46 protein-coding genes, 1 riboswitch and 1 other annotated feature (1 of these 48 running past the window's edge) are annotated in these 57,671 nt (G+C 45.9%); of the genes, 36 read left to right on the forward strand and 10 right to left on the reverse strand.

Annotated elements, in window-relative coordinates; genetic code table 11:
* Positions 1 to 104: 104 nt before the first annotated feature.
* The 5 genes from LKD46_RS13960 (at position 105) to LKD46_RS13980 (ending at position 4,869) form a co-directional block, all read left to right on the forward strand.
* Positions 105 to 767, forward strand: a complete 663-nt coding sequence (locus LKD46_RS13960) for a DUF5110 domain-containing protein (RefSeq protein WP_227574261.1) — start codon at positions 105 to 107, stop codon at positions 765 to 767.
* Between the two features lie 64 nt (positions 768 to 831).
* Positions 832 to 1,290, forward strand: a complete 459-nt coding sequence (locus tag LKD46_RS13965) for a ferritin-like domain-containing protein (protein WP_195456144.1) — start codon at positions 832 to 834, stop codon at positions 1,288 to 1,290.
* A gap of 108 nt (positions 1,291 to 1,398) precedes the next feature.
* The gene (locus LKD46_RS13970; protein ID WP_015526328.1) at positions 1,399 to 1,578 is read left to right on the forward strand and encodes a DUF6472 family protein; all 180 of its coding nucleotides are present in this window, start codon (positions 1,399 to 1,401) and stop codon (positions 1,576 to 1,578) included.
* A 316-nt stretch (positions 1,579 to 1,894) separates the two neighbouring features.
* Positions 1,895 to 3,175 carry a 2-hydroxyacyl-CoA dehydratase subunit D gene (locus tag LKD46_RS13975; RefSeq protein ID WP_227574262.1) on the forward strand — a complete coding sequence of 427 codons (1,281 nt, stop codon included), beginning with the start codon at positions 1,895 to 1,897 and terminating at the stop codon, positions 3,173 to 3,175.
* On the forward strand, positions 3,172 to 4,869 hold the full coding sequence (locus LKD46_RS13980) for an acyl-CoA dehydratase activase (RefSeq protein WP_021652226.1): 1,698 nt from the start codon (positions 3,172 to 3,174) through the stop codon (positions 4,867 to 4,869). Before LKD46_RS13975 ends, LKD46_RS13980 begins: the two co-directional genes overlap by 4 nt.
* 54 nt (positions 4,870 to 4,923) lie before the next feature.
* Here LKD46_RS13980 and LKD46_RS13985 read toward each other — a convergent pair whose 3' ends face one another.
* Positions 4,924 to 5,700 (reverse strand): helix-turn-helix domain-containing protein, encoded by a 777-nt coding sequence (locus tag LKD46_RS13985; RefSeq protein WP_227574263.1) that lies wholly within the window; start codon positions 5,698 to 5,700, stop codon positions 4,924 to 4,926.
* A 341-nt stretch (positions 5,701 to 6,041) separates the two neighbouring features.
* On the opposite strand from LKD46_RS13985, the gene arfA reads away from it, so the two are divergent.
* The 5 genes from arfA (at position 6,042) to thiE (ending at position 11,447) form a co-directional block, all read left to right on the forward strand.
* Entirely contained in the window at positions 6,042 to 7,547 is a 1,506-nt protein-coding gene (gene arfA, locus LKD46_RS13990; RefSeq protein WP_227574264.1) for an arabinosylfuranosidase ArfA, read from the forward strand.
* A 70-nt stretch (positions 7,548 to 7,617) separates the two neighbouring features.
* Positions 7,618 to 8,607 (forward strand): aldo/keto reductase, encoded by a 990-nt coding sequence (locus LKD46_RS13995; protein WP_059086650.1) that lies wholly within the window; start codon positions 7,618 to 7,620, stop codon positions 8,605 to 8,607.
* A 322-nt stretch (positions 8,608 to 8,929) separates the two neighbouring features.
* A riboswitch (TPP riboswitch) is annotated at positions 8,930 to 9,032 on the forward strand.
* Between the two features lie 337 nt (positions 9,033 to 9,369).
* Positions 9,370 to 9,924 carry an energy coupling factor transporter S component ThiW gene (thiW, locus tag LKD46_RS14000; RefSeq protein ID WP_015526323.1) on the forward strand — a complete coding sequence of 185 codons (555 nt, stop codon included), beginning with the start codon at positions 9,370 to 9,372 and terminating at the stop codon, positions 9,922 to 9,924.
* The gene (locus LKD46_RS14005; RefSeq protein WP_227574265.1) at positions 9,887 to 10,789 is read left to right on the forward strand and encodes a hydroxyethylthiazole kinase; all 903 of its coding nucleotides are present in this window, start codon (positions 9,887 to 9,889) and stop codon (positions 10,787 to 10,789) included. Before thiW ends, LKD46_RS14005 begins: the two co-directional genes overlap by 38 nt.
* Positions 10,790 to 10,805: 16 nt before the next feature.
* The gene (thiE, locus tag LKD46_RS14010; protein ID WP_015526321.1) at positions 10,806 to 11,447 is read left to right on the forward strand and encodes a thiamine phosphate synthase; all 642 of its coding nucleotides are present in this window, start codon (positions 10,806 to 10,808) and stop codon (positions 11,445 to 11,447) included.
* Positions 11,448 to 11,935: 488 nt separating this feature from the next.
* On the opposite strand, the gene LKD46_RS14015 is transcribed toward thiE, so the two are convergent.
* Positions 11,936 to 12,382: an Lrp/AsnC family transcriptional regulator gene (locus LKD46_RS14015; protein WP_021652217.1), complete on the reverse strand. Its 447-nt coding sequence runs from the start codon at positions 12,380 to 12,382 to the stop codon at positions 11,936 to 11,938.
* 396 nt (positions 12,383 to 12,778) lie between these two features.
* On the opposite strand from LKD46_RS14015, the gene LKD46_RS14020 reads away from it, so the two are divergent.
* Both LKD46_RS14020 and LKD46_RS14025 read left to right on the forward strand, forming a co-directional pair.
* Positions 12,779 to 14,209, forward strand: a complete 1,431-nt coding sequence (locus LKD46_RS14020) for an aspartate ammonia-lyase (RefSeq protein WP_227574266.1) — start codon at positions 12,779 to 12,781, stop codon at positions 14,207 to 14,209.
* A gap of 202 nt (positions 14,210 to 14,411) precedes the next feature.
* Entirely contained in the window at positions 14,412 to 17,849 is a 3,438-nt protein-coding gene (locus tag LKD46_RS14025) for an SNF2-related protein (RefSeq protein ID WP_227574267.1), read from the forward strand.
* Between the two features lie 191 nt (positions 17,850 to 18,040).
* Here the strand turns inward: LKD46_RS14025 and LKD46_RS14030 are convergent, their stop codons facing one another.
* From LKD46_RS14030 to LKD46_RS14040, 3 genes are all read right to left on the reverse strand, one after another.
* Positions 18,041 to 19,414 carry a sodium-dependent transporter gene (locus LKD46_RS14030; RefSeq protein WP_227574268.1) on the reverse strand — a complete coding sequence of 458 codons (1,374 nt, stop codon included), beginning with the start codon at positions 19,412 to 19,414 and terminating at the stop codon, positions 18,041 to 18,043.
* Between the two features lie 183 nt (positions 19,415 to 19,597).
* On the reverse strand, positions 19,598 to 21,205 hold the full coding sequence (locus tag LKD46_RS16695; RefSeq protein ID WP_021652212.1) for a response regulator transcription factor: 1,608 nt from the start codon (positions 21,203 to 21,205) through the stop codon (positions 19,598 to 19,600).
* A 1-nt stretch (position 21,206) separates the two neighbouring features.
* A complete protein-coding gene (locus LKD46_RS14040) occupies positions 21,207 to 23,012 on the reverse strand; it encodes a sensor histidine kinase (RefSeq protein ID WP_227574269.1) in 1,806 nt (601 codons plus the stop codon).
* A 212-nt stretch (positions 23,013 to 23,224) separates the two neighbouring features.
* Between LKD46_RS14040 and LKD46_RS14045 the strand changes: the two genes are divergently transcribed.
* The 5 genes from LKD46_RS14045 to LKD46_RS14065 all read left to right on the forward strand — a co-directional run bounded on the left by LKD46_RS14045 (position 23,225) and on the right by LKD46_RS14065 (position 28,841).
* On the forward strand, positions 23,225 to 24,532 hold the full coding sequence (locus LKD46_RS14045) for an ABC transporter substrate-binding protein (RefSeq protein WP_227574270.1): 1,308 nt from the start codon (positions 23,225 to 23,227) through the stop codon (positions 24,530 to 24,532).
* Positions 24,533 to 24,591: 59 nt separating this feature from the next.
* A complete protein-coding gene (locus LKD46_RS14050; RefSeq protein WP_015526310.1) occupies positions 24,592 to 25,464 on the forward strand; it encodes a carbohydrate ABC transporter permease in 873 nt (290 codons plus the stop codon).
* Positions 25,461 to 26,303, forward strand: coding sequence for a carbohydrate ABC transporter permease (locus tag LKD46_RS14055; RefSeq protein ID WP_021976595.1), 843 nt, complete (start codon positions 25,461 to 25,463; stop codon positions 26,301 to 26,303). The genes LKD46_RS14050 and LKD46_RS14055 overlap by 4 nt, the downstream gene beginning before the upstream one ends.
* A gap of 9 nt (positions 26,304 to 26,312) precedes the next feature.
* On the forward strand, positions 26,313 to 28,481 hold the full coding sequence (locus LKD46_RS14060; RefSeq protein WP_114001822.1) for a glycoside hydrolase family 2 protein: 2,169 nt from the start codon (positions 26,313 to 26,315) through the stop codon (positions 28,479 to 28,481).
* Between the two features lie 108 nt (positions 28,482 to 28,589).
* Positions 28,590 to 28,841 carry a hypothetical protein gene (locus LKD46_RS14065; RefSeq protein WP_044961921.1) on the forward strand — a complete coding sequence of 84 codons (252 nt, stop codon included), beginning with the start codon at positions 28,590 to 28,592 and terminating at the stop codon, positions 28,839 to 28,841.
* 87 nt (positions 28,842 to 28,928) lie between these two features.
* On the opposite strand, the gene LKD46_RS16810 is transcribed toward LKD46_RS14065, so the two are convergent.
* Together LKD46_RS16810 and LKD46_RS14075 are read right to left on the reverse strand one after the other, a co-directional pair.
* On the reverse strand, positions 28,929 to 29,132 hold the full coding sequence (locus LKD46_RS16810) for a helix-turn-helix domain-containing protein (protein ID WP_270426856.1): 204 nt from the start codon (positions 29,130 to 29,132) through the stop codon (positions 28,929 to 28,931).
* A gap of 100 nt (positions 29,133 to 29,232) precedes the next feature.
* On the reverse strand, positions 29,233 to 29,502 hold the full coding sequence (locus LKD46_RS14075) for a response regulator (RefSeq protein WP_118512726.1): 270 nt from the start codon (positions 29,500 to 29,502) through the stop codon (positions 29,233 to 29,235).
* Here LKD46_RS14075 and LKD46_RS14080 point away from each other — a divergent pair.
* Positions 29,493 to 29,675: an MGH1-like glycoside hydrolase domain-containing protein gene (locus LKD46_RS14080; protein ID WP_118512725.1), complete on the forward strand. Its 183-nt coding sequence runs from the start codon at positions 29,493 to 29,495 to the stop codon at positions 29,673 to 29,675. The genes LKD46_RS14075 and LKD46_RS14080 overlap by 10 nt on opposite strands.
* Before the next feature lie 124 nt (positions 29,676 to 29,799).
* On the opposite strand, the gene LKD46_RS14085 is transcribed toward LKD46_RS14080, so the two are convergent.
* Positions 29,800 to 30,936, reverse strand: a complete 1,137-nt coding sequence (locus LKD46_RS14085) for an FAD:protein FMN transferase (RefSeq protein WP_227574271.1) — start codon at positions 30,934 to 30,936, stop codon at positions 29,800 to 29,802.
* A 331-nt stretch (positions 30,937 to 31,267) separates the two neighbouring features.
* On the opposite strand from LKD46_RS14085, the gene LKD46_RS14090 reads away from it, so the two are divergent.
* From LKD46_RS14090 to LKD46_RS14135, 10 genes are all read left to right on the forward strand, one after another.
* Entirely contained in the window at positions 31,268 to 32,146 is an 879-nt protein-coding gene (locus LKD46_RS14090) for a Cof-type HAD-IIB family hydrolase (RefSeq protein ID WP_118623184.1), read from the forward strand.
* 156 nt (positions 32,147 to 32,302) lie between these two features.
* On the forward strand, positions 32,303 to 32,932 hold the full coding sequence (gene upp, locus LKD46_RS14095; RefSeq protein WP_118623620.1) for a uracil phosphoribosyltransferase: 630 nt from the start codon (positions 32,303 to 32,305) through the stop codon (positions 32,930 to 32,932).
* A gap of 51 nt (positions 32,933 to 32,983) precedes the next feature.
* Positions 32,984 to 33,120: a sequence feature (ribosomal protein L10 leader region), on the forward strand.
* A 51-nt stretch (positions 33,121 to 33,171) separates the two neighbouring features.
* Positions 33,172 to 33,681 (forward strand): 50S ribosomal protein L10, encoded by a 510-nt coding sequence (gene rplJ, locus LKD46_RS14100; protein WP_118512722.1) that lies wholly within the window; start codon positions 33,172 to 33,174, stop codon positions 33,679 to 33,681.
* A 75-nt stretch (positions 33,682 to 33,756) separates the two neighbouring features.
* Positions 33,757 to 34,131, forward strand: coding sequence for a 50S ribosomal protein L7/L12 (gene rplL / locus LKD46_RS14105; RefSeq protein WP_015526302.1), 375 nt, complete (start codon positions 33,757 to 33,759; stop codon positions 34,129 to 34,131).
* Positions 34,132 to 34,258: 127 nt separating this feature from the next.
* Positions 34,259 to 36,919, forward strand: coding sequence for a right-handed parallel beta-helix repeat-containing protein (locus LKD46_RS14110; protein ID WP_227574272.1), 2,661 nt, complete (start codon positions 34,259 to 34,261; stop codon positions 36,917 to 36,919).
* Positions 36,920 to 37,125: 206 nt separating this feature from the next.
* A complete protein-coding gene (rpoB, locus tag LKD46_RS14115; protein WP_118512720.1) occupies positions 37,126 to 40,983 on the forward strand; it encodes a DNA-directed RNA polymerase subunit beta in 3,858 nt (1,285 codons plus the stop codon).
* Positions 40,984 to 41,000: 17 nt separating this feature from the next.
* Positions 41,001 to 44,699 (forward strand): DNA-directed RNA polymerase subunit beta', encoded by a 3,699-nt coding sequence (rpoC, locus tag LKD46_RS14120; protein ID WP_173752968.1) that lies wholly within the window; start codon positions 41,001 to 41,003, stop codon positions 44,697 to 44,699.
* 98 nt (positions 44,700 to 44,797) lie between these two features.
* Entirely contained in the window at positions 44,798 to 46,747 is a 1,950-nt protein-coding gene (locus tag LKD46_RS14125; protein WP_227574273.1) for a serine/threonine protein kinase, read from the forward strand.
* Between the two features lie 30 nt (positions 46,748 to 46,777).
* Positions 46,778 to 47,593, forward strand: a complete 816-nt coding sequence (locus LKD46_RS14130; RefSeq protein ID WP_118512717.1) for a PP2C family protein-serine/threonine phosphatase — start codon at positions 46,778 to 46,780, stop codon at positions 47,591 to 47,593.
* A 42-nt stretch (positions 47,594 to 47,635) separates the two neighbouring features.
* Positions 47,636 to 48,862, forward strand: a complete 1,227-nt coding sequence (locus LKD46_RS14135; RefSeq protein WP_227574274.1) for a hypothetical protein — start codon at positions 47,636 to 47,638, stop codon at positions 48,860 to 48,862.
* Positions 48,863 to 48,930: 68 nt separating this feature from the next.
* Here LKD46_RS14135 and LKD46_RS14140 read toward each other — a convergent pair whose 3' ends face one another.
* Both LKD46_RS14140 and LKD46_RS14145 read right to left on the reverse strand, forming a co-directional pair.
* Complete coding sequence (locus LKD46_RS14140) at positions 48,931 to 50,085, reverse strand: serine hydrolase (protein WP_227574275.1); 1,155 nt, start codon at positions 50,083 to 50,085, stop codon at positions 48,931 to 48,933.
* 21 nt (positions 50,086 to 50,106) lie between these two features.
* Complete coding sequence (locus LKD46_RS14145) at positions 50,107 to 51,132, reverse strand: N-acetylmuramoyl-L-alanine amidase family protein (protein WP_227574276.1); 1,026 nt, start codon at positions 51,130 to 51,132, stop codon at positions 50,107 to 50,109.
* 176 nt (positions 51,133 to 51,308) lie between these two features.
* Here LKD46_RS14145 and LKD46_RS14150 point away from each other — a divergent pair, with 176 nt between their 5' ends.
* The 8 genes from LKD46_RS14150 to pstA all read left to right on the forward strand — a co-directional run.
* Positions 51,309 to 51,629: a PadR family transcriptional regulator gene (locus LKD46_RS14150; protein ID WP_015526294.1), complete on the forward strand. Its 321-nt coding sequence runs from the start codon at positions 51,309 to 51,311 to the stop codon at positions 51,627 to 51,629.
* Entirely contained in the window at positions 51,626 to 52,339 is a 714-nt protein-coding gene (locus tag LKD46_RS14155) for a DUF1700 domain-containing protein (RefSeq protein ID WP_227574277.1), read from the forward strand. The genes LKD46_RS14150 and LKD46_RS14155 overlap by 4 nt, the downstream gene beginning before the upstream one ends.
* Positions 52,332 to 53,342: a DUF4097 family beta strand repeat-containing protein gene (locus tag LKD46_RS14160; RefSeq protein WP_227574278.1), complete on the forward strand. Its 1,011-nt coding sequence runs from the start codon at positions 52,332 to 52,334 to the stop codon at positions 53,340 to 53,342. The genes LKD46_RS14155 and LKD46_RS14160 overlap by 8 nt, the downstream gene beginning before the upstream one ends.
* A 230-nt stretch (positions 53,343 to 53,572) precedes the next feature.
* Complete coding sequence (gene cysK, locus LKD46_RS14165) at positions 53,573 to 54,505, forward strand: cysteine synthase A (RefSeq protein WP_227574279.1); 933 nt, start codon at positions 53,573 to 53,575, stop codon at positions 54,503 to 54,505.
* A gap of 453 nt (positions 54,506 to 54,958) precedes the next feature.
* A complete protein-coding gene (locus LKD46_RS14170) occupies positions 54,959 to 55,393 on the forward strand; it encodes an RrF2 family transcriptional regulator (protein WP_227574280.1) in 435 nt (144 codons plus the stop codon).
* A 151-nt stretch (positions 55,394 to 55,544) separates the two neighbouring features.
* On the forward strand, positions 55,545 to 56,408 hold the full coding sequence (locus LKD46_RS14175) for a substrate-binding domain-containing protein (protein ID WP_021652475.1): 864 nt from the start codon (positions 55,545 to 55,547) through the stop codon (positions 56,406 to 56,408).
* Positions 56,409 to 56,530: 122 nt separating this feature from the next.
* Complete coding sequence (pstC, locus tag LKD46_RS14180) at positions 56,531 to 57,388, forward strand: phosphate ABC transporter permease subunit PstC (RefSeq protein ID WP_118061759.1); 858 nt, start codon at positions 56,531 to 56,533, stop codon at positions 57,386 to 57,388.
* A protein-coding gene (gene pstA, locus LKD46_RS14185) for a phosphate ABC transporter permease PstA (RefSeq protein WP_138276985.1) crosses the window boundary here: on the forward strand, positions 57,378 to 57,671 show its 5' portion. It continues 621 nt past the right edge of the window; only the first 294 of its 915 coding nucleotides appear in the window; the start codon lies at positions 57,378 to 57,380; the stop codon falls past the right edge of the window. The genes pstC and pstA overlap by 11 nt, the downstream gene beginning before the upstream one ends.

The following is a 57,671-nucleotide window of genomic DNA, read 5'->3' on the forward strand; positions in this document are numbered from 1 at the left end:
GCAGTACCGTAAGGTGTTTGCCAATGCAGTAGTGGGAGAAGCAAGAATCCCCCTGCTTTAGCTGTGGGGAGTGTCAAACAGGTCTGCGCTATGAGGGTGGACGAATGGTGGATATGTACCGTACTCTGGACAGTATCCCGGTTCTTGCAAAAGCAGGCGGTATTCTGGTGATGACCGATGAGATCCGTGGAACAGAGGCGGAAAAGAATCCGGAAAGCCTGAATATCCGGGTATTCCCGGGTGCTGACGGAAGCTTCAGATTGTATGAGGATGACAACGAAACCTGTGCTTACGAAAATGGTGCCTGTGTATTTACGGAAATGGATTATAAGGAAAAGGATCAGGGAGTGTTTACCATTCATCCCGCACAGGGAAAAACAGAGCTGATCCCGGCAAAGAGAACTTATACCGTGGAGTTCTGTAATTTTGCGAAAACAGGCACAGATACTGTGAAGGTTCTGGTTAACGGAGCAGAGACTGAGGCTGCTGTAAAATATGAGGAGAAGCTTCAGAAGATCTGTGTGGAAGTGGCAGCAGATACAGCAGCAGAGGTGCAGATCATTCTCGCAGGAGATGTAGCGGATAATCGTATAGAGAAACGTATCTTTGATTTCCTGAACCAGGCAGAGATTGGTTTTGTGCTGAAGGACAGATTATATCAGCTGATCACAGCCGGAAAGAAGCTGCCGGTTCTTCTGTCGGAGCTTCAGTCTATGGAACTGGAAAAGGACCTTTACGGAGCACTGATGGAGATCCTGACTGCGTAAAATATGAATAAAATCGCGTTTCCAAACCATACTATCATTATTATCAAAAGAAAGGATGATCATAATGATATTAAAGGAAAAAGAACGCACAGTGATCCAGGATCTTCAGACACAGGAAAAAAGCTGCATTGAAAAATACGGAAAATACGCACAGCAGGCCAGGGATCCGGAGCTTAAAAGCTTATTTCAGACTCTTCAGAAAAAAGAGCAGGAGCATTACGATTCCCTGAGCCAGGTGCTTTCCGGCACAGTTCCACAGGTAAACTGTAATGACAGTGACGGCCGTGATTACCAGCCAAAGGCTACTTACACATCTGTGATGTCCTCAGAGGATAAAGAACACGATGCTTTTCTTGCAACAGACTGTATCGGAACAGAAAAGCTGATTTCCGGAGAATACAACTCGGAGGTTTTTGCTTTTGAAGACAGTGGTGTGAGGAAGCTTCTGGCAGATATCCAGGTGGAAGAGCAGAATCATGCGGAGATGCTTTACAAATATAAGACTGCGAACGGAATGTTCTGATATATAAAAAAAGGGAGGATTTCAGTAATGGAATTCTTCCTTTTTTTATTATATAATCATGAGAACAGCAGGGAGAAATACTTTTCTGCAAAGAGAGGAGAAACAAACATGAAGGGAACCAGCTGCGAATACTGTGCAAACTATACATATGATGAAGAGTGTGATGAATATTACTGTGATGTCAATCTGGATGAGGATGAATATTATCGTTTTGTGAGCAGTGATTACAAGGAATGTCCGTATTATCGTTCCGGAGATGAATATAAGGTGGTACGTCATCAGATGTGACATAGAGTAATGGAAAAAATAGAGCAGAAAATAAGGTGATAAGACAAATGCAGGTTTTCCACGAAAAGGAATGATAGTTTTGGGGAAAATCTGCATTTTGATGTTTTGATATGTGCAAAAGGCTTCAAATTTGTAAAAATTGGCGTGTTTACATTTGAAAAAAATATCTTTATAATAAAAATATTGGTCTGACAGGTAGAATCTTTATACCATCCAGACGATGATAATGCTACAGGATTTTGTCTGAGACAAAATTTCGGGTAAGCGTCTGACAGACTTATAATAGATTTTTTGACTTGATGGAGGGTGTGACAGATTGGATATTATAAAGAAATTTGGGGATATGGTGGGAGAGGAATCCATCAGGGACCCGGAAAAAGCACGAAAACTTCTTCTCACTGGCTACCGGCTTCAGGAAAAACGTCTGCAGCTTTTTCCTGACAGGAAGCTTCCGGCTTCGGGACAGTATGTAGCCCGTGTAGTTATGCAGAATATTATCAAAGCCCTTGCAAAACCGGACGATACTGCTCTTGTGAGTATTTTTGTACCGGGAGAACTTCTGACAGCAGCAGGGATCACTCCGTATTCCGTGGAGGCAATGTCCTGCTTCATCGCCGGAACCAGGTGCGAGCAGGCATTTCTGGCACAGACGGAATCAGAGGGCTTTCCGGAAACCATGTGCTCCTATCACAGAGTTTTTCTGGGAGCGTCCATGACAGGACTGGTACCGAAGCCCAAATGTACCATCTACACAAACCTTGCCTGCGATGGAAACATGATGACGTTTCCTTATCTGAAGCAGAAATATCAGATCCCGGGCTTTTATATTGACGTACCCTATGAAAAAAATCAGGATTCCATCAGCTATGTTGCAGATCAGCTCCGCGAGATGAAGAAATTCCTGGAGGATATAGGCGGGAAAAAAATCTCCGAGCAGTCGGTACAGCGTGCAGTTGCCAACAGCAATGAAGCGGCCTCCTATTACAGCCGCCAGCTTGCACTCAGAAAGGATCACGATCCGGTGACTTCCCTGACAAATGAGCTGTATGCGATCTTTATGTGCCATCTTCTGGCTGGCTCAGAGGAATCCCTGAAATACACAAAAATGCTTCTTGAGGATGTGAAGAAGGCGCCAAAGGGGGAAGGGCTTCATATTTTGTGGATGCATATGATGCCGTTTTTGCAGGAGCCGGTAAAGGATGTATTTAATTACAGCCGGAACGTGCACATCAGTGCCTGTGATTTTGTCGCAGACGGCTTTCAGCGGATGCAGGCCTCGGATCCTTATGAGGCCCTTGCGGAAAAAATGGTCAACTGCATTTACAACGGAAGTGTGAAGCAGAGAATCCGGCGCGCCCAGGAGCTGGCGGACCTTACAGAGGCAGACGGCGGGATCCTTTTTGCACATTGGGGCTGCAAGGGAACCATCGGAGCTTCCAGCCTGATCAAAAATTCTCTGGAAAATGCAGGACTTCCAACCATGGTCCTGGACGGTGACGGCTGCAACCCGGCCAATTCCAGTGACGGCCAGGTATCCACACGACTTCAGGCATATCTGGAAATGCTGTCAGAAGGTAAGGAGGGAAAGAGATCATGATACATTACGTCTGTAAATATACACCGCTGGAGCTTTTTAAGGGCTTTGGCGAGGAATGTGCGGTTCTTGAGGAAATGCCGGAGAATTTTGAACTTTCGGACCAGATTGCCCATGCCAATCTCTGCGGCTTCGGAAAATCTGTGATCCAGGCAGTGCTGGAGGGAAAGGTGGAGCAGCTTGTTCTTGTTAACTGCTGTGATTCCATGCGCCGTGTGTACGACATTGTGGAAAGTACCGGTAAATGTAAATTTCTGTACATGCTGGACATGCCTCATGAGGATAACGACTGTGAAAAGGTGAAGCTTGCCCAGGGCATCCACCGTCTGAAGAAAGCTTATGAGAAATTTTCGGGGAAAACCTTCGACAGAAGTGGATTTCTGAACGCTTTTTCCCATGAGCCTGTGGATAACCAGCCGTATATCGGTGTTCTGGGTGTCCGTGTCAGCGGCATCCTGGAAAAAATGATCCGGGATAATATCCGCATGGATGTGGAAAACCTGACCTGTACAGGTGGAAGACGTCTTGCAGTGATCCGTGAGGAGCTGGAAAAAATGGAAGACGATGCCATGTTCCTGGCTTATGCGGATGCACTTCTTTCCCAGATGCCCTGCTTCCGTATGAACAACAGCACCCGAAGAAACCGGCTGTATCTGGATCCGAACCTGAAGGGAATCATTTATCATACTATTAAATTCTGCGACTATTATGGATTTGAGTATGCAAGCATCAAGCGTGATATCAAGGTTCCGCTTCTGAAGATCGAGACAGATTTTACAAGCCAGAGTGCAGGACAGCTCCTTACCAGAGTGCAGGCTTTTGCGGAGACCCTGGAAGGCTCTGAGGATATGGACCCATCAAAAGGAATCAGCGAGGAGATAAGGAAAAAAATGGAATCAGGAGTTTATTATGTGGCAGGGATCGACAGCGGTTCCACAAGTACGGATGTTGTGATCCTGGATAAAGACGGAAAAATTAAATCGACCATGATCATTCCCACAGGCGGCGGCGCTATGATGAGTGCAGAGAAGAGCCTGGAGATGGCCGTGGAAAAAGCAGGGATCAGGAAAGAAGATATCGTGCGTATCGTTACTACCGGATATGGACGTGCCTATATTGACAGTGGTGATGACAGTATCACAGAGATTACCTGTCACGCAAAGGGAGCCCATTATCTGAATCCGAATGTGCGTACAGTTATCGACATCGGCGGTCAGGATATCAAGGCGATCAGCATTGACGAGAACGGTGCGGTAAAAAATTTCCTGATGAACGATAAATGTGCAGCAGGAACCGGACGATTCCTGGAAATGATGGCCCGTACTCTTGGACTTTCCCTGGAGGAGATGAGTACCCGTGGCCTGGAGTGGAAAGAGAACGTAGTGATCTCAAGCATGTGTACTGTATTTGCAGAGTCCGAGGTAGTTTCCCTGGTTGCCCAGAATAAGGACGTGGCAGATATCATCCATGGTCTGAATGTATCTGTTGCTTCCAAGGTAGGAGCTCTTGCAGCCCGCCTTGGCAAAAAGAATCCGGGAGAATACATGATGACCGGTGGTGTTGCCAGAAATAAAGGTATCATCCAGGCATTGGAGGAGAAGCTGGGAGCGAAGCTTTATATCTGTGATGAGGCACAGCTTTGTGGTGCGCTTGGTGCGGCACTGTTTGCTTATGAGAAGTGTAATGCGGCACGGTGATCAGATCAGACAAATTGCCTGCGCAGTGAATGCAGAGTGTGAATATCCTTTTGGTCAAGGGCGGCGTGCCCACTCACTGGGCGAACAGCCACAGTTCTTTCGGAAGTACCGGCTGAAGTGGGAGAGATTTGAAAATCCGCACAGTAGAGCCACCTGTTGAACAGGCAGAGCTTCGTTGGTGAGCAGATTTTTGGCTTTTTCCAGACGGAGCAGATTCAGGTCAGCATGAGGGGTGCTGTCAAAAAAATTCCGGTAACAGGAATAAAACTGACTTTTTTCGAGATTAGCCATGGCGCAGAGCTTTTCTGTTGTCCATGGCTTTTCGTAATTGGTGAGCATTTCCAGGCGGATCTTCTGGAACAGGCTGTATAGCTCCGAGTCGGAAGAACTGCCGGCATCTGTACTACGGAGTTCCCGTGTGGCAGTGATCATCAGCTGGCAGAGCAGAGCATATTCATAATCCCGGGAAAAAGCTTCTCTGGCCAGATATTCATGCTGCAGTTTCCGGATACAGCGATCGATCTCCTGGCAGTCATTAGGGTAAAAAATCTCGTTGCAGGGAAGTCCGAACCGTTTTGCCAGATTTTCTCCGCAGGAAAAATGGACATAACTGTTCCGGAATTTTCGCACAGCCTGATAATGCTGGGGATTTCCTGGGGTATAAAAGATACAGGCATTTTCCCGGGTAACGGTAAGCTGACTGCCCAGATAAACCTTCATTGGTGTTTTAAATAAAAGAAAAAGATAATCACCGCTTCCCTCCGGACGGAAAATCCTGTCATAATCGGAGTTGGAACGGTTGTATTCGCAGAAATTTAAGGTAAAATCCATGGAAATGCCGGGCTCCTTTCATTACGTAGATCAGACAATCCGACTGTGGCATTGTAAAGAACTTTCTGCCTGGAAGTATAGAGTAAAGTGACAGAGGGACGTCCATCTTGTAAGACTGTCTTTACGATAAATCTTACCGGAAAAAAAGTCAACTGTTTCGGAAGATAATCACTGGTATGGATAGAACAGGATGGTAAAATGAAACATAGAAACGGTTGATTTCCGGTCTGCCTGGGAGGGTGTGAGCAAACAGAGGCGTAAGAGCCGGTATACGGCGGAATCGGAAACAGAGCTAAATGCGGTAGCAGCAGAAAATAATAATTTACAGGAGGATTTTTACAATGAAAAAAGCGCAGATCATCGTGGACAAATATTTCCTCACCGGAAAAACAGACAAAAGGATCTATGGTTCCTTTATAGAACATCTCGGACGTGCGGTTTATGAGGGCATTTATCAGGAAGGCAGTCCCCTTTCTGATGAGCAGGGCTTCCGGAAGGATACTCTGGAGCTGGTAAAAGAGATTCAGGTACCGATCGTTCGTTATCCGGGCGGAAATTTTGTATCCGGATTCCGCTGGGAGGATAGTGTCGGGCCGAAAGCTCAGCGTCCGTCCAGAACGGAGCTGGCCTGGGGTGTGATCGAGACCAATCAGTTTGGTCTCAATGAGTTTATGGACTGGTCCAGAAAAGCCGGCAGCGATGTGATGATGGCAGTAAACCTGGGAACAAGAGGACCGGAGGATGCGAAAAATCTTCTGGAATACTGTAACTTTAAGGGTGGTACCTATTACAGTGATCTCCGTAAGGCTCACGGCTATGAACAGCCGCATGATATCAAATTATGGTGTCTCGGAAACGAGATGGATGGTCCGTGGCAGATGGGACATAAAACTGCGTCAGAGTACGGAAGAGTTGCAGCAGAGACTGCCCGCCTGATGAAATTTATGGATCCGGAGGTTGAGACTGTTGCATGCGGAAGCTCCAATCTGGAAATGCCTACCTTTGGCTCATGGGAGTATACGGTTCTTGACGAGGCTTACGATCAGGTGGATTATCTTTCACTTCACCAGTACTACGGAAATCGGGACGGGGACAGCGCAGATTTCCTGGCATGCTCCAAAGGTATGGATGATTTTATCTCCGGTGTGGTTTCCATCTGTGACGCCGTAAAAGCAAAGAAACATGGCAAAAAACAGATCAACCTTTCCTTTGACGAGTGGAACGTATGGTACCACAGCAATGAGCAGGACAAGAAGCTGGAAAAATGGGTACAGGCGCCCCATCAGCTGGAGGATGTTTATAACTTTGAGGATGCACTTCTTGTGGGAAGTATGCTGATCACACTTCTCCGTCATGCAGATCGTGTAAAGATCGCCTGCATGGCACAGCTGGTAAATGTTATTGCGCCGATCATGACCTCCGACACCGGTGCATGGCGCCAGACGATCTTTTATCCATATATGCTGACCAGCGTGTTTGGAAGAGGAACCGTCCTCAATACACAGGTTCTCACACCGGTATATGAGAGCAAGACTTATGGCGAAGCTCCATATCTGGATTCTGTATGTGTCTGGGATGAGGAAAAGGATACGCTGACGATTTTTGCAGTGAACAAGAGCCTGGATGAGGATATGGAAATTTCCTGTGACTTAAGACAGTTTGAGGGATATAAGATCGTAGAGCATATCGTGCTGAGTAACGATAATCTTCAGGCAGTCAATACAGAGGCGCAGCCCGAGAATGTAGTTCCTGTAAAAGCCAGTGCAGAGTGCTCAAAGCTGGACGGCGGAAAACTGGAGGCAGTATTTACAAAACACAGCTGGAATATGATCCGTTTTGCGAAATAAGGGCCGGTGAAGTATAGTAAAAGTAGTTACAGAAAATGTAAATCATGCTACATTATGGGAGGTCTTTTTTATGTACACACCTGCAAAGGAACGCTACGAAACTATGGAGTACAACCGCTGCGGTGAAAGCGGCCTGATGCTTCCGAAGGTGTCTCTTGGATTATGGCATAATTTCGGAGATACTTCTGATTATGAAAACATGAAGCAGCTGTGTTTCACAGCTTTTGACAATGGTATCACACAGTTTGACCTTGCCAATAATTACGGACCTGCCTATGGAAGTGCGGAACGGAATTTCGGCAAGATCCTGAAAGAAGAACTGATGCCATACCGTGATGAGCTGATCATCACAACAAAGGCAGGCTATGATATGTGGGAGGGCCCTTATGGAAACTGGGGCAGCCGCAAGTATCTTCTGGCAAGCCTTGACCAGAGCCTGAAGCGCATGGGTCTGGAATATGTGGATATTTTTTACCATCACAGAATGGACCCGGAGACTCCGCTTGAGGAGACTATGGGGGCGCTGGCAACAGCGGTTCAGCAGGGCAAGGCCCTTTATGTGGGACTTTCCAATTATGATGGAAAAACCTTAAGCCAGGCGGCAGCGATCCTGAAGGATCTGAAATGTCCCTTTGTGATCAACCAGAACCGGTATTCCATTTTTGACAGAACAGTGGAAGAAAACGGTCTCAAGAGAACCACCGGCATTTTGAAAAAAGGTCTGATCACCTTTAGCCCTCTTGCTCAGGGACAGCTGACAGACCGTTACCTGAACGGGATCCCGGAGGACAGCCGTATCCGCAAAGATGGAAGATTCCTTAAGGAAAGTGTGCTGACGCCGGAGCGTCTGGATCAGATTCGGAGACTGAACGATCTGGCAGCCCAGCGTGGAGAGAAGCTGGCTGATATGGCACTTGGCTGGCTGCTTCAGCATAAGGAAGTTACCAGTGTTCTGATCGGAGCTTCCAAGCCGCAGCAGATCCTTGATAATGTGAAAGCGATCCACTGTGCACCGTTTACAGCTGAGGAGCTGCGTCTGATCGACGAGATTTCAAAATAAGATTTATATACTTCCTGTTTTACTATGAAAAGTAGTGAAGCAGGGAGTTTTTTATGCCAAAATAATTGTTTAACTGAATTAGGAAAGTTTCCGGGTTACTGTTTACTGGTAATATTCCGCGAGGTGTTTTTTGTGAGCGAAGGTCACAGAAAACCCGAGACATACCGCGCGAATTTATGCGATTAGCATAAATTCTGTGCATCGCGAAGCGTGTTGCTGAGAACGGAGTGAACAGTAACGTCTCCGGCGGGAGTGCAAAGAGCAATAAGCAGTGGAGGTTTGACAACGGGATAGGTGTGTGCTATATTGAAAAACAGAAAAGAAAAGAGCCAGCGGGAGCTTGTGTGACAGGCTGAGAGGAAGATAGATCTTCGACCGTACCTGATTTGGGTAATGCCAACGGAGGGATTGTGATCTGAGAGCGTGTCTCCGTGGAGTTTGCCATGGGATGCGCTCTTTTCGGATGCAGGAATGGAACTGGAATGGTCTGACAATGGGGGGATGTGAAAGTGACAGAGACTGCATGTGGAGCTTCTGCGAAAGAGCGGGCAGGAAGGGGAGCGCCTTAATGTCTGGCAGGAGAGTGATATTCCGGAGGATTTTTCCGGAAGGATCATGTAAGCGATGGGAATCCGTGTTTTCGGAGTGAGAGGAAGTAAGGGAACTTCGACCGCCAAAATCTAAGGGCAGACTGCAGCAGACGGGAAGCTTTTGCCCGGATCTGACAGGGTTCTGCCTGATATTTCAGGGAGGAAAAACACTATGGAAAAACAAAGGATGCACACGCTTCGTATGGTAATGCTGGCAATGATGGTTGCGATCGGTGTCGTTATTTCACCGATCCTGAGGATTGAGGGAATGTGCCCCACGGCGCATCTTGTCAATATCGTATGCTCGGTTCTGATGGGACCGTGGTATTCCCTTCTCTGTGCGACCATGATCGGCGTGATCCGTATGATGTTCATGGGAATCCCGCCACTTGCACTGACCGGTGCAGTATTTGGCGCATTCCTTTCAGGTGTGTTCTACAGACTTTCCAAAGGCAAGATCATCTGCGCGGTGATCGGTGAGATCTTTGGAACGGGTATCATCGGATCCATGGTTTCTTATCCGGTGATGGCATTCCTGATGGGAAGAGGCGGACTGACAGCATTTTATTATACGCCGATGTTCCTTGCAGCAACCACAATGGGAGGATGTGTTGCCTATATTTTCCTGAAGGCTCTGAGTAAAGCAGGTCTTCTGGTGAAATTCCAGGCAGCTTTGGGTTCAAAAACATATGAGACAAAGAATTTTACAACTGCGAAAGCGAATTAAAGAAGAAAAGCCGCTGATCCATTGCATCACCAATCCGATCTCGATCCATGACTGTGCCAACGTGGTCCTTGCAGTAGGTGCAAGGCCGATCATGGCGGAGCATCCGGCAGAGGTGACAGATATTACGGCATCGGCTGGTGCGCTGATGCTGAATCTCGGGAATATTACCGATGCCAGGATCGAGTCAATGAAGCGTTCTATGAGAACAGCGATGGAAAATAAGATTCCGGTTCTTCTGGACCTGGTAGGGGTTGCCTGCAGTGATCTCAGGCTGGATCTGGCACGGGAGCTTTTAAGGATCGGTCATCCGGCAGTGCTGAAGGGAAATATGTCAGAGCTTCTGGCTGTTTCCGGGCTGCCGTCTCATGCGATCGGAATCGATGCGGGTGTCGAGGATGCTCTGACTGAGGAAAATATCGATGGAGTCAGTGAAGTGCTTCAGGCTTTTTCCAGAAATAATCAGGCAATCGTGCTGGCTACCGGGAAACAGGATTTTGTTACGGATGGTGAACGGGTTGTTCTGGTACAAAATGGCAGTGCGGCGCTGTCCGGGATCACAGGAACCGGCTGTATGGTCGGTGCACTGACTGCGGCGTTTTTGCCGGGGTGCGAAGATAATATTGCGAAAGAGATGACGGATAGTATAGAGGCAGGTGTCTGGTCTGGCGTTGAGATGGAATTAAATGGGAGATCCGGGAATTATCTGGCTGCGGCAGTGCTTGGTACTGCACTTATGGGTATCGCCGGCGAGGAAGCGGAGAAGATTTCCCGCGGTCCGGGAAGCTTTCAGGTAAATCTGCTGGATGAGATCTATGGGCTTTCGGATCGACAGCTGCTGGATCTGTTGAAGATTGAAATGTACTGAAAAAGAGGGGATTAGGATGGATAGAAAAGATTTGGATGTAACGTTGTATCTGGTGACGGATAGTTCTTATCATACGGAGGAGTCTTTGCTTCGTACGGTTGAGGAGGCTTGTAAGGGTGGTGTGACTCTGGTCCAGCTTCGCGAGAAGAATAAGGGTGGACGGGAGTATCTGGATAAGGCTTTTAAGGTGAAGGAGATCACAGATCGTTACAATGTGCCACTGATCATTGATGATCGTGTGGATGTGGCGCTGGCCTGTGATGCGGCTGGTGTGCATGTTGGAGCTTCTGATATTCCGGTTGCTGTGGCAAGGAAGCTGATGGGACCGGATAAGATCGTGGGGGCTACTGCCAAGACGGTGGAGGCTGCTGTGAAGGCTTATGAGGATGGTGCGGATTATCTTGGTGTGGGGGCGATTTATCCTACTACTACTAAGGTGGTGACGATCCTTACCAAGGTTTCTACGTTGAAGGATATCTGTGAGGCGGTTCCGATTCCTGCGGTTGCGATCGGGGGATTGAATGCCGGGAATATGGATGTGCTTGAGGGCGCCGGTATGAGTGGTATGGCGGTTGTTTCTGCGATCATGAAGGCGGAGGATCCTAAGAAGAATGCGCGGGAGCTGAAGGAGAAGATTGTTGCTTTGATGGGAAAGTGATTTAGGACATGAGTGAAGAGCAGTGGTGGATTTGAGGTTCATTGCTGTTCTTTTTTTGTTGAAATACGGACGCCCGTGAGGCGTGTGCTGCCTGTCGCCGGGGCTTCGTCGGGGGCTGGCTTCTAGGCTGCCGGAATTCTGCTAAAACCGTTTTCCAAAAGTCCGAACTCGCGTCTTGCAGCCGCTCAGACAGCGGACTTTTGAAAAACAACGCAGATTTCCGCCAGCCAAGAATCAGCTCCCCTCCTGCAGAGTCCGGCGACAGGCAGCACACGCCTCACGGGCTGGTTTTTCAAGGCGTCAGGGGAGGGTGGCTGCTCGGGAGTTTGGGTGTAAATGTTGGGTTGAGTGGTCTGCCGGGAATGCGATGAGGCATCAGCGCTGCGCTGGATGCCTGGGAGGAAAGGCTGAGTTTCCGGTTGTCTGAGGCGCTTCGCTGTCGGCTGGTAGAGCAATGTGATATGGTTTATAAAAAATGCCGGTGGGGGTTACTCCACCGGCAGATCTCTGTGTTCTACGCTGGTGGAGAATACGATCTGTGTTTTGGTGCGGCCGAACTGCTGGAGTTCGTTGATGAAGTGGTCCAGTTCCATGGTGGAGCGGAAGGCTACTTCGATGAGCATGGAGTAATCGCCGGTGACGCAGTTGCATTCGATGACGTTTGGGATGGACTGGATGAAGGGATAGAAGTCTTTTTTTTGGTTGGGTTCTACTTCCAGGTTGATGAATGCTTTTATATGATAACCGAGAAATACTGGGTTGATCTGGGCGTGGTAGCCTGTGATCAGCCCGTTTTTTTCGAGGTGTTCGATCCTGGCGGAGACAGCGGGGGATGAGAGGAAGACTTCCTTTGCGATTTCCTTTACCGGAGTGCGGGCGTTCTTCTGAAGCATTTCGATGATCTTTCGGTCGATGTTGTCGAGTTTGTGTTCCATGTAGAATGTATCCTTTCGATGAAAAATGTTATTTGTAACTGGTACAGAGCTGCGTAGGGAAGTGGATTGAAAATATGTTTTTCTGTATTGATTATACTGCGTGTGTTATCACAACACAAGAAACGACTTAATAAAAATAAGAAAAATAAAAGAAATTCTTAAAAAGATTAATGTAAACTATTGAAAAACACGGATAATCATGGTTTTCCCTTAAAAGTATTTACAAGCCACAAAGAAAGTGTTAGTTTCTTAGGCATCAGAAAAACAGCTGCTGATAAAAATGAAAATAACAGAATGATTTGTAAACAGTGAATATCCGTCGGACTGAAAAAATGAGATCAGAGGACGGGCAAATCAGATGTGCACAGGATCAGAAGAAAGAAGAGGGATGACAAAATGACAACAGAAACAAGACTGGAAGCAGATTCAATCGGAACTATGGAAGTGCCTGCAGAGGCTTATTACGGAGTTCAGGCTTTAAGGGCAAAACAGAATTTTCCTATTACAGGTACAAAGCTTCATCCGGTATTTATCAGGAATCTGGCACAGATTAAAAAGGCAGCAGCTATCACTAATAATAATGCAGGGCTTCTTCCGGAGGATAAGGCAGATGCCATCGTCAGAGCCTGTGATGAAGTGATCGCAGGAAAACTGGCTGAGGAATTTATCGTAGATGCCATTCAGGGTGGTGCCGGAACCAGCGCAAATATGAATATGAATGAGGTGATCGCAAACAGAGCCGGTGAGATCCTCGGATGTCCGAAGGGCAGCTATAAAATGGTCCATCCAAATGATCACGTAAACATGGCGCAGTCCACCAATGATGTGATCCCGACGGCCGGTAAGCTTACCGTTCTGGATCTTCTTGCACCTCTGGAAAAAGCACTGATAAGACTTGAGAAGGAGCTTGCAAAAAAGGCAGAGGAGTTCGATGATGTGATCACTATGGGACGTACACAGCTTCAGGATGCAGTTCCGATCCGTCTTGGCCAGGTGTTCCACGGTTATGCGTCTATGGTTTCCAGAGACCGGAAACGTATCGAAAAGGCTCACAGGGAAATGTATACCGTAAACCTTGGAGGAACTGCAGTGGGAACTGCTATCAATGTTTCTGATTCTTATTTTTATAAGATCGTGCCAAATCTGGAAAAGCTTACAGGTTATCCGCTGAAACAGGCTGAGGACCTTTTTGACGCAACAGAAAATCTGGACGGCTTTGTTGCCGTATCCGGTGTAGTAAAAACCTGTGCGGTGGATCTTTCCAAGATGTGCAACGATCTTCGACTGATGTCTTCCGGCCCGAAAACCGGATTTGGTGAGATCAATCTTCCGGCAAAGCAGAATGGGTCTTCCATCATGCCAGGTAAGGTAAATCCGGTCATTCCGGAGGTAGTAAGCCAGGTTGCTTTCCACATCGTAGGACATGATACCACCATTACCATGGCGGCAGAAGCCGGACAGCTGGAGCTGAATGCTTTTGAGCCGGTTGTATTTTGTAATCTTTTTGAATCCATTACGACTCTGGAAAAAGCAGTGGATACATTGATCGTAAACTGCATCACAGGAATCACCGCAAACCGCAAACACTGCAAAGACCTGATGGAAAGCAGTGCAGGAATCGCAACGGCTCTTTGCCCGCATATTGGCTACAAGGCGTCTGCAACCATCGCAAAAACTGCAGTAAAAACTGGCAAGTCTGTCCGGGAACTTGTTCTGGAACAAGGGATCATGACTGAGAAAGAGCTGGAAGAGGTTCTTGATCCGTATCTGATGACAGAAGTCGGAGAAGAGCGGAAAGAGGATGAAGCAAGAAGGAAAGCCTGCTGAGAAAGTTATCTGTACCAACGTATGACGGGAACGTCTGATGCAGCAATTCATTTCAGAGCAGCTGAACCTGATGCGGGATTTTATGGAAATGCTATAGGCAGATCAGGAATGAGATATCAATGAGTACTATAAGGAGACTTGTCACAGTGCAGGTCTCCTTTTATAATGGAAGAAACGCGATAAGAAAAGAAGGGAAAGATGCATGCTTAAACGAACAGCCATACGGGCACTTTGTAATACAACGGCATATCAGAGAGGTCTTGATATTTACCGTACCGGAAAGAGGATCCAGTCGCTGGATATTAAGTCGGAAGGAGCTGTGGATAAAATATCTGCAGCAGTGAAGGGAAGTGGGCGTAATGTATACAATACAGGCTTTCAGTATGATACAGAAGCGGACCGCATAAAAGAAGCATACTGTGACTGCCCGGCCTTTCGCAGCTATTCCGGAATCTGTAAGCATTGCGTGGCAGTGCTTCTGGAATATGGAGACCGTAAGGCCTATGAGCGTGTGGAAATCCGCAGACAGCAGGATGAGGAACAGAAGCAGGCAGAGTTATTCAGCGGAACAGCATTTCCGGCTGCTTTATCCGGACCAGGGCAGCCTGCAACGAAAACCACCGTTGAGCTGAAAAGCCTCCTTAATCGCCAGCTATACAGCCGTATGCTTCCGTTTTCCGGGGATCCGTATTTTGGCAGGGTGGAGCTGGAAACCTGCCTGAAATTTAATTCTGTGAGAAATTGTTTTACCGTGGAATTCCGCGTTGGCTGTGAGAAAAAATATATCCTCAAGGATGTGTTGGCCTTTGTGTGGAATCTGGATCATAATGAGAAGGTTTCTTATGGAAAAAATCTGGAATTTATCCATTCAGATGAAGCCTTTTCAGAAGGATCCAGAAGCGTGCTGGCCTTTATCCGGGAATGGGTCGAGAATCATCACGGCACTTACATGTCCAGATATGAACAGCTGAAGAATATAGCTGTGGAAAAGGTGAGGGATCTTACCGTTGACAGAAAAGAACTTGAGGATCTGCTTCTTATACTTGGCGAAAAAAGTTTCAAGTTCAAAATGAACAATGATCCGGAGACAACATGGCATTCTGTCAGAGAAATTCCGGACAGGACGCTGATGATCCGGAAGAAGGATCAGGGGTTATCTCTTGAGATCGCGCCGGTATACAGTGTGACAGGCATACGGTATCATATGTATTTTGATAATGCGAAGGTATATCTGGTTTCCAGGCAGGAGCTTGGAGCAGTGGAGGAATTTGTTGCCTGTCTGGAGCGGCTTCCTGCAGGCCGAGGCTTTATTGATGAACCGGATGTGCCTGCGTTTGTGCGTGAGCTGCTTCCTTCCCTGAAAAAATTTTTCCACTGTGATCTCAGGGATTTCCCGGAAGAAACAGGTCTTGAATGCTACAAGGCTGCATATGAGATCTATCTGGATGCGCCGGAGCGTGACTGGATCACCTGTAAGGCATTTTCTGTTTACGGGAAGGATAAATTTTCGGTTTTTGACCGAGATGTGTCTGCCCGCACCAGGGATATTCCAGGAGAGATGAGGGTGTTTGCACTGCTGTCGAGGTATTTTAACGGGTATGACGCACAGCGGCTGGAGCTGGCCCTGGACTGCCGGGCCGGGAAGACGGAGAAGCCGTTTGTAGAAGAGGTACCTGTGGATATGAACAGCGCAGATATTAATTCAGTACTGCATATTCAGGGACGGGAAAGTGCGACAGATTCTGAAGAAAAACTCTATCAGCTTCTTACCGAAGGCATCCTCGCCATGCAGAAAGTTGCAGCTGTCTATATTTCCCAGGCGATCAAACAGATGCGGGTGACAAAGCTGCCAAATATCCGTCTTGGTGTTTCTCTGTCAGCCGGACTTCTGAACCTGGATCTGGATGTGGAGGGGATGGATCAGGCGCAGCTTTTTGATATTCTTTCCAGGTACGATCGCAGGAAAAAATATTTCCGCCTGAAGGATGGCAGCTTTCTGGATGTTTCCGATGGTCAGCTCAGGGAGCTTTCTGCTCTGAAAAATGGACTGCAGATCAGTGATCGTGAACTGAAAAAAGGAAAGACTCAGGTTCCGGCCTATCGTGCTATGTATCTGGACAGTCAGCTGAAGGGCGGCGATCTGATCAAGGTAGAGAAGGACAATGCCTTTCGTGCGTTGATCCGGAACATGCAGACAATGGAAGAACATAAATTTCAGATTCCCAGGGAGCAGGAAAAAATCCTCCGGGGCTATCAGAAAGAGGGCTTTTACTGGATCAAAACTCTGAAGCATAATCAGTTTGGAGGGATTCTGGCAGATGATATGGGACTTGGAAAAACCCTCCAGGTGATCACATTTCTCTGGTCAGAATTTCAGGAATCTGCGCCGGGAGAAAACAGACGTGCCCTTGTGATAACGCCTGCTTCGCTGGTGTTTAACTGGATGAACGAGATTGAACGTTTTGCGCCGGGACTTCCGGCTACCGTTGTGACTGGTGATGTGAAGGAGAGGAAAGCACTGATCAAAAATGCGGGAGAACGGGAGGTTCTGATCACTTCCTATGACCTTCTGAAACGGGATCTGAAGGCTTATCAGAACCTGGATTTTGCTGTGCAGATCATTGATGAGGCGCAGTATATCAAGAATCACGGAACTCAGGTGGCAAAGGCTGTGAAGGAGATCCGGTCGGAATTCAGGCTTGCGCTGACCGGTACACCGGTGGAGAACAGGCTCAGTGAGCTGTGGAGTATTTTTGATTTTCTGATGCCGGGATTTTTGTATTCTTATGAGAAATTCCGCAAGGAAATAGAGCTTCCAGCTGTGCAGTACAGCAATTCCGATGCGATGGAGCGTCTGCAGAAAATGATCCGTCCTTTTGTGCTGCGGAGATTGAAGAGGGATGTGCTGAAGGATCTTCCGGATAAGCTGGAAAAAGATATGTTTTCCCCGTTGGAAAGCGAGCAGAAGGAGCTGTATGAGGCCCATACGGAACGGCTTCGCCTGATGCTTGGGATGCAGTCGGATGCGGAGTTTCGCACTTCTAAACTGCAGATCCTTGCAGAGATCACGAGGCTGCGGCAGATCTGCTGTTATCCGGGACTGGTATATGAAGGATACAAAGGGAATTCTTCCAAGCTGGAGATGTGCATGGAGTTGGTTCAGAATGCGGTGAATGGCGGACATAAGCTCTTGTTGTTTTCCCAGTTTACTACCATGCTGGATGTGCTGGCTGTCCGTCTGAAAAAAGCAAAGGTTTCTTTTTATATGCTGACGGGGGCTACTTCCAAGGAAAAACGTGCGCAGATGGTACATGCATTTAATGAGGATGATACTTCTGTTTTCTGCATTTCTCTGAAAGCAGGAGGAACAGGCCTGAATCTTACGGCAGCTGATATTGTGATCCATTATGATCCCTGGTGGAATCTTGCCGTGCAGAATCAGGCAACAGACCGTGCCCACCGCATCGGTCAGCAGAACGTGGTCAGTGTCTACCGCCTCTTTATGAAAGACACCATAGAAGAACGAATCCGTGCCCTTCAGGAAAGAAAACGGGAACTGGCTGACGAGATCTTAGGCGGCGAGGGAATCGGCCAGGCCTTGATCAGCAGGGAGGAAGTACTGGAGCTGCTGGGCAGGTAAAATTCTTAACTGAATCAAGTGAGTTCCCTGCTTCAATTACGAAAAGCAATACGCGGTGAGGGGACTTGCTTGTATCGGGAAGAATGCAGGCTGTGAATATCCGCCTGACTCAACAAAAACACCCCCGATGGAAATCGCGTGTGTAAATCACATACGATATCCGTCAGGGGTGTTTTATTTAAAGTTTTATTTTATGCAAAAAACTTATCGTACAGACCAAAGAAGAAGATAAACAGAATGATCAGCGGCAGGATATAAGTGATGTATCCGCGCATCCATTTCCGGATCTTCATGCCTTTTCCGGTGTTGGCTTCTTTTGTGAAGTTTTCCCAGCCCCAGCCACGTTTGGAAACGCAGAAAAGCAGGTATACAAGAGAGCCAAGCGGAAGCAGAAGGTTGCTTACCAGGAAATCCTCGAAGTCGAGAACCGCACCTCCGAATACCTCGAATCCGCTCCAGCTCCATACGTTGTAACCAAGAACGCATGGCAGAGAAAGAAGGATGATCGCGATCGCGTTGATAAGACTGGATTTCTTACGGCTCCAGCCGGTAAGCTCCATACCGCAGGAAATAATATTTTCGAATACAGCCAGGATGGTAGAGAAAGCTGCAAATGACATAAAGATGAAGAACAGGCTTCCCCACAGTCTTCCAAGCGGAATGTGGTTGAAAATATTCGGCAGTGTGATGAAGATCAGGCTCGGTCCGGAAGTCTGGTCAACATTGAATGTGAAACATGCCGGGAAAATAATAAGTCCGGAGGTGATCGCAACAAAAGTATCCAGAAGCGCAATATTCATGGATTCACCAAGCAGTGCATGATCTTTTCCGATGTAGCTTCCGAAGATAGCCATAGCACCGATACCAAGGCTGAGAGTAAAGAATGCCTGGTTCATAGCACCGGTAATGGTAGAAATAATACCGATCTCTTTCATACGCTCGAAATCCGGGATCAGGTAGAATTTCAGTCCCTCTTTGGCACCATCCATGGTAAAACTGTTGATGGCAAGAACAACCATGATCACCAGAAGAGAGATCATCATAACCTTGGTAACTTTTTCAAGTCCGTTCTGAAGACCGCGAGAGCAGACAAAAACACCTGCAATAACAACAACGATCATCCAGAATCCCATAGTAACGGGCTGGCCAAGCATGTTGGTAAACTGTCCTGCAACACCGTCGGAATCAAGTCCCTGGAATTTACCGGTGGCTGTCATATAGAAGTAATTCAGCATCCAGCCTGTAACAGTGGTGTAAAACATCATCAGGAGATAACATCCGATCAGAGTGATATATCCATGGATGTGCCATTTCTGTCCTGGTTTTTCCAGTGCGTAATATGCTTTGACAGGACTCTTCTGGCTGGCACGTCCAACAGAAAACTCCATAGTCATAACAGGAAGTCCAAGAAGGGCCAGGAAGATCAGGTAAAACAGTACGAATGTGCCGCCACCGCCCTGTCCGGCCATGTAAGGAAATTTCCAGACGTTTCCGATTCCGATGGCACAGCCTGCAGAAATCAGGATGAATCCCAGACGGGATCCGAGTTTCTCTCTTTCTTTCATAATTCACCTCATTATTGCAGTATGGTAAACTGCTATTTGTATAAAGTCGCAAGTTCTATCTTAACACATTCCGGGATATTGCACAATAAAAAGAACTTGCATTTTACATAAAACATATGTTAGAGTAAAATGTAATTTTAACAAGATGAAGCGGTGAAACGTTACGCTTTAATGAGGCGAAGATCATATGCCGATAGAACCTGGATAACTGTTCTTTTCAGTCAGGGATACAAAGTTTTTTGGAGAGATTCCGTAATATTTCCGGAAACATTTGCTGAAATATCCGGAATCAGAAAATCCGCATAAAGAAGCTACATTTTGAATGGAAGGGCTGTCTTCCAGAAGAAACTGTCTGGCTTTTTTCATGCGGCAGACATTGATATATGAGGTAAGTGTAACTCCGGATTCCTGACTGAATACAGCAGAGAGATGCTGGGGATTGACAAAAAAATGGGAAGCAATGGTTTCAAGACGAAGATCCGGCTGATTAAAATTCAGACAGATATATTCCTGAACCTGGGATACAAGAGCTGACTTCCGCGGATTTTTTTCATCAGCAAGAGAATCCAGAACTGCCTTGCAGGTAGACTGGAGCAGTTGTTTTAACTGCAGGGCACTCTGGCAGTTCTGGTAAGTATTCAGGGCGTTTTCCAGAAGAGGAAAAAGCGTTTCACGCTGACTGCACTCCGTGATAAAACCGTCAAGTACAGTAAGAAAAGCAGCAGCTACACTCCAGGTCTGCCGGATATGGATTTTTTTTGTGATGATATCGTTGAAATATTCATCAATATATTTACAGAGAGCCGGTGAATTTTGCTGGCGCAGAAAGATCAGGATATCATTATAAACCAGAGGCTTTAATGTAAAATCACCGGAATGGGACTGGGGCGTGAAATAAAGAAATCCGGAAGAAGACGCAGTTCTGTTATGAAAAACAGAAAGAGCCTCTTCATAGGAATAGCGGATTCCTTCCACGCCTTCATGAGGTGTTCCACAGCAGAAAAAAGTGGAAATCTGTGCGATATTATCATATATCCCGGCAAGTCTGAGACAGGATTGTTCCAGATCGGTAAAAGAAAAATCAGAGCTTTTTTCCATGATGATATACTGTCTCATCTGAGAATAGTCAATGTAAATAAGCTCTTTGCACACAGGCTGTAAGATTTCCCTGCATATATTTTCCAGGATGGTGTGGAGCAGAGAAAAATCACCTTTTTCATCCCATATTTCCGGATTGGCATTGTGGATCTCCATAAGAATGGTAAGATAATCGGAAGTTTTATGAATCGGAATTTTTTCCAGATCATCCGGGGAAATGGTTGTTCCGCTGATCACCTTCTGGAAGAAATTAAGCTGCATTTGCCGTGTATACAGATCGCGGAACTGAAAATAATTATTCACATAACTGTTTCTGGAATTTTCCTGATCGATCTCGTCACTTACTTTCTGGAGTGTCTCCATAAGCTCCCGGTGATCCAGTGGCTTCAGGAGGTATCCGCGGACCTGAAGAGAGATGGCTTTTTTGGCATAGTCAAAATCTTCGTATCCTGTGGAAAGGATGAACCTGGTATGACAGTCTGTTCCAAGAGCTGCGATCATATCCAGACCGCTCATAACCGGCATGGATATATCCACAAGGGCAATATCGGGTTTAACATTTTCAATAAGCCGGATTCCGGCCTGTCCGTTATTAGCTTCCCCTGCAATGTTATAAAGGTTTTGTTTTTCAAGAAAATTGATCAGAGATTTTCTGAAAAAAACTTCGTCGTCAATAATTACAAGTGTTTTCACTTTATATTTCCCCCTCGATCAGATTTTTGTCAGGTATTACTATGGTTACAGTGGTTCCCTTTTCAGGTGAACTTTCGATGGTAAGTCCGTAATTCTCACCGTAGAGAAGAGCAATCCTGTGGTTGATACTTGGAAGCCCGAAAGAATGTCGGGCAGTTTTGAAGTCTCTGATAGAACGGTTAAGTTCGGCAAGTTTTTCCGGCGGGATACCGGAACCATTATCAGAAACAGAAATACAGATGGTACCATTTTTGATAGAAACAATTAAGTGAATATGGCATATCTGGCTGGTAAGTCCGTGGACAAAAATATTTTCCACAACAGGCTGTATGGTCAGCTTGGGTATCTCTGCCCCATGATCCTCCCAGGACGGCTCATAGATGATCTCGTAATCAACAAAATCCATATACCGCAGATTCTGGATATAAAGATACTGTTCTGTAAGAAGCAGCTCCTGGCGCAGAGGAATGATAAACTGTCCCTTTGAAAGAGAGTTTCTGTAGAAAGATGACATGGCAGACACTGCTTTTACTGCGGTATCATTCATATCAATTTCTATGAGAGACTTGATGGTGTTTAAAGTATTATAAAGAAAATGGGGATTGATCTGGGACTGTAAAAGACGTATTTCCATTTTCTGTTTGGCATTTTGTTCCTCATAGATATCGTTAAGTAATGTCTGGATCTTCTGCATCATAAGGTTAAACTGGTTATAGAGAACTGCAAGTTCATCATTTGAAGAGTAACTGGCAGAAATATTCAGCTTTCCGGCAGACGCAGATTTCATTTTTTCTACAAGTCTCTGTATAGGTGCGGTGACAGTACCTGTACATAATATGGAAAAAAATACAGATAAAATGAACACTACAATGCTGATCAGAAGAATATTGTGCAGGATCACCATATGATCCAGAGTCAGGCTTTCCAGAGGAATCAGGTTGATCACATTCCAGTTTAGGTCAGGATAGGATTTGCAGATAAAAAGAGTGTCAGTGCCGTCTACGGAAAAAAACTGCCTGTCGGTTTCTGTCAGGGTTTTATAATTCTCTGAACTGATTTTTGTATAGGATGAGAAGTCTTTATAAATACCTCCGGATGAAGAAGAGGAAAGTATCTGTCCATTTTCATCAGTAATATAGAAATCCCTGGAAGAGCTGTCCGGAAGGTCGCGGAATGCAGAGGAAATATTTGTTTCTCTGATCAGAAGGACCAGGGCGCCCAGATATTTGGTGTTATCAATGTTTGTAATACTTTTTAAGGCTACAAAGGTTGGCTCCCCACTTATCTGGAAGGGTCCGAGAAACTGAAAGGCCAGATTAGTCTGAAGGCTGTCAAGGACTTCGGGACCTAAAATGGAATCAAGCTGATCTGTTTCTGTGGTACTGCTGTGAAACCAGTGGTTTTCTGTATCCAGGATATCCCAGGCATAGATGTTTTTGTGAAGTCCGATGATACGCTGGGCCTGGTCTGTAAGCTCGGAATTTACCAGAAAATGTTCCAGTGTGTTTTCGGGAACTGTGGGATTTTCTTTTAAAACATCGGCGATATTGCTGTTGATGGAAAGGGTGATGGCATAGTTTGATATATTATCGATCTTTTCTCCAAGGTTGCTGGTGATCAGGGATAGCTGCTGCTGACTGGAAAGTGCGGCACGCTTGATCAGTACTTTTTTGGATGCAGTATAAAAAAACACGGAAGTAAGCATGAGTATCAGAGAACTGAGCAGCAGATATGTAATAAAAAGCCTGCGTTTCAGACTGATTCCTAAAAATAAGTGAAACACCTTTTTTTTCAGATTTTCTATCATGGAATCCCCCCTCTGGTTTTATTGGCTACATTATATAATAAGGGAAAAATTCTCACAAGTGTGGGGGAAAGATTGGAGAAAATATTCCAGGTACAGCGAAGATTTTCCATGTATTTTTCCGGATGGATTTAATATAATGGTCTCATCGATAAGGAAAGCGGAACAAAATATTCAATCCGGATGAATAGAAATGTACCAAAAGGAGGACGAAAATGAAATTAAAAAAAGTGATGGCTGCTACACTTGCCACAATGATGTGTCTCTCTTCATTCAGCATGATGAATGTGTGGGCAGATAAAAAAGAGGATTCCGAACCACTTGTGATCAATTATATCAGTGCCAGGAACGAAACAGATGCGGCACTGAAAACATTGAAGAAGCTTGCAGAAGATTATAAAAAAGATCACCCGGATTTTGAATTCAATGTAGAGTCTATTGCAGACAGAGAAACATATCTTCAGAAGATCAAGATCCTTGCATCCAGCAATGAGCTGCCGGACTGGTTTGACGCAGATCCGGAGGCATTTTTTGAAGGACTTTGCAAAAAGGATCTGATCTACAGTGTGGATGACCTTTATGATGAACTGGGTATCAAAGACAAGTTCTTTGATATTGCACTGAATTATCCGAAACTCAGTGACGGAAGCAATTACCTTATGACCTGGCAGGGAAATGTAGAGTATTTCTGGTATCACAAAGACATGTTTGAAAAAGCCGGAATTACTGAAACACCTCAGACACTGGAAGACCTCCTGGATGTGTGCAAGAAGCTGAAAGATGCGGGAATGACCCCGATATCCGCAGGAAATTACGACATGATCATGCGTTATCCTGCATTTAAGGCTTTCAGACTGGAAGGAAATGACTTCATTGACAATGCAAGAATGGGAAAAGAAAAATTTAATTCTGAGACAGGTATCGCAACAGCCCAGTATACACAGGATATAGCCCAGTATTTCAGTGAAGGATGGACAAGTTCAGATACTACCGCACAGATGGATCTGTTTCTGAACAGTGGTGCGGCAATGTTATACACCGGAACATGGGATACACCGGATCTTACAGATGATGAGGGAAATCTTAAAGATGACATTTCCATGTTCAAACTTCCTGTAGACAGCGAAGGAACCGCTACAGGAGAAAATGATTACTATGCGAATTGTGGAATCGGAACTGCCATTCTCAAGGATTCCATGAGTGATGAGATGAAAGATTTCATCAGTTATGTATGGGATAATTTTGCTGATACGGCAATGTATGAGTTCAATATGCTTCCATCCATGATGCCAAGTGATTCGGAGAAGCTTCCGGAGCTTACACAGCAGATTTTAAGTGATCTTGAGAACTGCGGCACTTTTGCCCAGTGCTGGGATGTTCGTCTGGATCCTTCTACAAACGAGGTTTACAGAAAAGAGTTGGCAAGCCTTGGAATGGGAGAATCAACTCCTGAAGAGTTCTGCGAAAACATGGACAAAGCTGTAGAACAGTATGCATCTGATTATTTTGACACTGAAGAATAACTGAGAGAATACGCAGATGCGGAATTTTATCTGCATCTGCGTATGAAAGGGGAGAGGATATGAAGCCCAGAAATAAAATCCAGCCTTTACCGTTTGTTCTTCCTGCACTGTTCGTATATATTCTTACTGTTATCATCCCAATTCTGTGGTCAATGGGTTACAGCCTTTTTTCCTGGAATGGAATCGGTGATATGAAGTTTATCGGATTGGAAAATTATGTGAGGATGTTTCAGGATGAGACATTTCGTGAGGCTGTTGTAAATAATCTTAAATTTGTTGTATTGGGAAGTTTGTTCCAGTTATGTGCAGGACTGATCCTGGCAATTTTGCTTACACATATTTCCAAAGGTGGAAATATTCTGCGGGTTATTTATTTTATTCCATGTATCATTTCATCTATGGCGATCTGCCAGATTTTTTCCAAAATGCTTTCTGTCCAGCCCCAGGGCCTGGTTTGCTATGTGATGGAAAAACTGGGAATGGAACCTATCGCTTTGCTGGCAAATTCCCATACAGCGCTGATTACCATAACCCTGATCGATGGATATAAATACTGTGGTCTGTACATGATCATTTTTTATTCCGCATTTGTATCCATATCAAAGGATGTGATCGAGGCATCTACAATGGATGGCTGCAATGTTTTTCAACAGTATCGTTACATAAAGCTTCCACTGGTGAAAAATATATTCAGCATTGTCATTGTAATGCTTGTAAATGGTTGTCTGAAAACCTTTGATGTATTCTATATTCTTGACAATAAATCCAGATCAACAGAGATGGTGGCAACTTATATGTATAAAACCGCTTTTAATTCGGCTGACTTTGGCTATGGAAGTACATTGTCCGTTTTTCTGGTCATTGAATGTCTGGTAGCAGTAGGGATTATACAGAAATGCCTGGGATCGGCGAAAGGAGATGGGTCAGAATGATAAAATCAAGAAAAAATATACCTATTCGTGCTGTGTTCTATGTAGTGATCCTTATTTTTGTCATGATACAGGTCTACCCTATTTTCTGGGTTATCTGCTCCAGTCTGAAAACACCGGATGAAATGACATATACTGCACAGTATGCCCTGCCATCAGGATTTTATCTTGGAAACTATATCAGCGCACTGACGATCTCATCCATTCCAAGATATTTTCTTAACAGTACGGTTGTGGCAGTTCTCACACTTCTTGGCATCGTAGTCCTGGGATGCCCGGTTGCATTTGTGATCAGTAAGGTAAAGGTAAAATATGCCAATGCACTGATGGCATTTTTCCTGTTTGGAATGATGGTGCCTATTTTTTCCTGCCTTGTACCCATGTTCCAGATTTATAACAGGATCGGACTGAGAAATACATACTGGGCACTGGTGCTTCCGCAGATCGGGTTCGGACTTCCAATGTGTATCTATCTTTACACCGGATTTTTTAAATTTATGCCGGATTCTCTTCTGGAAGCGGCAGTTATTGACGGTGCCACAATGGGAACCACATTCCGCAAGATCGTGGTACCTATGGCTAAAAATACTACAATGACAGTTCTTACATACAATTTTGTTTTTGTATGGAATGAATTTACCTATGCCAATACGTTTATCTCATCTTCTGATATGAAAACTCTGCCAATTGGCCTGAATGACTTTGTGGGGCAGTTCGGAAGAGTGGACTGGGGAAGTACATTTGCGGCGATCGTAATATCGATCCTGCCTACACTGATCGTGTATTTTATTCTTAACAGGAACATAATCGAAGGTATGGCTGCAGGTGCGGTCAAGAGTTAGGAGGCTGAAATGGAAACAAGGATTGAATTGAAACAAGGATGGAAAATTTTGCAGGATGTTCATGATACAGGGGAAAAGATCGGGCTTTATGCTGCCAGGGAAGCAGATACTTCCGTAGGTTCCCAGGTGTCTGAATGGGAGGAACTGGAGGAACTGAAACATCTGCAGCTTATCTATGCCAGACAGCCATATTTCGGGCGTGAACTGAGATATTTCAATCAGGCACCCTGGTGGTACAAAACAGAGTTTGAAGTTCCGGATCAGAAAGTTACGGATGCTGTCCTTAAATTTACCAATGTGGATTATTATGGAAAAGTATGGCTTAACGGAGAATTTCTTGGAGAGCATGAAGGATATTCCGCTCCATTTTCCTTTAATGTAAAAGATAAGCTTGTTTTTGGAAAGAAAAATTATCTCATTGTAAAGGTAAGTTCTCCATGGGATGATGAGGTGGAGCTGGATGCACAGGATTCCAGAACCACCCTGGTAAAAAGAAATATGGTAAAAGGTACCTACGAACATTCTGATACATTTATCCAGAGAGATGTAAATCCTGTAGGAATCTACGGAAAAGTGGAGCTGATCCTGACAGAAGAAGGTGTTCTGGAAGATCAGACAGATCTGAAGTATGAACTGGATCCAGATGGAAAGAAAGCAGACGTATATGTGGAAACTGAAGCGCGAGGTCTGAAATCCGGGGAGACATATGATTTTAATGTAAAGATCCGGGAAAAAGAGTCCGGTCTTATAAAGGCAGAAAAAACTGTTCAGATAATGGCAGAGAAAGCAGAGACAGGTTTTAAATGTGAGCTTAAAGTGGAAGATGTCAGACTGTGGTCCACATGGGATCATGGTTATCCCTGGATGTATCAGGCAGAACTTACGTTAAGCAGGGGAAAAGACATACTGAGCAGCAGAACAACGAATTTTGCTTTCCGGGACATTCAGATTGAGCGTAATGAAAAAATAACAAGATTTTGGCTTAATAACAGGAAGCTGTATATAAGAGGAACCTCTTATTTTCCGGATTGTTATATTTCCGCAATGACAAGGGAACGGTACCTGAGAGATCTTCTTAATGTAAAGGCGGCAGGTTTTAACCTGGTACGAGTACATGTCCACACAGAGCAGGAAGTTTTTTATGATCTGTGTGACGAGCTGGGAATTGCAGTTCTTCAGGATTCGGAGTACAACTGGACGCATCCTTCAACAGATGAATGGGCGCAGAGATTTGCAGATGTTTACAGAGAAAATGTGAAACTTCTGAAGCATCATCCGTCTCTGATCTGCTGGATCATTATGAATGAACCGGGATGTGTTGATCCGGATGGAAATGTGAGAAGGAGATTTATGGAGGAAAATCCGGGACCTGCTCTGTATAGGGAGGTACAGAAGATGGATCCGGGCAGACCGATCATCAAGGGTTCTTTCTGCGAAGATGATCCGCTTAGCGGGGACAGCCACAATTATCTGGGTTCTTTAAGCGGTGGAGAATATGCAGATATTTATGAGCAGACAGAAAAGCTGAATACAGAGTACGGATTTGATGCACCGGGCAGCAGTGAAAATCTGAAAACTGTTCCGGCGGTATATCATCGTCTGGAAAAACTGGTGGATGATATCCCGAAGATCCAGGAATATCAGTATAAGCTTCTGAAATATTATACAGAGCATTACAGGATCCAGAAATATGAACCTTGCTCAGGATATGTACAGTTTATGTTTATCGACCTGTGTCCTCAGAGCTTCTACGGTTTATATGACTGGTGGGGAATTCCCAAAAAGGGTCTTCAGGCTATACTGGAAAGCAACGCACCAGTGGGTGTTTTTGCAAAGCACAAAGATTATCTGGACAGTCTGTATATTGTAAATGATACAGATGGAGCTCTGGGAGAGTGTGAACTTACATGGATCATTACAGAAACATTGAACGGAGAACTGGTGGAAAAGGGAAGTGTTAAAGCAGAAGTTCCGGCAGACAGCCGTGTCATGGTAAAAACCTTTGAGAAAGAATACGGAAAAGGCAAGAAGTGGAACCTTACACTAATTCTTTCTGATAATAGCGGTAAATGTATGGCAAAGAATACCTATCAGGATATCTGTACTTTGCTTTCAAGAGTTGATGGGCATCCGGACCGTATGAGCCATGAGTTTGGAATGAGACTCTACTGGGCCTGAGATATCCGTAGCTCACAGGCACTTTCATCCTTGACTTGTGTCAAAAATCACAACATGTTATACTTTGTGTATAAAGGAAGATTTTCGGCGTGGAAGGAGCGATATTATATGCGTTTACAGAAAGTACAGGATGCCCTGAACAAAAAAAATATCAAATTCGAATACACAGAGGAAGATGGTTGCGGAAGTCTGGATTTCATGTTCCGTGGACTGAAATTCCATGTATGGGAATACGAGGACAACGGTTGGGGTGCCGAGACCAATATTTATGCGGCTGGAAGAAGTGAGGACATTGACGGAGATTATGAAGAGAAGATTTCTGCAGAGATTCTTTCCTGGCCAGATATGATCAATAACTGAATATAATAATATTGAATAAAGTGGCTGTAACTGAACGAATACGCTCAGTTACAGCTACTTTTTATCGGAGAAAAGTTTTCTGAAGAACTATAGCTGTACGTTCAGGTATTCACTGGGAGATATCTGACAGTTCTTTTTAAAAACCTTGCTGAAGTAATTTCCATTGCTGAAACCAAGATGCCAGGCAATGTCGTCGAGAGTCATATCCGTAGACGGCAGAAGCCGTTTCGCCTCGGTGAGCTTCAACTGCATAGTATAGGAAAAAAGATTCTGACGTTTTTTTAAAACAATCTGGACAGATGCTCCTTACTTAGAAAAAAAGATTCTGCAATATCGGCCAGGGAGATATTTTCCAGATAATGTGCATTGATATAATCAAAAACGTCACCGATTACCTTACTGGTGAACGCAGAGCAGGCTTCAGTATGTAATCAATAACACCGGCCTGGATCGCAAGTCTTGTATATTTGAAATCGCTGAATCCGCTGATCACACTGATTTTGCTGTCGATGTGAAGTTCTTCCAGATTTTTTAAGAGCTGTGTTCCGTCCATGACGGGCATTTTCATATCTGTGATAATAATGTCAGGATGCTCTTTGAGAATGATCTTCAGGCCATCTTCGGCATTATCTGTTTCCAGAAGATCACTGTTTGCTCGGATTTATCCCATGGTGTTTTGAACTTCCGGATAAGGGATATGAAGAAGCTTGGGAGCAGATTGTGAATCCGGAAGGTTTTGCCTCCCCCTGTGGCCCTACAACTGCGGAACAGAGACATCCACGGTACGGATATGAACAGGCAGATTATGAATGTCTGTGGAACGGTCCATCCTAGCCATTTTCAACGACACAGACACTGACAGCAATGGCAAATCTTCTGAAAGATTATCCGCAGACTTATGTGACAAATATGGTCTATCTGGAATGTTTTTGGTTGTTGCTGAAAAAGATTTCATGGTTCAGGATTCCACATCAGTGACCCTGATCTCATCCCGGAATCCGTCCGTATAATGCAGCTCATAATCCTCTGTGATAAATACAGCCTGCACGCCTTTTTTCTCTGCAAATTTCAGCCCGTCCTCCAGGCCAAGGGCGAAACAGGTGGTGCTTAAGGCATCGCCGTCCACAGACTGGTCGGAGATGATCGTCACAGAGATCAGGCCGTTATCATAAGGATAGCCGGTTTGGGGATTCAGGATATGATGATATAATTTACCGTCCTGCTTAAAACACCTCTCATAAATTCCGGAGGATACAACGGATTTTCCGGTGATATCCATAACAGCCTCTGTTTCATTGCGGTCTGCAAAAGGCTTCTGGATACCGATCTTGAAGGGAGTGCCGTCGGGCTTTGAACCGATGCAGAGGACGTTGCCGCCAAGGTTGATGATGGCACTTTTTACACTTTTTTTTATCAGAAAATCTTTCAGTCGGTCTGCGATATAGCCCTTGGCAATGGCGCCGACATCGAACCGGATATCATCAGAAGGAAGTGTGATATCCTGACCGTCAATGGTAACGCCATCAGAGCTGCACAGAGGGAGTGCTTTCTGAATAGCTGCATCATCCGGAACCTTTGGGTCTTCTGCTGTGAAATCCCAGAGAGAGGTCAAAGGCGCAATGGCGATGTCAAAGGCTCCGTTGGACTCCCTGGTGATATCGAGTCCTTCGGAAAGCAGAGCGGCAAGGTCTTCAGATATATGCCAGGTGTCTGCTGTGCCGCTGACCGGATATGGAGTAGTCGGCCCGTCGGTACTGAAATCTCCATCAGATACATCTTTGCGGTGATTTAATTTATAAAGCTCGCTTTTCTCATTTGTCCGGCTGAAGATCAGCTCATATTTATCGCACAGTGCCAGACAGTCATCCAGGAGAGCTTTATCCTGAGAATCATAAATTGTGATCTGTACAGCTGTATTCAATTTGATACTGCTGATACTGATGGGCTGATTTCCGGTGGTGGATGTATCTGCATCAGTGATATTTCCGCAGCCTGTGAAAAGGAGCATTGGACAGACAAGAACTGTGCACAATATTAAATAGAAGAAACGGGAATGCGAGCGGCTTCTTTTGGAATGAAAAAAATGAGTTGACATAATATTCTCCTGCTTTCTGATTGACTGGCTTAACTGAAGAGCATTTATTTGATGCAAATCTATGCAGTACATGTGGAGGGGGTTATTCATTTAACCGAATCAAGTAGCAACGCGGATTGCGAATATCTGCCTGACCGACATCGGACAGATTTATGAAATCTCATTATACCATGTATTTCTGAAATCAGAAAGGCATATGCCTGTCGTAAAAATCATTGTATTTTGCAATAATATAAGATATAATTTCTCCGAAAAAAGAACATATTTGCTATGGATGATATGGATCCGAATGATTGACCGGATTTTTTACAGATAAAAGGAGAAATTTTTTATGATAAAAGTAATTGCAAGTGATATGGACGGCACACTTCTTGGTGATGACCACAGGATCGCGCCGGAAACCCTTGCGGCGATCAGGCGTGCCTGCGATGCAGGAATCCGTTTTATGGTTGCCACCGGCCGGAATTTCCCCGGTGCCATGGAGGAACTGAAGGGAACAGAGCTGACCTGTGATTATGTGGTGAGCAGTGGTGCTGAAGTACGGAATCCGCAGCAGGAGGTTGTAAAGAGAACACCGATCTCTATTGAACTGTGTGACGAGGTCTACAATACGGCAAAAAAATACCCGGTATCTGTGGCATTTTTTACGGATCGCTACGATTACCGTATTGGAACAAAGAAGGAAATTGAAGACGGGATCATTCAGCAGATCCGCCTTTTTAATATGGACATAGATACCAGTGAGGAAATCGTCCGGAAGTCGCCGCAGTACCGCAGGATCGCCGGAAATACGAAAGGGATTTCCGATATCCGTTCTCTGGAAAGCAGCGGTGCGCCGGTATATAAGATCTTCATTTTTGCGGCAGATGTGGAGCAGCTGGAGAAACTCGGCGATGAGCTGAGAGAAAATCCGGCTGTTGCGGTAGCTTCTTCTTTTATATATAATCAGGAGGTTACAGCAGTGGAGGCACAGAAAGGTCCCGTTCTGAAAGAATATATTGAAGCTCTGGGATATACCATGGATGAGGTAATGGTTCTTGGTGACAGTCTTAATGATTATTCCATGATCTCTATGGATTTCGGCGCAACCGTTGCAATGGAAAACGCAGTTCCGGAGATCAAAAAGGCAGCAAAATACATCACAAAGAGCAACAATGAGTTTGGTGTGGCTTATGCTATCAATCAGGTTTTGGAACATCAGGGAAAATAGTTTTCCCCCTTTTGAAAAAGTGTCATATATATTATAATGTAGAAGGATGAATACAGAAAAGCGAAAGGATTACGTTCTTGGGTATAAAGCAGAATGGGATGAGAATGTTCGCTTTACAAAAAACACAGACAAAGAGAGGAAATCACGATGGAAAAAATGGAAAATGTTTATATTATGGATCACCCGCTGATCAAACACAAAATTTCAATGCTCCGTGACAAAAGCACAGGAACAAACGAATTCCGTAAGCTGGTGGAGGAGATCGGAATCCTGATGGGATATGAGGCACTTCGTGATCTTCCTACAGAGGAAGTGGAAATCGAGACACCGATAGAAACCTGTAAGACACCGATGATCTCAGGCAAGAAGCTGGCAGTGATCCCGGTCCTCCGTGCAGGACTTGGAATGGTAAACAGTATTCTCACACTGGTGCCGTCTGCAAAGGTCGGACATGTGGGACTTTACCGTGATCCGGTGACACATGAGCCCCATGAGTATTACTGCAAGCTTCCGGAATCTATTGACGAGCGTATTTCAGTGATCGTTGATCCGATGCTTGCAACCGGCGGTTCTGCCGAGGCTGCCATTGATTTTGTCAAGAAACAGGGCGGAAAGAATATCAAGTTTATGTGCATCATCGCAGCTCCGGAGGGACTGAAACGTCTCCATGAGGCGCATCCGGATGTACAGATCTACTGCGGCTCCCTTGACAGAGAACTCAATGAGAATGCTTATATCTGCCCGGGACTTGGTGATGCCGGTGACAGAATTTTCGGAACAAAATAATTTTTTCAAAAACTCAAAAAAATACTTGACACACCCGGCACTGTTATGGTATTGTACCTAAGAACGCTGCCGAAGACAGTAGGTGCCGTAAGGCATAAGGATTAAAACGCCTACCGAGGTCCAAGTATTCTGAGTTAAGATTACACAAGGCCTTATTGCGAAGCAGTAAGGTCTTTTTTTAAACAGATTGACTTATTGCGACGGCGGTATACAAAATCTATAAGGAGGTGTACCATTTCATGGCAAAAGTAGAACTGAAACAACCAATCGTAGAAGAGATTTCTAACAGCATTAAGAACGCTGAGTCTGTTGTACTTGTAAACTACAGCGGTCTTACAGTTGAGCAGGATACAATTCTTCGTAAAGAGTTAAGAGAAGCTGGTGTTCAGTACAAGGTATACAAGAATACCATGATGCGTCGTGCATTCGAGGGTACAGCATTTGAGAGCCTCAGTGATCATTTACATGGCACAAATGCGATCGCTATCTCCGAAACAGACGCAACTGCTCCGGCAAGAATCCTTGCTAAATATGCAAAACAGTTCCCGGCACTGGAGCTGATCGCAGGTGTAGTTGAAGGTAACTACAATGATCAGGCCGGAATTCAGGCACTGTCCACAATTCCTTCAAGAGAGGAACTTCTTGGAAAACTGCTTGGAAGTATGCAGTCTCCGATCGCAAACTTCGCTCGTGTGCTTAATCAGATCGCAGAGCAGAACGGCGGAGCTGACGCAGCAGCTGCTGAGTAATCCCAGCAACGTGCAATTGGCGGCATAATGACCGCATGATTATTAATTAAAATTTATAAATGGAGGGAAATTAAAATGGCAAAATTAACAACAGAAGAATTTATTGCAGCAATCAAAGAATTATCTGTATTAGAGTTAAATGACCTTGTAAAAGCTTGTGAGGAAGAGTTCGGTGTTTCCGCAGCAGCAGGTGTTGTTGTAGCAGCAGCAGGTGCAGCAGGCGAGGCAGCTGAGGAGAAAGATGAGTTTGACGTAGAGCTTACAGAGGTTGGCGCTAACAAAGTTAAAGTTATCAAAGTTGTTCGTGAGGTTACAGGTCTTGGACTTAAAGAGGCTAAAGCTATCGTTGATGGTGCTCCGAAGGTTGTTAAAGAGGGCGCATCCAAAGCTGAGGCTGAGGACATCAAAACTAAACTCGAGGCTGAGGGAGCTAAGGTTACACTTAAATAATCCAATCAGATCAGAAGTTTTAAAGGCTGTTGTGACTGCCGGTTTACCGGTGGCGCAGCAGCCTTTTTGCCATACCTGATAGAACTTGCAGCTGGTGATGAAGCATAACAGAAAGTGAGATTGGAATATGAAAAGAAAGATTGCAGCCTGTTTTCTGGCAGGCGTGCTTGGAATGACCGGAATTCCTGTTCCGGCGGCAGCGACGCAGACAGTTTCCTCTAAAAATACGGTATCTTCCGTAAAAGCTGCAGATCCGCTGACTGCGATACAGGAACAGGCCAGTGCCATGGATGCCCAGGAGCAGCTGGAAGAAGAGGAAGAGATGCCTGCCCAGGATCCGGATCCGCTGGTTCTGGATAACGGAAATGTAGTTCCTGCATCGCAGGCTTCCTGGGTGAAGGAGGAAGGCGACGAGACAGCGGCAGTTTTTGATGCCCGGAATGATTTTTCTGACGGAGCTTCGGAAGAAGAGGAAGTTGTGGAGGAGCCTGTCCTGTCTGCTGCGCCGGAATCGGAAGCGGCAGAGACAGATATGGAAGCTGCCGGGGCAGAGTCTGCCGTATCTGTGACGCCGGAACCGGAAACGGAAGAGAAAGCGGAGACTGCTGACACAGAAGAAAACAGTGCTTCGGAAATGACGGACACGGAGGCAGATGGAGAAACAGCTGACGAATCTGCCGGTGCTGCGGAAGTTTTTTCGGATGAGACCGAGGAGACTTCTGTGGAGCTTCAGATGGAAGCAGGAGAGGAGACGGAGGTTTCTGCCGGTGCATCCTCAGAAGAAACGGAGGACTTCTATGACCAGGAGGACTTTTCCGCAGGGGAGGCTTCCCAGGGTGACCTTGGAACATATCAGGAGGAAACGCTTGCTGTGGAAGATGGCCAGGACATTACAGCTCCGCTGAATACTCTGTTTCTTCAGCTGAAGGATAAGGCCACAGAGGAAACACCCTATAAGATTATTATCCCGCCGGGAAATTACCAGCTGACAGGAACCCTCTGTATGTACAGCAATATGTATCTGTATGCAAGGGGTGCGGTCATCACAAAAACCTCTGCGACCAAGCATCTGATCCTGCGTCTTGGAAACACAAAGGATTCCCAGGGCGGATATGACGGATACCAGAATATTGTTATTGATGGAGGAACCTGGGATTATAATTACCAGTGCGTGGCGGACAAGGATGCACCGGGCGGTTTTGTCGGCTTCTGCATTGGCCATGCCAGAAATGTTACCATCAAAAATGCTACATTCCTTAATAATCTGAAGTCTCATTTTCTGGAATTTGGCGGTGTGAAAAATGCCAGGATCACAGGCTGCACCTTCAGCGGTTATTACAAAAATTACGTAGGCGGCGGTCAGGAGTGCATCCAGATCGACTGCTGTACAGATGAGACGAATGTTTTTCCACAGTACCGGCCTTACGATGGAACTACCTGCGAGGATTTTGTTGTTGATGGAAATGTATTTTCAGATGTTTTTTCCGGGGTGGGAACTCACAGTATGATGTCCGGAGAAACCTATAAGCGGATCACGGTTACCAACAATACCTTCCATAATATAAAAAAACGCTGCATAGAATTTATGAATTATGAAGATGCTGTTGCAGAGAACAACACCATGGTAAATGTGGGAATGGGTGTGGATGTTATATCCGCAAGCAAAAATGTTCATCAGACCCAGGGCTATGAAGGCGGACCGGATACCCAGAAGGACAGAGACATCCGGATCGCCGGCAACTATATCAGCCTTGCAAAAACCTCCAGCATCGGCGGAGTGGCATGGGTCTGCAGCGGTGTTCATATAGAAGGCTACGAGATGAAGGCAGAGGGTGCCATTCCAAAAGGGATGTATCCGGTAAAAGGTGTAACGGTGGAAGATAATGAGATCTCGGGATACGGAAACGGAGTCAGTATTTCTCTTGCAGATACGGACACAGTAACCGGAAACCAGATAAAAATGAAAAAAACTTCTGCATATTCCAATCTGGGTATTTATGCGAAGGATGCCAGAGGAACGGTGATCACCGGAAACACGGTTTCGGGAACTGCCAATGCGGGAATCTATATTAATGAAGCGGGATATGCCAAAGGCTCCGGAGAGAAGAATCTTGTCAGTGACAACGGAGTTTCGGCTGCAGGCGGAGACGGAATATATCTGCAGTCAGTAAACGCGGCTTCCACTGCGGAGAAAAATACGGTGAAATCAGCCGGAGGATCCGGAATCCGGATCAGATCCGGAGGAAACATCAGCATTCTCGGGAATACATGCGCTTTAAACAAAGACCACGGAGCAAAGATCGAATATACCACAGGAAGTATTCGGGTAAAAAATAACAGCTTTTACTCAAATGTAAAAAGTGGTCTCATGATCTGGAAAGCCAAAGCTTCGGAGATTTCCGGAAACCGCATGTACAAAAACAAAGGAAATGGCGTTTATGCATATAATTCTGTCATCACTGCCATGAAATCCAATTCCTTCAACGGAAACGGAAAAGCACAGGCACTGTATGCAAAGGACTGCAAAGGCTGGAGCAGCATCAACAGACCGTCCGCGCAGAAGGTTACGGAAAAGAGCACGGCTATAACCGGAAAGGCAGCTGGTAGCAGAACAGTTACCGCATACACCGTCCGTTCCGGAAAAACTGCAAGACTTGGAGGGGCTGCAGTGGACAAAAACAGCCGTTTCACTATTAAAATAAGAAAACAGAAAAAGAATACCGTACTGAAGCTTGTGTCAAAAGACAGATACGGCAACGCAGTAACGGTAACGGATAAAGTGAGATAAATAAGAAGCTTCTGTTCTGTACATCGTATGTACAAAAGGAACAGAAGCTTTTTTTGGAAAAATGTAAAAAAATCAAAAAAAGTGCTTGACACACTTTTTTTCTTATGTTAAAGTGGAGGATGCTATATTATGGCTAGATATGCCTGCCTAAAGGTCAGGCGGGATCATGTTGTAATAAATAATAAAAAAACAGGGGTGAAACGTCAATGGAAAAAAACAGAATTCGTTCTGTAAAAACTGGAAAAAGCATGCGTATGAGCTACCAGAGACAAAAAGAAGTCCTGGAAATGCCAAACCTGATCGAAGTTCAGAAAGATTCCTACCAGTGGTTTCTTGACGAAGGTTTAAAAGAAGTATTTGATGATATTTCTCCGATCGCAGATTACGGCGGAAAGCTCAGTCTGGAATTCATCGATTTCACATACGATGAAAAAGATGCAAAATATTCCATCGAGCAGTGTAAAGAACGTGACGTGACTTATGCCGCACCTTTGAAGGTTCGAGTAAGGCTGATCAATAAGGAAACAGAAGAGATCAACGAACACGAGATTTTCATGGGAGATTTACCGCTGATGACAGCTACGGGTACCTTTGTTATCAATGGTGCTGAGCGTGTTATTGTCAGCCAGTTAGTACGTTCCCCTGGAATCTACTACGCGATCGCTCATGATAAGCTTGGTAAGAGACTGTTTTCCAGTACTGTAATTCCAAACAGAGGTGCATGGCTGGAGTACGAGACAGATTCAAATGATGTATTTTATGTACGTGTAGACAGAACAAGAAAGGTTCCGATCACTGTTCTGATCCGTGCACTGGGCATTGGAACCAATGCTGAGATCATTGATCTGTTTGGTGAAGAGCCAAAGATCCTTGCCAGCTTTACAAAGGATACCTCCACAAACTATCAGGAAGGTCTCCTTGAGCTGTATAAGAAGATCCGCCCGGGCGAGCCGCTTGCAGTAGAGAGCGCAGAGAGCCTGATCATGGCAATGTTCTTCGATCCGAGAAGATATGACCTTGCCAAAGTCGGACGTTATAAATTTAATAAGAAGCTTCATTTTAATAAACGTATCGTAGGCCACAAGCTTTCCCAGGATGTTGTAGATACAACAACAGGTGAGATCCTTGCTGAGGCTGAGACACTTGTTACAAAAGAGCTTGCTGATACATTACAGAATTCCGCAGTTCCGTACGTATGGATCCAGGGTGAGGAGAGAGAGATCAAAGTCCTTTCCAGCCTTATGGTTGATATCCGTCACTATCTGCCGGAGCTTGAGGATCCGAAGACTCTGGGTGTTACAGAATTAGTATACTACCCGGTACTCGAAAAAATTCTGGAAGAAAATGACACATTTGAGGACAGATGTGATGCGATCAAACGTGATATCCACGACCTGATCCCGAAACACATCACCAAGGAGGATATCCTTGCGTCCATTAACTATAATATGCATCTGGAGTATGGCCTTGGTAACGATGATGATATCGACCACCTGGGCAACCGTCGTATCCGTGCTGTCGGTGAGCTGCTTCAGAATCAGTACCGCATCGGTCTTTCCAGACTTGAGCGTGTGGTACGTGAGAGAATGACAACACAGGACACAGAGAGTATCTCTCCGCAGTCCCTGATCAATATCAAGCCTGTAACTGCAGCAGTTAAGGAGTTCTTCGGTTCTTCTCAGCTGTCACAGTTCATGGATCAGAACAACCCGCTTGGAGAGCTGACTCATAAGAGAAGACTTTCCGCACTGGGACCTGGCGGTCTGTCACGAGACAGAGCCGGATTCGAGGTTCGAGACGTACATTATTCCCACTATGGAAGAATGTGCCCGATCGAGACTCCTGAGGGACCGAACATTGGTCTTATCAACTCCCTTGCATCTTATGCAAGAATCAATCAGTACGGTTTCGTAGAGGCTCCGTACAGAAAAATTGATAAAACAGATCCTTCCAACCCGCGTGTAACAGATGAAGTTGTATACATGACAGCGGACGAGGAAGATAATTATCATGTAGCACAGGCGAATGAGCCGCTGGACGAAGAGGGACATTTCCTTCATAAGAACGTTTCCGGACGTTACCGTGAGGAGACACAGGAGTACGAGCAGCACATGTTTGATTACATGGATGTATCTCCACGAATGGTATTCTCTGTTGCTACAGCCCTGATTCCGTTCCTGCAGAACGATGATGCGAACCGTGCGCTGATGGGATCCAACATGCAGCGTCAGGCCGTTCCGCTTCTTACAACAGAGGCTCCGGTTGTTGGTACTGGTATGGAGACCAAGACAGCCGTTGACTCCGGTGTATGCGTTGTTGCAAGAAAAGCAGGTACAGTACTTCGTTCCACATCTACAGATATCTCTATCAAGAACGATGACGGAACAAAAGATGATTATCATCTGACTAAATTTATGCGAAGCAACCAGAGCAACTGCTACAACCAGAGACCGATCGTGTTCCAGGGTGAGCATGTTGAGGCAGGACAGGTTATCGCTGATGGCCCGTCTACATCCAATGGTGAGCTTGCGCTTGGTAAGAACCCGCTGATCGGATTTATGACCTGGGAGGGTTATAACTACGAGGATGCTGTTCTGCTCAGTGAGAAACTTGTACAGAATGATGTTTATACATCTGTCCATATTGAAGAATATGAGGCAGAGTCCCGTGATACCAAGCTGGGACCGGAAGAGATCACACGTGACGTTCCGGGTGTCGGCGATGACGCTCTGAAGGATCTGGATGAGCGTGGTATCATCCGTATCGGTGCTGAGGTACGTGCCGGTGATATCCTTGTCGGTAAGGTTACTCCTAAGGGAGAGACTGAGCTTACTGCTGAGGAGCGTCTCCTGCGTGCTATCTTCGGTGAGAAGGCAAGAGAGGTACGTGATACTTCCCTTAAGGTACCGCACGGTGAGTATGGTATTATCGTAGATGCCAAGGTATTTACAAGAGAGAACGGCGATGAGCTGAGCCCTGGAGTAAATCAGGCAGTACGTATTTATATTGCACAGAAGAGAAAGATCTCCGTTGGTGATAAGATGGCTGGTCGTCATGGTAACAAGGGTGTCGTTTCCCGTGTACTTCCGGTTGAGGATATGCCATTCCTTCCAAACGGACGTCCTCTTGATATCGTGCTGAATCCTCTGGGTGTACCTTCCCGAATGAACATCGGACAGGTCCTGGAGATCCACCTGAGCCTTGCTGCCAAAGCACTTGGCTTTAATATTGCAACACCTGTATTCGATGGCGCAAACGAGGTTGATATCCAGGATACTCTGGAGCTTGCCAACGATTACGTTAATACGGAAGACTTTGAGGAATTCCGTGAGAAATATAAAGACATCCTTGCACCGGACGTTATGCAGTATCTCGATGAGAATAAAGCTCACAGAGCACTCTGGAAGGGCGTTCCGATCTCCAGAGACGGTAAGGTAAGACTTCGTGACGGACGAACAGGCGAGTACTTCGACAGCCCTGTAACAATCGGTCATATGCACTACCTGAAACTGCATCATCTGGTAGATGATAAGATCCATGCACGTTCCACAGGTCCATACTCCCTGGTAACACAGCAGCCTCTGGGTGGTAAAGCTCAGTTCGGTGGACAGCGTTTCGGAGAGATGGAGGTTTGGGCACTGGAGGCATATGGTGCTTCCTACACACTGCAGGAGATCCTGACAGTGAAGTCTGATGATGTGATCGGACGTGTTAAGACCTATGAAGCGATCATCAAAGGTGACAACATTCCTGAGCCAGGTATTCCTGAGTCCTTTAAGGTACTTCTTAAAGAGCTTCAGTCTCTTGGTCTGGATGTACGTGTGCTCAGCGAGGACGGATCAGAGGTACACATTATGGAAACCTCTGATTACGGAGATACTGATCTTCGTCATGTCATCGAGGGCGATTCCAGAGGACGCAGAGATGAGGAGTCCTTCGGTAAACACGGCTATACCAAGCAGGAGTTCAGCGGAGAAGAGCTTGTCAATGTAGAAGAAGATGAGGACATGGAAGACGAAGATGATATGATCGAGTTTGAAGAGTCCTTTGATGATGAGGAATAAGAAAGGGGAAAGAATACATGGCAGAAACAACCAACGCCAATGAAACATATCAGCCAATGACTTTCGATGCCATCAAGATCGGACTGGCGTCCCCTGAGAAGATCAGAGAGTGGTCACACGGTGAGGTTTTAAAACCTGAAACGATCAACTACAGAACCTTGAAGCCTGAGAAGGATGGTCTTTTCTGTGAAAGAATTTTCGGACCGAGCAAGGACTGGGAGTGCCACTGTGGAAAGTACAAAAAAATTCGCTATAAAGGCGTTGTCTGCGACAGATGCGGTGTTGAAGTAACCAAATCTGCCGTTCGTAGAGAGCGTATGGGACACATCGAGCTTGCAGCTCCGGTGTCTCATATCTGGTACTTTAAAGGAATTCCGTCCCGTATGGGTCTGATCCTTGATATTTCTCCGAGAACACTGGAGAAAGTACTTTACTTTGCTAACTATATCGTTCTGGATCCTGCAGATTCCGGACTTATGTACAAACAGGTACTCACCGAGCGTGAGTACCAGGAAGCACGTGAGTCTTACGGAGAAGGATTCCGTGTAGGTATGGGTGCCGAGTCCATCATGGAGCTTCTTCAGGCTATCGATCTTGAAAAGGATTCCGAAGAACTGAAGGCAGAGCTTGTGGACGCAACAGGCCAGAAACGTGCAAGGATCATCAAACGTCTTGAAGTTGTGGAGTCCTTCCGTGAGTCCGGCAACCGTCCTGAGTGGATGATCATGACCGTTATCCCGGTTATCCCGCCGGATCTTCGTCCTATGGTACAGCTGGACGGAGGACGTTTTGCAACATCTGACCTGAATGATCTTTACAGAAGGATCATCAACAGAAACAACCGTCTGAAAAGACTTCTGGAGCTTGGTGCTCCGGATATCATTGTCCGCAACGAGAAGCGTATGCTGCAGGAGGCTGTAGATGCCCTGATCGATAACGGACGCCGTGGACGTCCTGTAACAGGCCCTGGAAACAGAGCTCTGAAATCCCTTTCCGATATGCTGAAAGGTAAATCCGGACGTTTCCGTCAGAACCTTCTTGGTAAACGAGTTGACTACTCCGGACGTTCTGTAATCGTCGTAGGACCTGAGCTGAAGATCTATCAGTGTGGTCTTCCGAAAGAGATGGCTATCGAGCTGTTCAAACCTTTCGTTATGAAAGAGCTTGTTGCCAACGGAACTTCCCACAACATCAAGAATGCCAAGAAAATGGTAGAGAAGCTTGAGCCTGCAGTATGGGATGTCCTTGAGGACGTCATTAAGGAGCATCCGGTTATGCTGAACCGTGCACCTACACTGCATCGTCTGGGTATCCAGGCGTTCGAGCCGATCCTTGTAGAAGGTAAGGCGATCAAGCTTCATCCGCTTGTTTGTACAGCGTTCAACGCTGACTTCGATGGTGACCAGATGGCCGTACATCTTCCGCTTTCCCAGGAAGCGCAGGCAGAGTGCCGTTTCCTTCTGTTATCACCGAACAACCTTCTGAAACCGTCAGATGGTGGTCCTGTAGCCGTTCCTTCACAGGATATGGTCCTTGGTATCTACTACCTGACACAGGAGAGACCTGGAAACAAGGGTGAGGGCAAGTTCTTCAAGAGTGTCAACGAGGCAATTCTTGCATATGAGAACAAGGTCATCACACTCCAGACAAAGATCATTGTTCATTGCCATAAGACAATGCCGGACGGAACTGTTTTAAGCGGCAATGTTCATTCTACACTGGGACGTTTCCTGTTTAACGAGATCCTTCCGCAGGATCTTGGATTCGTAGACAGAAGCGTACCTGGAAACGAACTGCTTCTTGAGGTTGATTTCCTTGTAGGTAAGAAACAGCTGAAGCAGATCCTTGAAAAGGTTATCAATACTCACGGTGCAACAAAGACAGCCGAGGTGCTTGACTCCGTTAAGGCTATGGGTTACAAATACTCCACACGTGCAGCCATGACCGTATCTATTTCCGATATGACCGTGCCGCCGCAGAAGCCGGAGATGATCAAGCAGGCTCAGGATACTGTTGACCGTATTACAAAGAACTACAAACGTGGTCTTATCACAGAAGAAGAGCGTTACAAAGAGGTTGTTGATACCTGGAAGAAGACTGATGATGAGCTTACAAAGGCACTTCTTACAGGTCTTGATAAGTACAACAACATCTTCATGATGGCTGACTCCGGAGCCCGTGGTTCCGATAAGCAGATCAAACAGCTTGCCGGAATGCGAGGACTGATGGCTGATACAACCGGTCATACCATTGAGCTCCCGATCAAGTCAAACTTCCGTGAAGGTCTTGACGTACTGGAGTACTTCATGTCTGCTCATGGAGCTCGTAAAGGTCTTTCTGATACCGCTCTTCGTACAGCCGATTCCGGATACCTGACAAGACGACTTGTTGACGTATCTCAGGATCTGATCGTTCGTGAGGCAGACTGCTGTGAGAACAGAGCAGAGATCTCCGGTATGGTCGTTCGTGGATTCATGGACGGAAAAGAAGAGATCGAGAGTCTTCAGGAGCGTATCACAGGACGTTTCTCCTGTGAGACAGTTAAGAATAAAGACGGAGAAATCCTTGTTAAAGCAAACCACATGATCACACCGAAGCGTGCAGCCCGTATCATGAAAGAGGGCGTAAGCAACCAGACAGGCGGACCGATCGACAAACTGAAGATCCGTACCATCCTTTCCTGTAAGTGCAAGGTTGGTGTCTGCGCAAAATGTTATGGTGCGAACATGGCTACCGGTGAGCCGGTACAGGTTGGTGAGTCTGTTGGTATCATCGCAGCACAGTCTATCGGTGAGCCAGGTACACAGCTGACCATGCGTACTTTCCATACCGGTGGTGTTGCCGGTGGAGATATCACACAGGGTCTTCCTCGTGTCGAGGAGCTTTTTGAGGCAAGAAAGCCGAAGGGTCTTGCGATCATCACAGAGATCCCAGGTGTTGCCACGATCAACGACACTAAGAAGAAACGTGAGATCATCGTAAACGATCCGGAGACAGGCGATTCCAAGACTTACCTGATCCCATACGGTTCTCGTATCAAAGTCCTTGATGGACAGGTTCTTGAGGCCGGTGATGAGCTGACAGAAGGTAGTGTAAATCCGCATGATATCCTGAGAATCAAGGGTGTGCGTGCAGTTCAGGATTACATGATCCGTGAGGTTCAGCGTGTATATCGTCTGCAGGGTGTTGAGATCAACGATAAGCATATCGAGGTTATCGTTCATCAGATGCTGAAGAAGATCCGTATCGAGGATAACGGAGATACAGAGTTCCTGCCAGGAACACTTGTTGATGTCCTTGATGTTGAGGAAGTTAACGAGAAACTTGAGGCAGAGGGCAAACAGCCGGCAGAGGGCAAACAGGTTATGCTTGGTATTACCAAGGCATCCCTTGCTACAAACTCCTTCCTGTCAGCAGCATCCTTCCAGGAAACAACAAAAGTCCTGACAGAGGCTGCTATCAAAGGTAAGGTCGATCCGCTGATCGGTCTGAAAGAGAACGTTATCATCGGTAAGCTGATTCCTGCAGGTACAGGTATGAAGCGTTACAGTGAGATCAGTCTTGACACAGGAATGCCGGAGGTAAAAACAGCCTCCGAGGAGCCTGAGGATACAGAGGAAATTTCCGTAGAGGAAGAGAAGACTGAGACTGCTCCGGAGGAAGAGACCATTGCTGTTGAAGAGACAGCAGAGGAAACTGCACCGGTAGAAGAATAAGTCGATATACCTTGCTAATATAAATAAATCTCCCCCCGGAAATCCGGAGGGAGATTTCTGTTTATAAGCAGGGATTTTCTGAGAGAGGAGGGATTGCGATGGACAAGGAACTGCCAATTTCCCCGTGGCCGGAATGGAAGATCGTAAGCAAGATCGGGGAAGGCTCTTTTGGAAGAGTGTATAAAGCTCAGAGAACTGAGAAGGGACGTTCTTTTTACTCGGCAATTAAGATAATCACAATCCCCGCCAGTAAAGGGGAGCTGGACAGTGTGCGCTCAGAATCCGGTGATGAAAAATCTGTCCGCGGTTATTTTGAAAATCTGGTGGAGGAGTGCATTCAGGAAGTAAGCACCATGGAGTATTTCCGGGGAAATTCCCACATTGTATCAGTAGAAGATTACAAGGTGATGGAATATCTGGATGAGATTGGCTGGGATATTTTTATCCGCATGGAATATCTCACAAGCTTCATGGAGTATTATGCGGGAAAAAATCTCACAGAAAAAGAAGTGATGAAGCTTGGCATTGACCTTTGTAAAGCACTGGAATACTGCGGGCAGCTTCACATCATTCACAGAGATATCAAACCGGAGAATATCTTTGTATCCAGGTTTGGGGATTTCAAGCTGGGGGACTTTGGAATCGCCAGAGAACTGGAAAAAACCATGAGCACCCTTTCCAAAAAGGGAACTTATTCTTATATGGCGCCGGAGATGTACAGGGGAGAACAGTACGACAGCAGGGTGGACATTTATGCACTTGGCCTGGTGTTATATAAACTGATGAATCATAACAGACTTCCGTTTCTGAATCTTGAAAAACAACTGATCACATATAGAGATAAGGAAAACGCACTCACGAGGAGGATGTCAGGTGAAACACCGCCACCACCTGTGGATGCAGGAGAGGCTTTCGGCTCCGTTATCTTAAAAGCCTGTGCTTATGATGCAAAAGAACGATATCAGACTCCTGATAAGTTTCGGGAAGCACTGGAAGAAATCCGGTATGGAGCGGCAAACAGAGAACAGGGAGTTCATGAGAAACAGAAACCAGTGGAGGAAAGACCTGTTCCGGAGTCCATGCCGAAGTTTCTTCAGGAGGGTGCCGCCAGACAGCTGGCAAGAACAAGTCAGCTGAATACGAATGCGATCCGTCAGGCACGTAGAAATCCTGCGCCGGCATCCGTACAGCCGGAGAAACCGATAGCCGGAGAAATAGTAAAAAATGCAGCCCGGAATACGCCAAAGGCTCAGAGCACAATGCAGAAGCCTCAGAAATCTGCATCCGAAAAAGCAGTATCTGAAAAAGATAGCCGGTCCGGTTATCCGTCAGGACGTTCCCTTCAGTCAGAGCCCGGTACAAGAAAAACCGGAGCTGTAAAGCCCAGAGTTACCTCTATCACAGATCTGGAAGACGACCGTGACCAGAATCTCCAGGAGTGGGAGGAATCCGTGCCAGAGAATGGCGGAAAAACCGATGACAGAAAGAGGCGGAAAGGTATTTTCAGAATGCTCATAACTGCCGGGATCCTTGTTGTGCTGATCGGAGGGATCCTTGCGGTACGAACGATACGGAAACCTGCGGATAATGGAGAGCCTTCGTATACAGATTCTGATGATTCTGATGCTCTGAACAAAGGGAATTTCGGTACTGCAGACAATTCGGATAAAAGCTTCGCGCAGGCAATGGAAACGATACGTGACCATGCGACAACCATAGAAAATGCTCTGGACAGTTATAGACGTGAAGGCACAGAGGGGGATCGCCTGCGCTTTTATAACGGATCAGGAGAGATTGCCAAAGTGCTTGTATATCCCGGCAGTTCCGCAGATGGCGTTTATGAGGAATATTTTTACTGGGGCGAGCAGATGTTTTATACTTATGTATGGGACGGAGATGAGAAGCAGTATTTTTATTATCAGGACGGCCTTCTGATCCGATGGATCGATGCAGATGGCAGGGTGCATGATAAAGAGAGCGATAATGACAAATATGTAGAACTGGGAGACAAATACTGGAGTAATTCTGTAGTGGAGCTTCAGCAGTAATGTCGAAGGGGTTTTACGAAAGGAAAAAGAATGGCCTATCAGATTGATTATGCGTATACATGTCACACCGGAAAGGTGAGGACAAATAATGAGGATAATTTCTGGTGCTGCGGAGTGCGTCTGCCGGTGCACAACCAGGGGGTTGACGGGATCCTGGCAGGTCATACACAGCACTGGCAGCTTCCAATGCTGGCCGTTTTTGACGGCATGGGCGGAGAAAGCTGCGGTGAAATGGCAGCTTCTGCAGCTGTGGAAGCGCTGGGAGGCTTCTATGAAGAAAACAAAAAGACCCTGAAAAAAGAGCCTGTGGTTTTTCTGACAGGAGCCTGCGAAAATATGAATGAGGCAGTATGTCGCTACAGCAATGAAAACTGTATCAGAAGCATGGGAACAACCATGGCACTTTTGTCTTTCAGTGAAAAGGCGATCTATGCCTGCAACCTTGGAGATAGCCGTATCTACCGTCATTTTCAGGGGAAGCTCCAGCAGATTTCCACGGACCATGTGATCGGTGGAAAAATGCTGGGAAAAGCCCCGCTGACGCAGTATCTGGGCTTCCAGGAAGAAAACATGGCACTGGAGCCTTCTATCGTGGAGATCGGTTATCAGCCGGGGAGCTCGTATCTGATCTGTTCAGATGGAGTGACAGACATGCTTTCTGATCAGGAGCTTCAGAATATCCTTGACGGGACAGAAACCGCAGAAGAAAAAGTAGGTAAGATCCTGGAACAGGCATTGGAAAGAGGCGGCAGAGATAATGTGACACTGGTCCTTGCACAGATCAGCGGCTATGAAGAAAAAAATCTTCTCAAACGCTGGGCAGAACGCCACAGTACCGGACGGTAATAAACCCGGGGAGTAAGAAAAGGGATAAGGAGAAAATTTGTGATGAGAAATCGAATGCAGGATCTTGATTTTGAACAGACAGTTGCCTTCGATTCAGTGAAGGACTTTGAATTTACAAGAAAGGCGGCACAGAAGTTCCGCCAGGTTGTCAGTCTGGATTCCTTTGAGGATGAGGATGCAGATGTTATTTTTCATTATCTTTACAAGGAGATGGAACTGGTTTCCTTTGGTGACTATCTGAAACGATATGTGTATGAGCGTGCAGAGCTTGAGGAGCCTTTTTCCCAGGTGCCGCAGGAAGTCTACAGGGAGATCGTTGTGGAATCCTTCAAGGAAACCTACACACCGAAATCCATGTCACCTACATCAGCCAAGCTGAGTTCTCTGGTGAATAACTGGCTGACTCAGGCATCTGTGAAGCGTGAAACAGTTTTTCTTCTGGGGTTCGGACTTCGGATGAGTACAGAGGATGTTTCAGGTTTTCTGACCCGGGTGCTTCGTGAGCAGGATTTTGATTTTCATAATCCGGAAGAAGTGATCTACTGGTATTGCTATCGGAATCATCTTGGCTATTATAAAGCTGAGGAATATAAAGAAACCTACAAACAGATGACTCCGGTGGAAAAAAAGACCGGAGAGATCGTGTATGGCACAGGGCTTTGTCTGGACAGTGAAGAAAAACTTCTGGAATATCTGGCTTTTCTGAAAGGAAGACATGATGATCCGAAATCAGAGAAGAGCCAGGCTTTTCAGGAATTTATGGTCCTTCTGGAGCGGGCAAAGAAGATCATTGCAGCCATGTATCAGGAAGATGAGGAAGAAAACGGTGGCAAAAAGATCTGGAAGCCTGAGAATATCAGTGCTTCGGATCTGGAAAAGGTTATCTGCAGCGGGATTCCTATTAATAAAATGGGAAATCTCAAAAAGATGTCCGCATCCATTCTGGCAAAACATTTCAGCCAGAAGCGCTTCAGCCGCCAGAGGATCAACAATATCCTGAACCATAAATTTCCGGTGGAGCGGTTCGATCTGATCACGCTGGAGTTTTTTGTGATCTCTCAGGAGATGGCAGATGATGATCCGTATACAAGATATCGCCATTTTCTGGAGGAGATCCAGGAGATCCTGGCCCGCTGCGAAATGAGTGAGATCTACATAGTGAATCCATATGAGTGCTTTCTTCTGATGTGCCTGCTGACAGACTGTCCGCTGGCAGTATTTTCCGAGATTTGGGAAAAATCCTATGAAGAGGGGGAAGAAAAGAACTGAAAAAAGGATGATGCGTTTCGGTGACGCATCATCCTTTTTTTGTCCGATCCGGTAAGTCTGTTATTTTGTTATTCGTTATAGTATCCATAGATCGCACGGCTGTCCTGTGCGATGGTGTTCTGTGCAGCAGAGGTATCATTAAGATCCTGTGACATAAAACAGACTACCAGGTCGATCCCCTTTGCGGTGTCATAGATGATGCCGGCATCGTTTTCTACGTGATCCAGTTCACCGGTTTTGTTGGCAACCTTTACCTCGGAAGGCATCTGAGCCGGGATCTTGTTTTTCCTGGTCTGCATTTTCAGAAGACGATACATATATTCGGCTCCTGCCAGAGTATCGTTGTTATCGGTAGCAGTACCCTTGTCGATCTGATAGATGGTCTTCAGAAATTTTCCACAATCCTTTGCGGAAGTGTAGTTATCCCCATTGGAATTATCTGCAAGAAGAAGACGTCCCATGGAAGTGCTGGTGTATCCGTGCTCCTGACAGAATTTATTCACACGGGCCATTCCGGCTGCGTCATCCCCGCCGCCAAGATAATTGACAAGTGTATTGGCAGCATCATTGTCGCTGACTGTGATCATGGAGTTCAGTGCATTGTCCAGCTGATCCTTGCTGTATTTGGAGGAAAGACTGTCATAATCTTCATATACGGCACCCATGATATAGAGCTTGATCAGGCTGGCAGCCTGCATCTGCTGATCGTTGATGGTACCTTCGGTATTTTTTGCAAGATTGCATACATATACGGACCAGGTTCCGTTATCGGTAGGAAGAAGAGACTGTACCTGGTTCAGAAGGTTGTCCATGCTGGAATCCGAATTGTCTGTGAAAGTGCTTCCGCTGGATGGAGAAAGAGTTCCTTCTTCCTGAGTGGAAGAAGAACTGTCCTTGCTGCCAGAAGCTTCGGAAGAATCGGAGGCTGCAGATGTATCTGTGGATTCTTCCTGTGCGGAAGGACCCTGGACCTCAGTTGAAGATGCTGCGGCAGCAGCGCTGGAAACGGTAGGATCATCAGGATAAAGAGCATCCAGCTGATCGGCTTTGCTGCTGAGCTCAGCGGCAGAATCAGAAACCTCCTGCACACTTTTCTGCAGCTTGTTAACTTTTGTCTGGAGAGATGCAAGCTTGTCCAGGGAGCGGACATTCAGTGCCCCAAGTCCTGCCAGTGCGATGACAAGCACTGCGATCACAATATATAGAAATGTATTTTTTTTCATATATAAACAAACTCCTTTTTATTATTGGAAATAAGCATCGATTCCATTGGCGATCCCTTCTGCCATAGTCTGCTGGAAGGAGGAATCCGCCATTTTCAGATCATCGCTCTGGTTGGTCATAAATCCCATTTCCACAATCGTCACCGGGATCGTGCTCCAGTTAATACCTGTCATGGAATCTGTGTAGATGATCCCGCGGTTCTGGAAGCCGGTAGCTGCGCAGTAGGAATCCACAATGCATTTGGATAGTTTGTTGGAACTGTCATAGAGACTGGAAACATAAGGATTCTGCTGGGACGGACACATGGTCAGAGCACCGGAGACATCTGCAGAATCATCTCCGTTTGCATGGATACGGACACAGATCTCCGCACCCTGGGAAGCGACCAGTTCTGCACGCTCCTTGTTGCTGATAGCGGTATCATTGTCTGTCCTTGTCATTACTACCTGGTATCCACGCTGTTCCAGGATATCCTTAAGCAGAAGAGAAACGTCCAGATTCAGCTGATACTCCGGGAGACCGCTGAAGGAACCTCTGGTTCCGGCGGAAGCCTTGGCCTTCATGGTGGAGGAACCGGGGCCGTTCGGCTCTGTGGCGCTCATATCAACATTTTCACTCTGATGTCCGGGATCGATCCCGACAATATGGCCGTTGTTGGAAGCAGAAGAGGTATCATTATCGCCATCGGTGAATCCCTCACCACCGGCTTCACTGAAAACAGAGGTTTTGGTCGTTTTCTGACTGTTTTCGGCTTCCGGTGCCCGTTCATGTTCAACGGTGTTGTTTTTGACAGCTTTTTCTGTCTGTGCCCGCTGCTGCAGGTATTTGTTGGCTGCCTGTTTCTTTTCGATCTTGGCTGTATAAAGTTCGATATCCTCTTTCATGGATTTCTGCTTTTTCTGGACCGGTTTGATCACAGAGGTCATTTTCTGGTCAACGGCATCGATCTTCCGGTAGGTTTTATAGCTGAGTCCAAAAAGTAATCCAATACAGATAAGACCCGTTAAAAACAGGACGATCGCCATCAGACGGGGCTTTTTTTCCATAAGCTCAAGTCCTTTCTGGGTGAGTATTTTGTATTTGTAAATATTATAAAGAAGGAGTCTGGAAAAAGCAATTGTGAAATTGTGCTTGACAACAGGAAAAAGTGTGGTACTATATATGTAAAATAATTATATATAAAAATTTTATATATAAAATAATTACATAAAGAGGTGTGCCTATGTATTATTATCCGGTGTCTGCAGTGCTGACGGAATGCCTGATCCTTTCTGTTGTAGAGCAGCAGGATTCTTACGGATATGAGATCAGCCAGACAGTGAAGATGGTAGCTTCTATCAAGGAATCCACATTGTATCCGATCCTTCGCAGACTGGAGACGGATGGTTATCTGACAACTTATTCAGAGGAATTTCAGGGACGGAAACGTAAATATTATTCCATCACAGAAGACGGACGGAAGCAGCTGGAATATTTGAGGAAAGAGTGGAGAGAATACCGCGATACTATAGACGATATTGTGGAAGGGAGACTTCGAAAATGACAAGAAAAGAGTATATGGAGCAGCTGAAGAAATATCTGAAGCGGCTTCCAAAAGAAGATTATGACAATGCCATTGAGTATTTTTCGGAATACTTCGATGAGGCTGGACCTGAGAATGAACAGCAGGTTATGGAAGAACTGGGACAGCCTAAAGAGGCGGCAAGGGAACTGCTTCTGAACCTTTTACAGGAGAGTGTTAGTGACAGTAAAGACATCACCGAGGAAAAAACAGCAGCTTTGCCGGCAGCAGGTTCATATTACGGAGAGAGCTCCCATGCACATAGCCGGACAGATTCAGGAAACCTGAGTACAACAGGGTACAGTACATCCGCAGGAAAGAAGCGTTCCCCCGGAAAGATCATTCTTCTCGCATTTCTGGTGATCTGTGCATCGCCGGTGAGCATTGCGCTGCTGTTTGCAGGCCTTGCAGTACTGGCAGCAGTGGTGATTGTCATCGCAGCAGTGATTTTTTCCATGGCAGTTACCGGGGTATCAGCAATTGCCGGAGGTATCGTGCTCACAGGTTTCGGCGTGACATTGATCGCAAGATCTCTGGCAGCAGCCTGCATGCTGGTCGGCAGTGGATTTCTGATGGCAGGTGCGGGAATCCTCGTTGGAGTACTTACCATATATATATGTAAATGGTGTGCAATGGGAATCGGCCGTCTGGTTAACAGACTTGCAAGAAAGAAGGTGCATAAAAATGAATAAGATTGCAAAAACAGTGCTGATGACAGGTACAGCACTTTGTGCAGCGGGAGTTGTTCTTTCCACAGCAGGATATTTTGCAGGGGGAAAAGATTTCACATATACTTCAGATCATATGTATGTATCCGGAGGAAATTCTTCCAGTCGTAAAAATCTTACAGTAATGAAAAAAGAACAGATTGATGATTTTACAAAGCTGAATGTGGATTTTGAGGATTTTGATCTGGATATCCGTACCTCAGATGATGACCATTATTATATGGAATATAAGCTTGAGAAAAACGGGAGGAAAAATCCTCTGACCTGGAAGGATAAGGATGGAGAGCTCACGCTTGAGGAGTCTGCAGGCGGCAGTGGAAGTTATTATATAACCTATGATCTGGGGATATTCTCTACACATGCGGATCTGACAGAAAAGAAAGATGCATTGAATACGGTGGTTCTTTATATTCCGGAGAAGGCACAGCTTTCCGAAGCGGAGCTTCAGCTTTCCGACGGGGATCTTGCTGCCGATCAGCTTTTGTGTAAAGAAATGACTCTGGAACTTCTCAATGGAGATCTGATGCTGGATAAGGGCGAGTTCGAAAAGTTTGATGCAAAGCTTTCCGACGGGGATCTGAATGTAAAAGAACTTCAATGTACAGATAACATGCAGCTGAAATCCGGAAACGGAGATGTGACCATAAAAAAGGCAGAGCTTGCAGATGGGCAGATAGCTCTCAGCGACGGAGATATTCAGATAGACAACAGCAGCTTTAACGGAGATATGAAGATCAATAGCTCCTGCGGTGATGTTTCTGTAGAAATGAAGAACGGCAGTGCAGAGAAAACCAATATTTATCTGAAAGCTGCAGACGGAGATGTGGACACGGAGGGGCTTTCTAGGGGAAAAACCGACAATGAGGAAGACACCTCTGTTTATGAGAACAAGGCCGGTGCTTCAGCACCGACTTTAAATGTGGAATGTAGCGATGGGGATATTACATTAACAGAATCTGAAAAATAAAGAATATGAATATCCGCCTGACTATGCATCTGCTTGTAAAAATCCTAAAAAAGAATAAATGAAATTATATGAAGCGCAGGGGTTTTTCCGGAGAAAAATTCCTGCGTTTTTTGGCTGAAATGTATTGACAAATCCCTGTACTATGATATAATTCAATCAAATCACATAAAACATATATAGTTACTAGGAAATAAGGAAATGGACATAAAGGAAATAAGGAGGGTATCATCATGGGTAAAATTTACGGAAACGCACTGGAACTGATCGGAAACACACCGCTTGTAGAGGTTAAGAACGTAGAGAAGTCTGAGGGACTTGAGGCTACAGTACTTGCCAAACTTGAGTATTTTAACCCGGCAGGAAGCGTTAAGGACAGAATCGGTAAGGCAATGATCGAGGATGCAGAGCAGAAAGGTGTCCTGAAACCAGGCGCAACCATTATCGAGCCAACATCCGGTAACACAGGAATCGGACTTGCAGCCATCGCAGCTGCCAAGGGCTATAAGACGATCCTCACCATGCCGGAGACCATGAGTGTTGAGAGAAGAAACATCCTGAAGGCATATGGTGCGGAGGTAGTTCTCACAGACGGAGCCAAGGGAATGAAGGGTGCCATTGCCAAGGCAGAAGAGCTCGCCAAGGAGATTCCGGGAAGCTTCATCCCCGGACAGTTTGAGAACCCGGCTAACCCGAAGGCACATGCAGCAACAACAGGTCCTGAGATTTGGAAGGACACAGACGGAAAGGTAGATATCTTCGTAGCAGGTGTCGGCACAGGCGGAACGATCACCGGTACAGGTGAGTACCTGAAGAGCCAGAACCCGAATGTGAAGGTAGTTGCTGTTGAGCCTGCAACTTCTCCTGTACTTTCTGAGGGAAAAGCAGGCCCGCATAAGATCCAGGGTATCGGCGCAGGTTTTGTTCCGGACACACTTGACACCAAGGTTTATGACGAGATCATTCCGGTAGAGAACGAGGATGCATTTGAAACATCCAAACTCCTTACCAAGAAAGAGGGAATCCTTACAGGAATTTCCTCCGGTGCAGCTCTCTATGCTGCGATCCAGCTTGCAAAACGCCCGGAGAACAAGGGGAAAGTGATCGTAGCACTTCTTCCGGACAGTGGAGACCGTTACTACTCCACACCACTGTTTACAAAATAATCGATCCGAAGACCGCTTCTTTTGCCCCGAAGCGTGATTCTGCGGGATTATTTACGGCGCTCCTGAATGCCTGTCCAAGCAGGCTGCCGGAGCGCCGGTTTTATTCTTGATTTCATCGAATTAAGTAAGCCCTCTGTGGGGCTGTGGTTACTGTTCACTGGTAAGGTCCCGCGAAAAGCAATAAGCAGTGTGTGTGGACTTGCTTGTATCTTGTAGCTTTTTCAGGTATAATAGAGAAAACAAACAAAACCTATTAACAATATAAAGAATAAAGTCTGCAAAGCAGATTCTGCTTCCTATGAAAGAAGATACAGGAAGCTGCCTGTGCATCACAGAGAAGGGTGCCGGTTATGGAATACAGAGGAATATTTCCGGCTGAACAGCTACACAATAACAGAAAGAGCAAAAGGCTATAAATCAGAAGAATACTGAAATATTGGAGGTAAATATTACATGAGGATTTCTACAAGAGGAAGATATGCGCTGAGACTGATGTTGGATCTTGCTACAAATTATACAGGAAAACCGATCCGCCTGAAGGATGTGGCGAAGCGCCAGGAGATCTCCGATAAATATCTGGAGCAGATCATCTCCATTCTGAACAAAGCAGGCTTTGTCCGCAGTGTCCGTGGCCCTCAGGGTGGCTATGCACTGCAGCAGACCCCGGATAAATACACCATCGGAATGATCCTCCGTCTTACAGAGGGAAGTCTTTCCCCTGTGGAATGTCTGGACGACAACGGAGCCATCTGTGACCGTGAGGAGAACTGCGTCACCCAGATCCTCTGGAAAAAGCTGGACGACGCCATCAAAGGTGTGGTAGATCATATAACACTGGAAGACCTGATGAATTGGCAATCCGTGAAGGCGGACGAGTATATCATATAAAAAAGCTGCGTAAGCAGCTTTTTTTTATCCCGTTTTTTAACCAACATTTTACAAAACTGCGATTTTATATTTTACCTTCCATTCCTATAATAACACCTGTACTTAAGCAGTGAGCAAGTAAAAATGATCATAGAAATGAGGAGAAAAAATCATGAAAAAAAGAATCGCAGGCATCTTAACAGCAGCACTTATCGGAACTACAGTAATGGGAACAGTTGTAATGGCAGCACCATCCGGAGCGATCGACGTAATTTCCCGTGAGGACGGATCCGGAACACGTGGAGCATTCGTAGAGCTGTTTGGAATCGAAGAAGAAAAAGACGGCGAGAAAGTAGATATGACAACACAGGAAGCAAGCATCACAAACAACACAGATGTAATGCTGACCACAGTAGCAGGAGATGAGAATTCTATCGGATACGTATCCCTGGGTTCCCTGAACGATACAGTAAAAGCAGTAAAGATCGATGGAGCAGAGGCAACAGCAGAGAACGTTGCAGATGATACATACAAGGTAGCACGTCCGTTCAACATCGTAACAGGCGACAAGCTCAGCGATGCAGCACAGGATTTCATTAACTACATCATGAGCTCTGACGGACAGGACATCATCGAAAAAGAAGGCTACATCAAAGTAGATGAAAAAGCAGAGGCATACAAAGCCGGAGATGCAAAAGGCAAAGTCGTAGTTATGGGATCTTCTTCCGTAGGACCTGTAATGGAGAAGCTTGCAGAGGCATATCAGAAAACAAACAAAAACATCACAGTAGAGGTTCAGGTCAGCGACTCCACAACAGGAATCAATAGCGCAACAGAGGGTGTATGTGATATCGGAATGGCATCCCGTGAGCTGAAGGACGAGGAAACAGAGAAAGGTGTTAAAGCTACAGAGATCGCAAAAGATGGTATCGCAGTCATCGTAAATAACGACAATGACCTTGAGGAGCTTTCAAGTGACCAGGTAAAATCCATCTTCACAGGTGACATCACAGACTGGGAAGACGTGACCAAATAAATTCCCAGGTAAAAACGATTGAAGTATCTTACAAAGAGCGGCGATCATGACAAGGTCAGGAAAGCCGCTCCGTTATATATCAGCACAGTGGATATCCACTGGAACAGAGAGAAAGGTGTCTTATGAATCATTTAGGAGAAAAGGCCATGAAGGTCGTTTTTCTCATTGCGGCCTGTGCATCGGTTCTCGCAGTATTTCTTATTTGTGTGTTCCTTTTTGCAAACGGCCTTCCTGCAATGGGAAAGATTGGTCCCTTAAAATTCCTCTTCGGAACAGAATGGAGACCGACAAACGATAAATTCGGAATCCTGCCAATGATCGTGGCAAGTATTTATGTAACTGCAGGAGCAATCCTTATCGGAGTTCCGATCGCACTTTTTACCTCCGTATTTATGGCAAGATATTGCCCGAAAAAAATCTATAAACCACTGAAATCCGGTATTGAGCTTATGGCAGGCGTTCCATCCATCGTATATGGCTATTTTGGTCTGGTTCTCCTGGTACCGCTGATCCGCCAGCTGTTCGGCGGAACCGGAAGCAGTATGCTGGCAGCATGTATCCTTCTGGGAATCATGATCCTTCCGACGATTATCGGAGTTACGGAATCGGCAGTACGAAGCGTTCCGGAAAGCTACTATGAAGGCTCACTTGCACTTGGCGCAACAAAAGAAAGAAGCATTTTCTTTGTTATGCTTCCTGCAGCAAAGTCCGGAATCCTGGCAGGCGTTGTCCTTGGGATCGGACGTGCCATCGGTGAGACCATGGCCGTGATCATGGTAGCCGGAAACCAGCCGCGTATGCCGAAGGGACTTCTTCAGGGTGTACGTACCATGACTGCAAACATCGTAACAGAAATGGGATATGCATCAGGACTTCACAGAGAAGCACTGATCGCAACAGGAGTTGTACTCTTTGTATTTATCCTGATCATCAACTTAAGTCTTTCACTGCTGAACAGGAGGGCGGAGCATGCAAACTAACGTATCAGTAACCGCAGATCCTGCGGCAGAAGCAACAATGAAAAAAAGAAATACACTTACTATAGGAGACCAGCTGAAGTCCTACGCAAGACATCCTGGCGCGGGAGTCCTGGCATTCCTTACATTGCTGGGAGCGGTGATCACTTTTGCACTGCTGTTCTTCCTCATCGGCTATGTGCTTGTAAAAGGTATCCCCTATCTGAATGCAAGTCTGTTCAGCCTTACCTATACCTCAGAGAACGTTTCCCTTCTCCCGTCACTGATCAATACCCTGATCATGACA

It is taken from the genome of Blautia fusiformis, assembly GCF_020686995.1.
In the GTDB taxonomy this organism is placed as follows: Bacteria; Bacillota; Clostridia; order Lachnospirales; family Lachnospiraceae; genus Blautia_A; species Blautia_A fusiformis.

Coding starts and splice junctions, on each gene's coding strand:
- upp (WP_118623620.1), top strand. CDS start 32,303: ATGGAAAATGTTTATATTATGGATCACCCGCTGATCAAACACAAAATT.
- LKD46_RS14175 (WP_021652475.1), top strand. CDS start 55,545: ATGAAAAAAAGAATCGCAGGCATCTTAACAGCAGCACTTATCGGAACT.
- LKD46_RS14110 (WP_227574272.1), top strand. CDS start 34,259: ATGAAAAGAAAGATTGCAGCCTGTTTTCTGGCAGGCGTGCTTGGAATG.
- LKD46_RS13985 (WP_227574263.1), bottom strand. CDS start 5,700: ATGGATTTTACCTTAAATTTCTGCGAATACAACCGTTCCAACTCCGAT.
- rplL (WP_015526302.1), top strand. CDS start 33,757: ATGGCAAAATTAACAACAGAAGAATTTATTGCAGCAATCAAAGAATTA.
- thiE (WP_015526321.1), top strand. CDS start 10,806: ATGGATAGAAAAGATTTGGATGTAACGTTGTATCTGGTGACGGATAGT.
- LKD46_RS14090 (WP_118623184.1), top strand. CDS start 31,268: ATGATAAAAGTAATTGCAAGTGATATGGACGGCACACTTCTTGGTGAT.
- LKD46_RS14025 (WP_227574267.1), top strand. CDS start 14,412: ATGCTTAAACGAACAGCCATACGGGCACTTTGTAATACAACGGCATAT.
- arfA (WP_227574264.1), top strand. CDS start 6,042: ATGAAAAAAGCGCAGATCATCGTGGACAAATATTTCCTCACCGGAAAA.
- LKD46_RS14155 (WP_227574277.1), top strand. CDS start 51,626: ATGACAAGAAAAGAGTATATGGAGCAGCTGAAGAAATATCTGAAGCGG.
- cysK (WP_227574279.1), top strand. CDS start 53,573: ATGGGTAAAATTTACGGAAACGCACTGGAACTGATCGGAAACACACCG.
- LKD46_RS14160 (WP_227574278.1), top strand. CDS start 52,332: ATGAATAAGATTGCAAAAACAGTGCTGATGACAGGTACAGCACTTTGT.
- LKD46_RS14065 (WP_044961921.1), top strand. CDS start 28,590: ATGCGTTTACAGAAAGTACAGGATGCCCTGAACAAAAAAAATATCAAA.
- LKD46_RS13960 (WP_227574261.1), top strand. CDS start 105: ATGGTGGATATGTACCGTACTCTGGACAGTATCCCGGTTCTTGCAAAA.
- LKD46_RS13970 (WP_015526328.1), top strand. CDS start 1,399: ATGAAGGGAACCAGCTGCGAATACTGTGCAAACTATACATATGATGAA.
- LKD46_RS14020 (WP_227574266.1), top strand. CDS start 12,779: ATGACAACAGAAACAAGACTGGAAGCAGATTCAATCGGAACTATGGAA.
- LKD46_RS14015 (WP_021652217.1), bottom strand. CDS start 12,382: ATGGAACACAAACTCGACAACATCGACCGAAAGATCATCGAAATGCTT.
- LKD46_RS13965 (WP_195456144.1), top strand. CDS start 832: ATGATATTAAAGGAAAAAGAACGCACAGTGATCCAGGATCTTCAGACA.
- LKD46_RS14170 (WP_227574280.1), top strand. CDS start 54,959: ATGAGGATTTCTACAAGAGGAAGATATGCGCTGAGACTGATGTTGGAT.
- LKD46_RS14145 (WP_227574276.1), bottom strand. CDS start 51,132: ATGGAAAAAAAGCCCCGTCTGATGGCGATCGTCCTGTTTTTAACGGGT.
- LKD46_RS14060 (WP_114001822.1), top strand. CDS start 26,313: ATGGAAACAAGGATTGAATTGAAACAAGGATGGAAAATTTTGCAGGAT.
- LKD46_RS14045 (WP_227574270.1), top strand. CDS start 23,225: ATGAAATTAAAAAAAGTGATGGCTGCTACACTTGCCACAATGATGTGT.
- LKD46_RS14085 (WP_227574271.1), bottom strand. CDS start 30,936: ATGTCAACTCATTTTTTTCATTCCAAAAGAAGCCGCTCGCATTCCCGT.
- LKD46_RS13995 (WP_059086650.1), top strand. CDS start 7,618: ATGTACACACCTGCAAAGGAACGCTACGAAACTATGGAGTACAACCGC.
- LKD46_RS14050 (WP_015526310.1), top strand. CDS start 24,592: ATGAAGCCCAGAAATAAAATCCAGCCTTTACCGTTTGTTCTTCCTGCA.
- pstC (WP_118061759.1), top strand. CDS start 56,531: ATGAATCATTTAGGAGAAAAGGCCATGAAGGTCGTTTTTCTCATTGCG.
- rplJ (WP_118512722.1), top strand. CDS start 33,172: ATGGCAAAAGTAGAACTGAAACAACCAATCGTAGAAGAGATTTCTAAC.
- LKD46_RS14130 (WP_118512717.1), top strand. CDS start 46,778: ATGGCCTATCAGATTGATTATGCGTATACATGTCACACCGGAAAGGTG.
- rpoB (WP_118512720.1), top strand. CDS start 37,126: ATGGAAAAAAACAGAATTCGTTCTGTAAAAACTGGAAAAAGCATGCGT.
- rpoC (WP_173752968.1), top strand. CDS start 41,001: ATGGCAGAAACAACCAACGCCAATGAAACATATCAGCCAATGACTTTC.
- LKD46_RS14135 (WP_227574274.1), top strand. CDS start 47,636: ATGAGAAATCGAATGCAGGATCTTGATTTTGAACAGACAGTTGCCTTC.
- LKD46_RS14140 (WP_227574275.1), bottom strand. CDS start 50,085: ATGAAAAAAAATACATTTCTATATATTGTGATCGCAGTGCTTGTCATC.
- LKD46_RS14030 (WP_227574268.1), bottom strand. CDS start 19,414: ATGAAAGAAAGAGAGAAACTCGGATCCCGTCTGGGATTCATCCTGATT.
- LKD46_RS14125 (WP_227574273.1), top strand. CDS start 44,798: ATGGACAAGGAACTGCCAATTTCCCCGTGGCCGGAATGGAAGATCGTA.
- LKD46_RS14040 (WP_227574269.1), bottom strand. CDS start 23,012: ATGATAGAAAATCTGAAAAAAAAGGTGTTTCACTTATTTTTAGGAATC.
- LKD46_RS14055 (WP_021976595.1), top strand. CDS start 25,461: ATGATAAAATCAAGAAAAAATATACCTATTCGTGCTGTGTTCTATGTA.
- LKD46_RS13980 (WP_021652226.1), top strand. CDS start 3,172: ATGATACATTACGTCTGTAAATATACACCGCTGGAGCTTTTTAAGGGC.
- thiW (WP_015526323.1), top strand. CDS start 9,370: ATGGAAAAACAAAGGATGCACACGCTTCGTATGGTAATGCTGGCAATG.
- LKD46_RS14150 (WP_015526294.1), top strand. CDS start 51,309: ATGTATTATTATCCGGTGTCTGCAGTGCTGACGGAATGCCTGATCCTT.
- LKD46_RS14005 (WP_227574265.1), top strand. CDS start 9,887: ATGAGACAAAGAATTTTACAACTGCGAAAGCGAATTAAAGAAGAAAAG.